General features: G+C 62.8%; 51 protein-coding genes and 2 pseudogenes. 31 read left to right on the plus strand and 22 right to left on the minus strand.

Annotated features, from left to right (window positions below):
- From G3480_RS09055 to G3480_RS09075, 5 genes are all read left to right on the plus strand, one after another.
- The coding region (locus tag G3480_RS09055) for a nickel-dependent hydrogenase large subunit (protein WP_206171616.1) at positions 1 to 869 on the plus strand (869 nt) is incomplete at its 5' end.
- Positions 870 to 982: 113 nt separating this feature from the next.
- A complete protein-coding gene (locus G3480_RS09060; protein WP_164653554.1) occupies positions 983 to 1246 on the plus strand; it encodes a HypC/HybG/HupF family hydrogenase formation chaperone in 264 nt (87 codons plus the stop codon).
- Complete coding sequence (hypD, locus tag G3480_RS09065) at positions 1243 to 2379, plus strand: hydrogenase formation protein HypD (RefSeq protein WP_164653555.1); 1137 nt, start codon at positions 1243 to 1245, stop codon at positions 2377 to 2379. Before G3480_RS09060 ends, hypD begins: the two co-directional genes overlap by 4 nt.
- 221 nt (positions 2380 to 2600) lie before the next feature.
- Entirely contained in the window at positions 2601 to 3647 is a 1047-nt protein-coding gene (hypE, locus tag G3480_RS09070) for a hydrogenase expression/formation protein HypE (RefSeq protein ID WP_164653556.1), read from the plus strand.
- A gap of 120 nt (positions 3648 to 3767) precedes the next feature.
- On the plus strand, positions 3768 to 4226 hold the full coding sequence (locus G3480_RS09075) for a cache domain-containing protein (protein WP_164653557.1): 459 nt from the start codon (positions 3768 to 3770) through the stop codon (positions 4224 to 4226).
- Positions 4227 to 4842: 616 nt separating this feature from the next.
- On the opposite strand, the gene G3480_RS09080 is transcribed toward G3480_RS09075, so the two are convergent.
- The 8 genes from G3480_RS09080 to hisB form a co-directional block, all read right to left on the minus strand.
- Entirely contained in the window at positions 4843 to 5208 is a 366-nt protein-coding gene (locus G3480_RS09080; protein WP_164653558.1) for a helix-turn-helix domain-containing protein, read from the minus strand.
- Between the two features lie 191 nt (positions 5209 to 5399).
- Complete coding sequence (locus tag G3480_RS09085) at positions 5400 to 6377, minus strand: LysR substrate-binding domain-containing protein (RefSeq protein WP_164653559.1); 978 nt, start codon at positions 6375 to 6377, stop codon at positions 5400 to 5402.
- A gap of 131 nt (positions 6378 to 6508) precedes the next feature.
- A complete protein-coding gene (gene tatC / locus G3480_RS09090; protein ID WP_206171618.1) occupies positions 6509 to 7633 on the minus strand; it encodes a twin-arginine translocase subunit TatC in 1125 nt (374 codons plus the stop codon).
- Complete coding sequence (locus G3480_RS09095; protein WP_164653561.1) at positions 7611 to 7823, minus strand: hypothetical protein; 213 nt, start codon at positions 7821 to 7823, stop codon at positions 7611 to 7613. The genes tatC and G3480_RS09095 overlap by 23 nt, the downstream gene beginning before the upstream one ends.
- A gap of 94 nt (positions 7824 to 7917) precedes the next feature.
- Positions 7918 to 8238: a phosphoribosyl-ATP diphosphatase gene (locus tag G3480_RS09100; protein ID WP_164653562.1), complete on the minus strand. Its 321-nt coding sequence runs from the start codon at positions 8236 to 8238 to the stop codon at positions 7918 to 7920.
- Positions 8239 to 8254: 16 nt separating this feature from the next.
- Positions 8255 to 8650, minus strand: a complete 396-nt coding sequence (gene hisI, locus G3480_RS09105; RefSeq protein ID WP_164653563.1) for a phosphoribosyl-AMP cyclohydrolase — start codon at positions 8648 to 8650, stop codon at positions 8255 to 8257.
- 39 nt (positions 8651 to 8689) lie between these two features.
- Complete coding sequence (gene hisA, locus G3480_RS09110) at positions 8690 to 9433, minus strand: 1-(5-phosphoribosyl)-5-[(5-phosphoribosylamino)methylideneamino]imidazole-4-carboxamide isomerase (protein WP_164653564.1); 744 nt, start codon at positions 9431 to 9433, stop codon at positions 8690 to 8692.
- A 51-nt stretch (positions 9434 to 9484) separates the two neighbouring features.
- Complete coding sequence (hisB, locus tag G3480_RS09115) at positions 9485 to 10090, minus strand: imidazoleglycerol-phosphate dehydratase HisB (RefSeq protein WP_164653565.1); 606 nt, start codon at positions 10088 to 10090, stop codon at positions 9485 to 9487.
- A gap of 479 nt (positions 10091 to 10569) precedes the next feature.
- On the opposite strand from hisB, the gene G3480_RS27845 reads away from it, so the two are divergent.
- Positions 10570 to 13365 carry a LysM peptidoglycan-binding domain-containing protein gene (locus G3480_RS27845; RefSeq protein ID WP_164653566.1) on the plus strand — a complete coding sequence of 932 codons (2796 nt, stop codon included), beginning with the start codon at positions 10570 to 10572 and terminating at the stop codon, positions 13363 to 13365.
- A 392-nt stretch (positions 13366 to 13757) separates the two neighbouring features.
- Here G3480_RS27845 and G3480_RS09125 read toward each other — a convergent pair whose 3' ends face one another.
- Together G3480_RS09125 and G3480_RS09130 are read right to left on the minus strand one after the other, a co-directional pair.
- Positions 13758 to 14624 (minus strand): OmpA family protein, encoded by an 867-nt coding sequence (locus G3480_RS09125; RefSeq protein WP_164653567.1) that lies wholly within the window; start codon positions 14622 to 14624, stop codon positions 13758 to 13760.
- A gap of 19 nt (positions 14625 to 14643) precedes the next feature.
- Positions 14644 to 15615 carry an SLAC1 anion channel family protein gene (locus G3480_RS09130; RefSeq protein WP_164653568.1) on the minus strand — a complete coding sequence of 324 codons (972 nt, stop codon included), beginning with the start codon at positions 15613 to 15615 and terminating at the stop codon, positions 14644 to 14646.
- Between the two features lie 267 nt (positions 15616 to 15882).
- Between G3480_RS09130 and G3480_RS09135 the strand changes: the two genes are divergently transcribed.
- Positions 15883 to 16740 carry a DUF6920 family protein gene (locus tag G3480_RS09135; RefSeq protein WP_164653569.1) on the plus strand — a complete coding sequence of 286 codons (858 nt, stop codon included), beginning with the start codon at positions 15883 to 15885 and terminating at the stop codon, positions 16738 to 16740.
- An 87-nt stretch (positions 16741 to 16827) separates the two neighbouring features.
- Here G3480_RS09135 and gatB read toward each other — a convergent pair whose 3' ends face one another.
- The 4 genes from gatB to gatC all read right to left on the minus strand — a co-directional run bounded on the left by gatB (position 16828) and on the right by gatC (position 20826).
- The gene (gene gatB / locus G3480_RS09140; RefSeq protein WP_164653570.1) at positions 16828 to 18261 is read right to left on the minus strand and encodes an Asp-tRNA(Asn)/Glu-tRNA(Gln) amidotransferase subunit GatB; all 1434 of its coding nucleotides are present in this window, start codon (positions 18259 to 18261) and stop codon (positions 16828 to 16830) included.
- A 96-nt stretch (positions 18262 to 18357) separates the two neighbouring features.
- Positions 18358 to 18930: an excalibur calcium-binding domain-containing protein gene (locus tag G3480_RS29230; RefSeq protein WP_164653600.1), complete on the minus strand. Its 573-nt coding sequence runs from the start codon at positions 18928 to 18930 to the stop codon at positions 18358 to 18360.
- Between the two features lie 154 nt (positions 18931 to 19084).
- The gene (gatA, locus tag G3480_RS09150; RefSeq protein ID WP_164653571.1) at positions 19085 to 20539 is read right to left on the minus strand and encodes an Asp-tRNA(Asn)/Glu-tRNA(Gln) amidotransferase subunit GatA; all 1455 of its coding nucleotides are present in this window, start codon (positions 20537 to 20539) and stop codon (positions 19085 to 19087) included.
- Complete coding sequence (gatC, locus tag G3480_RS09155; protein ID WP_164653572.1) at positions 20539 to 20826, minus strand: Asp-tRNA(Asn)/Glu-tRNA(Gln) amidotransferase subunit GatC; 288 nt, start codon at positions 20824 to 20826, stop codon at positions 20539 to 20541. Before gatC ends, gatA begins: the two co-directional genes overlap by 1 nt.
- 247 nt (positions 20827 to 21073) lie before the next feature.
- Between gatC and G3480_RS09160 the strand changes: the two genes are divergently transcribed.
- From G3480_RS09160 to lipB, 11 genes are all read left to right on the plus strand, one after another.
- Complete coding sequence (locus G3480_RS09160) at positions 21074 to 22117, plus strand: rod shape-determining protein (RefSeq protein ID WP_164653573.1); 1044 nt, start codon at positions 21074 to 21076, stop codon at positions 22115 to 22117.
- 36 nt (positions 22118 to 22153) lie between these two features.
- Positions 22154 to 23089 (plus strand): rod shape-determining protein MreC, encoded by a 936-nt coding sequence (gene mreC, locus G3480_RS09165; RefSeq protein ID WP_164653574.1) that lies wholly within the window; start codon positions 22154 to 22156, stop codon positions 23087 to 23089.
- Positions 23090 to 23109: 20 nt separating this feature from the next.
- Positions 23110 to 23598, plus strand: a complete 489-nt coding sequence (gene mreD, locus G3480_RS09170; RefSeq protein WP_338114101.1) for a rod shape-determining protein MreD — start codon at positions 23110 to 23112, stop codon at positions 23596 to 23598.
- Positions 23599 to 23704: 106 nt separating this feature from the next.
- Positions 23705 to 25582 carry a penicillin-binding protein 2 gene (mrdA, locus tag G3480_RS09175; RefSeq protein ID WP_164653575.1) on the plus strand — a complete coding sequence of 626 codons (1878 nt, stop codon included), beginning with the start codon at positions 23705 to 23707 and terminating at the stop codon, positions 25580 to 25582.
- Complete coding sequence (rodA, locus tag G3480_RS09180) at positions 25572 to 26702, plus strand: rod shape-determining protein RodA (protein ID WP_164653576.1); 1131 nt, start codon at positions 25572 to 25574, stop codon at positions 26700 to 26702. Before mrdA ends, rodA begins: the two co-directional genes overlap by 11 nt.
- A gap of 74 nt (positions 26703 to 26776) precedes the next feature.
- Positions 26777 to 27769: a lytic murein transglycosylase B gene (gene mltB / locus G3480_RS09185; RefSeq protein ID WP_164653577.1), complete on the plus strand. Its 993-nt coding sequence runs from the start codon at positions 26777 to 26779 to the stop codon at positions 27767 to 27769.
- Positions 27770 to 27967: 198 nt separating this feature from the next.
- Positions 27968 to 28951 (plus strand): septal ring lytic transglycosylase RlpA family protein, encoded by a 984-nt coding sequence (locus tag G3480_RS09190; protein WP_164653578.1) that lies wholly within the window; start codon positions 27968 to 27970, stop codon positions 28949 to 28951.
- Between the two features lie 82 nt (positions 28952 to 29033).
- The gene (locus tag G3480_RS09195; protein WP_164653579.1) at positions 29034 to 30173 is read left to right on the plus strand and encodes a D-alanyl-D-alanine carboxypeptidase family protein; all 1140 of its coding nucleotides are present in this window, start codon (positions 29034 to 29036) and stop codon (positions 30171 to 30173) included.
- Between the two features lie 156 nt (positions 30174 to 30329).
- The gene (locus G3480_RS09200) at positions 30330 to 31190 is read left to right on the plus strand and encodes a D-amino acid aminotransferase (protein WP_206171619.1); all 861 of its coding nucleotides are present in this window, start codon (positions 30330 to 30332) and stop codon (positions 31188 to 31190) included.
- Entirely contained in the window at positions 31183 to 31452 is a 270-nt protein-coding gene (locus G3480_RS09205; protein WP_164653580.1) for a YbeD family protein, read from the plus strand. Before G3480_RS09200 ends, G3480_RS09205 begins: the two co-directional genes overlap by 8 nt.
- 20 nt (positions 31453 to 31472) lie before the next feature.
- Positions 31473 to 32123, plus strand: a complete 651-nt coding sequence (lipB, locus tag G3480_RS09210) for a lipoyl(octanoyl) transferase LipB (protein WP_164653581.1) — start codon at positions 31473 to 31475, stop codon at positions 32121 to 32123.
- A 20-nt stretch (positions 32124 to 32143) separates the two neighbouring features.
- Here the strand turns inward: lipB and cowN are convergent, their stop codons facing one another.
- From cowN to G3480_RS09230, 4 genes are all read right to left on the minus strand, one after another.
- A complete protein-coding gene (gene cowN, locus G3480_RS09215) occupies positions 32144 to 32434 on the minus strand; it encodes a N(2)-fixation sustaining protein CowN (protein ID WP_164653582.1) in 291 nt (96 codons plus the stop codon).
- Positions 32435 to 33245: 811 nt separating this feature from the next.
- Complete coding sequence (locus tag G3480_RS09220; protein ID WP_164653583.1) at positions 33246 to 34754, minus strand: hypothetical protein; 1509 nt, start codon at positions 34752 to 34754, stop codon at positions 33246 to 33248.
- Positions 34755 to 34885: 131 nt separating this feature from the next.
- The gene (locus G3480_RS09225) at positions 34886 to 35209 is read right to left on the minus strand and encodes an SEL1-like repeat protein (protein ID WP_164653584.1); all 324 of its coding nucleotides are present in this window, start codon (positions 35207 to 35209) and stop codon (positions 34886 to 34888) included.
- A 370-nt stretch (positions 35210 to 35579) separates the two neighbouring features.
- A complete protein-coding gene (locus tag G3480_RS09230) occupies positions 35580 to 35792 on the minus strand; it encodes a UPF0175 family protein (RefSeq protein WP_240905711.1) in 213 nt (70 codons plus the stop codon).
- A gap of 46 nt (positions 35793 to 35838) precedes the next feature.
- Here G3480_RS09230 and G3480_RS29465 point away from each other — a divergent pair.
- The 5 genes and pseudogenes from G3480_RS29465 to G3480_RS09250 all read left to right on the plus strand — a co-directional run.
- A pseudogene (locus G3480_RS29465) lies at positions 35839 to 35955 on the plus strand (ISAs1 family transposase); the annotation flags it as partial.
- Positions 35933 to 36061, plus strand: a pseudogene (locus G3480_RS29470) (ISAs1 family transposase); the annotation flags it as partial. The pseudogenes G3480_RS29465 and G3480_RS29470, both read left to right, overlap by 23 nt.
- A 485-nt stretch (positions 36062 to 36546) precedes the next feature.
- Positions 36547 to 37785 carry a DUF1015 domain-containing protein gene (locus G3480_RS09240; protein WP_164653586.1) on the plus strand — a complete coding sequence of 413 codons (1239 nt, stop codon included), beginning with the start codon at positions 36547 to 36549 and terminating at the stop codon, positions 37783 to 37785.
- Positions 37786 to 37854: 69 nt separating this feature from the next.
- A complete protein-coding gene (locus G3480_RS09245) occupies positions 37855 to 40074 on the plus strand; it encodes a RelA/SpoT family protein (RefSeq protein ID WP_164653603.1) in 2220 nt (739 codons plus the stop codon).
- 13 nt (positions 40075 to 40087) lie between these two features.
- On the plus strand, positions 40088 to 41179 hold the full coding sequence (locus G3480_RS09250; protein WP_164653587.1) for a phosphotransferase enzyme family protein: 1092 nt from the start codon (positions 40088 to 40090) through the stop codon (positions 41177 to 41179).
- A 168-nt stretch (positions 41180 to 41347) separates the two neighbouring features.
- On the opposite strand, the gene G3480_RS09255 is transcribed toward G3480_RS09250, so the two are convergent.
- Positions 41348 to 41986 carry a PilZ domain-containing protein gene (locus G3480_RS09255; RefSeq protein WP_164653588.1) on the minus strand — a complete coding sequence of 213 codons (639 nt, stop codon included), beginning with the start codon at positions 41984 to 41986 and terminating at the stop codon, positions 41348 to 41350.
- Between the two features lie 321 nt (positions 41987 to 42307).
- Here G3480_RS09255 and G3480_RS09260 point away from each other — a divergent pair, with 321 nt between their 5' ends.
- The 3 genes from G3480_RS09260 to sdhB are packed head-to-tail and all read left to right on the plus strand — an operon-like array spanning position 42308 to position 45623.
- Entirely contained in the window at positions 42308 to 42940 is a 633-nt protein-coding gene (locus tag G3480_RS09260; RefSeq protein WP_164653589.1) for a succinate dehydrogenase/fumarate reductase transmembrane subunit, read from the plus strand.
- Positions 42937 to 44823 carry a succinate dehydrogenase (quinone) flavoprotein subunit gene (gene sdhA / locus G3480_RS09265; RefSeq protein ID WP_164653590.1) on the plus strand — a complete coding sequence of 629 codons (1887 nt, stop codon included), beginning with the start codon at positions 42937 to 42939 and terminating at the stop codon, positions 44821 to 44823. The genes G3480_RS09260 and sdhA overlap by 4 nt, the downstream gene beginning before the upstream one ends.
- Positions 44820 to 45623, plus strand: coding sequence for a succinate dehydrogenase iron-sulfur subunit (gene sdhB, locus G3480_RS09270; protein ID WP_164653591.1), 804 nt, complete (start codon positions 44820 to 44822; stop codon positions 45621 to 45623). The genes sdhA and sdhB overlap by 4 nt, the downstream gene beginning before the upstream one ends.
- A gap of 161 nt (positions 45624 to 45784) precedes the next feature.
- On the opposite strand, the gene G3480_RS09275 is transcribed toward sdhB, so the two are convergent.
- From G3480_RS09275 to G3480_RS09285, 3 genes are all read right to left on the minus strand, one after another.
- The gene (locus tag G3480_RS09275) at positions 45785 to 46288 is read right to left on the minus strand and encodes a bacteriohemerythrin (RefSeq protein ID WP_164653592.1); all 504 of its coding nucleotides are present in this window, start codon (positions 46286 to 46288) and stop codon (positions 45785 to 45787) included.
- A gap of 180 nt (positions 46289 to 46468) precedes the next feature.
- On the minus strand, positions 46469 to 46933 hold the full coding sequence (locus G3480_RS09280; protein WP_164653593.1) for a hypothetical protein: 465 nt from the start codon (positions 46931 to 46933) through the stop codon (positions 46469 to 46471).
- 97 nt (positions 46934 to 47030) lie between these two features.
- A complete protein-coding gene (locus G3480_RS09285; protein WP_164653594.1) occupies positions 47031 to 47333 on the minus strand; it encodes a hypothetical protein in 303 nt (100 codons plus the stop codon).
- Positions 47334 to 47591: 258 nt separating this feature from the next.
- Here G3480_RS09285 and G3480_RS09290 point away from each other — a divergent pair, with 258 nt between their 5' ends.
- From G3480_RS09290 to G3480_RS09310, 5 genes are all read left to right on the plus strand, one after another.
- Positions 47592 to 48191, plus strand: a complete 600-nt coding sequence (locus tag G3480_RS09290) for a histidine phosphatase family protein (RefSeq protein ID WP_164653595.1) — start codon at positions 47592 to 47594, stop codon at positions 48189 to 48191.
- Positions 48192 to 48291: 100 nt separating this feature from the next.
- Positions 48292 to 49347, plus strand: a complete 1056-nt coding sequence (locus G3480_RS09295; RefSeq protein ID WP_164653596.1) for a 3-deoxy-7-phosphoheptulonate synthase — start codon at positions 48292 to 48294, stop codon at positions 49345 to 49347.
- 122 nt (positions 49348 to 49469) lie between these two features.
- The gene (locus G3480_RS09300) at positions 49470 to 49967 is read left to right on the plus strand and encodes a DUF4124 domain-containing protein (protein ID WP_164653597.1); all 498 of its coding nucleotides are present in this window, start codon (positions 49470 to 49472) and stop codon (positions 49965 to 49967) included.
- Positions 49968 to 50292: 325 nt separating this feature from the next.
- Positions 50293 to 51063 (plus strand): MORN repeat-containing protein, encoded by a 771-nt coding sequence (locus G3480_RS09305; protein ID WP_164653598.1) that lies wholly within the window; start codon positions 50293 to 50295, stop codon positions 51061 to 51063.
- Positions 51060 to 51410, plus strand: coding sequence for a glycine zipper 2TM domain-containing protein (locus G3480_RS09310; RefSeq protein ID WP_164653599.1), 351 nt, complete (start codon positions 51060 to 51062; stop codon positions 51408 to 51410). The genes G3480_RS09305 and G3480_RS09310 overlap by 4 nt, the downstream gene beginning before the upstream one ends.
- The last annotated feature ends 387 nt before the right edge of the window (positions 51411 to 51797 follow it).

Below are 51797 nucleotides of genomic sequence, written 5' to 3' on the forward strand. Positions count from 1 at the left end.
GCCATGATGCGTTTCCTGAGATGCATAAGTGGCTTGCACGCTATCCCAAGAAGCCACATCAATGCAAGGCCGCACTCGGCGGAGACGCCGCCGCGCTCGACGAGAGCACCTGGTCACAGGGTTGCAGCTCAGTCGAGTCGCTCATCATCGAGCAGCTGCTCGGCATGCCAGTCGATGCCTGGCTTAGAGAGGTCATCGACCACGACAGCCTGAGGCACTGGGCGGAAACCACCGCAACGGGCCCCGCGCGGCTACTGAGATCCGTCATCGAATCGGACGAGTCGGCACTCGGGAGCTGCGCAGTGGCTGCCTTGCCGGAGCTGGACAATGCTACCTTGGCCGCGTGCTTGATGGGGCCAGAGGCGGCAAGCTTCATCGCCCAGCCGCACTGGGGCGGCGAGCCCCACGAGACCAGTCCGCTCAGCCGCCGCGCGGGATCTGCGCTCATCCGCGCACTCAGGGCGTCACACGGCAATGGGCTGCTCACCCGCTTGAGCGCGCAGATCCTGGAGGTCGCGCAGCTGATGGTCGCGCTCAGACAGCCGGGGCCAGAGGACGCCGCACTCGCAAGCGACGCCGACGCGCCGATGCCCGGGGTCGGCATGGGGTTGGCGGAGGCGGCGCGCGGTCGCCTGGTACACCTCGCGCGACTCGAAAACGACCGCGTCCTGGATTACCGCATCTTGGCCCCCACGGAATGGAATTTTCACGCGCGCGGCCCCGTCGCCATGGGCCTGGCGGCAATGCCGGATTCCGAGGATGCCAGACTACGAAGGCGCGCCGAACTGCTGATCATGGCCATTGACCCCTGTGTCGCCTACGATCTCAGTCTCGTCTCCGACACGCCAAGGACTTGCGTCCCAGACTAATCGACGCGATACAAATAGCACCAAGACTTAAAGAGCAACAAGCGAGCGAGCGCACATCCTGAGCCCTATCCTTTGCGCCGCCCCCCGTCCGATGAATTCGCCGAGGTTTCACTATGTGTCTCGCCATTCCCGCCCGCATCATCGAGATCGACCCCGCCACCGACATCGCTCAGGTCTCGCTGGGCGGAGTACGCAAGGAGATCTCGCTCGCTTTGGTCAACGACGCCCAGGTGGGCGACTATGTCCTCATCCACGTCGGCTATGCGCTGAACAAGCTGAGCGAGGAAGAGGCCGAGCAGACATTGGCGCTGATTCGCGAGATGGGCCTGCTGGAAGCGACCGAGGAAGAGGGCGCCACGCCTGGGGGCCAAGCATGAAATACGTCGACGAGTTTCGTGATCAGAAGCTCGCGCGACAGCTTGCGGGCGCCATCGCCGCCGAGGCCAACCCCGGACGCCAGTACCGGCTGATGGAGTTCTGCGGCGGCCACACCCACGCGATCTTTCGCTATGGCGTGCAGCACCTGATGCCGCCGAATCTGCGCTTCATCCATGGCCCAGGCTGCCCGGTCTGCGTCCTGCCCATGGCCCGCATCGACCAAGCCATGGCCATGGCGCTGGAGCATGAGGTCAGGCTCTGCACCTATGGCGACCTCATGCGGGTCCCCGCGAGCGGCCGGCGCAGCCTGCTCAAAGCCAAGGCGGAGGGCGCCGACATCCGCATGGTTTATTCGACCCAAGATGTGCTGCGCATCGCCCGCGAATCGCCCGACCGCCAGGTGGTCTTCTTCGCCATCGGCTTCGAGACAACGACGCCACCCACGGCAGTTGCCATCAAGACCGCCCGGGCGGAGGGGATGACCAATCTCTCGTTCTTCTGCAATCACGTGCTGACACCCTCCGCGCTGCGCACCATCCTGGCCACGGCGGGCCCGGACGGCGTGCAGCTCGATGGCATCCTCGGGCCTTCTCACGTCAGCACCCTCATCGGCAGCAGGCCTTATGCCTTCGTACCGGAGGAGTTTCAGACGCCGGTCGTGATCGCGGGCTTCGAGCCACTCGACGTCATGCAGGCGACGCTGATGCTGGTGCGCCAGCTCAACGAGGAGCGCTGCGAGGTCGAGAATCAATACAGGCGAGCCGTGACGGAAGAGGGCAATCTCAAGGCTCAAGCCCTGATGGCAGAGGTCTTCAAGACCCGCGAGCAGTTCGAGTGGCGCGGCCTGGGCTTCCTGCCGCGCAGTGCGCTGGCGCTGGCGGACACCTATGCCGACCTCGACGCAGAGCAACGCTTCCCGGTGGATATTGGGGAACCCAAGGAGGTCAAGGGCTGCGAGTGCCCAGCCATCCTGCGCGGCGTCAAGCAGCCGACGGACTGCAAGCTCTTTGGAACCCTCTGCACACCGGAAAACCCCATGGGCTCCTGCATGGTCTCTTCAGAGGGAGCCTGCGCCGCCTATTGGAGCTATGGCCGCCACCGCGCCCCGGCACCGCAAGCCCAGGCCCTTTAGGCAAGCGGCAAGCGCTGGCACGGCATCGAGATTCGACGAGCGAGGCTTCGCCTCAGACCGACGCGTCATGCCATCGGGATCGCTATCGTCGGTTCGATACCGATTCCGATAGCGATAGCGATACCGATTCCGATACCGACGGTCTTGGATGATCGGACGCTTCGTCGAAATTTGACTCATCTGCAAGCATTTTGCGCCCTCAAGGATTCTAGGACGACCGCATGACCCAAAACCGACGCTTCCCCGTTCGACTCGATCTCAAGCAGGGCACGGTAGACATGAGCCATGGCTCTGGTGGGCGCGCCATGGCCCAGCTCATCACCGAACTCTTTCACAGGTATTTGGACAACGCCCTGCTCGCCCAAGGCAACGATCAAGCACTCTTCAGCCCACCGCCGGGACGCCTGGTCATGAGCACGGACGGGCACGTCATCTCGCCGCTGTTCTTCCCTGGCGGCAACATCGGCTCGCTTGCGGTACACGGCACACTCAATGATGTCGCCATGGCAGGCGCCAGACCGCTCTATCTGGCCGCGGCCTTCATCCTGGAAGAAGGCTTTCCGCTCGCGGACCTTGCGCGGATCGTGGAGAGCATGGCAGACACGGCCAATCAATGCGGGGTGCCCGTGGTCACCGGCGACACCAAGGTCGTCGAACGCGGCAAAGGCGACGGCGTCTTTATCACGACGACCGGGGTGGGCGTGGTTCCGGAGGGGATTCATATCTCGGGCGATCTGGCCCAGCCGGGCGATGCCGTCTTAGTCAGCGGACAGATCGGCGACCATGGTGTCGCCATCCTCTCCAAACGCGAGAATCTCGGGTTCGAGACGGAGATTCTGTCGGACTCGGCGGCCCTGCATGAACTGGTGGCAGACATGGTCGCGGCGGTGCCGGAGATCCACTGTCTGCGCGACCCGACACGCGGCGGAGTCGCGACCACGCTGAACGAACTCGCCCATCAATCCGGCGTCGGGATGCAGATCCGGGAGGAGGCTATCCCGGTCCGGCCCGAGGTCATGGCCGCCTGCGAGCTGCTCGGGCTAGATCCCTTGTACGTCGCCAATGAGGGAAAGCTCATCGCGATCTGTCCCGGGGACAGCGCCGAGCGCTTGCTGGCCGTGATGCGCGCACACCCCAAGGGCAAGGACGCAGCCATCATCGGCGAGGTCGTCGAAGATGGGCTCAACTTCATCCAGATGGAGACGCGCTTTGGCGGGAGCCGTGTCGTCGATTGGCTGGCGGGCGAGCAGCTGCCGCGCATCTGCTGATCAGACGCGGCCAGCCGAGCGAGATGCAACCCATTTGGCTGGGCGTATGGATCTTTCGACCACTTTTGTACTATCGTCTCGGCTCCCATGCATGACTAGAAACAAGATGAGGACCGTAAAATGACAAGAATGCTGGTTAATTCCGCGCTCGCGGCACTGCTGGGAACCTCCATGGGGATGGCGATGGCATCTGAGATGGCAACGCCGGATGAGGCCAAGGCGATGTCGCAAAAGGCCCAGGCCGCCGTCAATGAGATGGGCAGCGAGGAGGCCTTCGTCGCGTTCGCAGCCGACGATGGCGGCTTCAAGGAAAAAGACCTCTACGTCTTCTGCATGGACATGGATGGCGTCATGCTCTCCCATGCCATGAAGCCCGAGCTGGTCGGCAAGAATCTGCTCGCTTTCAACAAGTATGGCGACGAGCTGTTCGCAGAGATGATCGAGGTCGCCAAGGCGTCCGGTGAGGGCTGGGTCGACTACAAGTGGCCTTATCCCGGCAGCGATGAGATCCGCGAAAAGACGAGCTACGTCATCACCAACGACGAGGGCTTCTTCTGCGGCGTCGGCGCCTACAAGTAGAGATCCGCAACGCGATGATAGGCACCGCAACGCGGTGCCTATTTTCTCCCCGCCAGATCAGGCACGCCTTCTTCCGCGAAGCTGGATGGGCAAGCCAACCAGCCTGTCACCGACCTCCCAGCCACCTCAGCGAGGCGAGTGACCATCCTGCGGATGATCGGCCCGCTGCGAGCCCGCGCGAATACCTGTCAACCCTAGATCGAGCAGCCAGCTTGCAGGGCTCAACACCTATCGGTTTCCCGAAATCAACCGGAACAGCCGCTCCAAGCCTGCGTCGCCAGGCCATCCTGGCCTGGTTTGCCAGGGCTGGAAGCCCTGGCTACATAAGGCTGATAGGTGGTGAGGCTTCCAGGGTTAGGCGATTGCAAGAAGATCTCATAGCAGCTGGCGCCGGATCGCGGCCTGCCTTCAAGGAGCACCGGCGGGAGCATAGCCGTGCTATGGGGACCTCGGTGCGACACCGAAGGCGGGCCTCGAGACAAGTCAGCGGGGATGGGCTTTGACAGAAATCGACCTAAGAAAGTGTCCATCAATTGTTTCGCGATGCGAGCGATGCCGCCCGAAATCCCCCCTAGCCCCCCTTTGCGAAAGGGGGGAAGTTGTTGATGGACGATTTCTAAGACTCTTCGAGGGGCTCAGCGGTTTCTGGCGCCGAGCCCAACTCGGTTTCCGCCGCAGCGAGCTTCAAAATGCTTTGCTGGCCACGTTCATCCGTCAGCCGGAAGTAGTCGATCAACTGCCGCTCTTGCGCAGAGAGCGGATCCTTGTCATCGAGGCAGAGCAGATAGGTCGGCGTGACTGTGCCGAGCGCCATGGCTAACTCTTGCGCCTCTTCCAGGCCCATTCTGCGGATTCCCTGCTCGTAGTTGCTGATCCTGGATTTCGAGAGTGCGTTGGTTCGGGCTGAAAGATCAGCGAGGCTGAACTTTTGCTCTTGCCTGGCCGCGCGCAGGCGCTGACCGATGCGTTTGGTGAGATCCATAGTGGTGTCGTTGATAAGCCTATTCGTTGATTCGAAAAAGTCCTGTCGCATAGGCAATACGAAAGCGGGTCCCTGGCCGGGACCGCACACACATCCGTTATGCGGAAACTCACGTACCGCCGAGCCCTCCTGCGCGAGCCATCTCAGGGCTCGCGGGGGCTGGCTGTCCAGACATGCTCACCGGCCAAGCACTAGCCTAGGTAAGCATCTTCCCATTCGGCGTCGCCGACAGTCTGAGGTGGCGCCTCGACAACCCGATCCGCGAACACCCGATCGAGCGTCTTCATGAAGCACTTAGTTTGTGGGGAAAGAAACTTCCCGCGGCGCTGCACAATACCGTAACTGCGCTTGGGGAAATACTGCCCGATGGGGATGACACCCAGGTTCTCCTTCCCTGTAAGACAGACGTCGGTCACGATCGAGATGCCGAGGCCGAGTTCGACATACTTCTTGATCACTTCCCAGCCGCCGGCCTCCATGGTGACTCGGTAGCCGAGATTATGCTGCTTGAACACGAGGTCAACCAGGCGCCAGGTACTGAGGTGCCGCGGCGGCAGGATCAGCCCGTAAGGCGCGATGTCCTCCAGGGTCACCGACTTCTTGTCGGCCAGTGGATGCTCCTTCGGCGTGATCAAGGCTGGCTGATAGGTCACGAAGGGCCGGTAGGTGATGTCGTCCGGCACCTCCAACATGGAGCCGACCGCCAGATCGACCTCATCCGCCCGCAGCATGGCGAGACCGTCACGCCCTGTCACGTTATGCAGCTTGAGTTCGATGCCCGGATACTGCTCCACGAAAGCACTCACCGGATCAGGCAAGATGTAGAGAATCGTTGATTCGCCGGCTGCGATGTTCAGCACACCCTGATCAACCCGACCGCATTGCGTTGCAAAGGTATCGTGGAGCTTATCCATACCTTCCACAAGGGGTTCTGCCATTTGGAAGAGCAGGTCGCCCTCGGGCGTGAGCTTGATCTTCGGACCACGCCGCTCGAACAAGACCGTCCCGAACTCCCGCTCCAGCGCCTGAATCTGCAAGGAAACCGTGGGCTGACTGAGAAAGATCTTCTCCGCCGCCGCGCTCACACTGCCTGTCCTCGCGGCGTGGCAGAAGGCCCGCAGCTGCTTCAGACGATTTTGTTTATAGTGGATTTGGGATCCTGAGCCCACGGTCTTGTAGTCCTAAACACCATCAAGTTAGTCACTGACTACGCATAATAGTCATTGACGGAGACAATATCTCCCCCATCAAGACCACAGGCATCAAAATTCCGCACACTTTGCCAATCAGCTCACAGTCGTCAGTCGTCCATCTGACCAAGGACGTTCCGCGCCACACGTCGCTGATCGGCGTCCCCTTCCTCCAAGACTTCGTACAGCAATTGACGCGCCGCGAAATCGTTATCGAGGTCACGCAACTTGTTCGCGCGAATGATCTTGTCCTCGACTGGGTCGACCGCTGGAACAGCCTCTTGCGGCGGCACCGACCGCGCCTCCCTTGAGGCTTCCTCATCCATGAGGTCCAGCTCGGCCTCCATCTCCTCGTCGGTCATCGGCCGCCAAGCATCCGCAGCGACAACCTTGGAGGCGGGCGCGGGAGCACTGCCGGCCCTCGGCGAAGCGCTGCCCTGCCCCCCAGCAGACGCCGGCGCGGCGGCCCCCGTCTCGACATCCGCGCCTGAGCCGCGCTGACGCAGGAGCAGCTTGGAGAGCAGGATGCCAACTTCGAACAGCATCCACATGGGAAGCGCGAGCAGGGTCTGCGAGATGACGTCCGGCGGGGTCAGGAACATGCCCACGACGAAGACGCCGACGATGACGTAAGGACGCTTTCTGGCCAGCGCCGCAGGTGAAGTCGCCCCGACCAGGACCAGCAGAATGGTGGCGATCGGAATCTGAAAGGCCACGCCGAAGGCGAAGAACAGCGTCAGCACGAAGTCCAAATAGGCCGCGATATCCGTCATCATCTCGACGCCTTCCGGCGTCGTGGCGGTCAGGAAAGCGAACACCAGCGGGAAGACGACAAAGTAGGCGAAGGCCATCCCGAGGTAGAACAGGAGGATGCTCGACGCCAGCAGGGGCACGGCCAAGCGCTTTTCATGCTGATACAGCCCTGGCGCAACAAAGGCCCAGAGCTGATACAGCAGATAGGGCATCGCGATGAAGATCGCCGCAACCAGGGCGAGCTTGAAGGGTGTCAGAAAGGGCGAAGCCACTTGCGTGGCGATCATGGTGCTCCCCTCTGGCAACTGCGCCAGAAGCGGAGAGGCGATGTAGGTGTAGAGGCTGTTGGCAAAGGGAAAGAGCACCAACGCGATGACACCAACCGCAATCAGCATCCGAATCAGGCGATCACGCAGCTCGACTAGATGCGAGATGAAGGGCTGTTCGGCCCCAGGATCATCAGGTTGCATCGTAGAAGACATGCTCAGTGCCGCTCATCGTGGAAGATTCGGGAAAGTTTAGTCGTTCCGTCAGCACGCGCATCCAGGCGCGAAAGCCGCGGGTCATTGTCATGAAAGACGGATGGATGATCCTGTCAGTCGCGGGTCGCGGATAGGTTGCGCTTGCGAGCGAGATCGCGCCCCATTGGCCGACCCTGAAGAGCACCGCCATCCGGACGCCCACACCATTAGGTAATCATACCCTACTCACCACGCCATCAGTCGCGACAACAGCCAGATCGCGCCCCGAAGTAGGTGTCGACTCGCTATCGCTGGCCGCGATTCGCCTTCTCCTCAAGACCGGAGAGGCCGAAGCGCCGCTCGAGTTCGGCAAGCACCTGCGCCGGGCCAAGCCCTTGATGGGCGAGCAGCACGAGCGTGTGGAACCAGAGATCGGCCACTTCGTAAAGAATCTTGTCGGGGTCGCCGTCTTTGGCGGCCATCACGGTCTCGGTGGCCTCCTCGCCGATCTTCTTCAGGATCGCATCGAGACCCTTGCCGTAAAGTTTGGCCACATAGGAGCTGTCAGGGTCCGCGCGCTTGCGCGCTTCCAAGACCTCAGCGAGACGCTCGAGTGTATCGCTCATTTAGACGCCTCCCGGCTCAGACCTTGTTGTAGATGGCGTCTGGATGCTTGAGGACAGGGGCAATCTCGCGCCAACGGCCCTCAGCATCCAGCTCGCGGTAGAAGCAATTGTGGCGCCCCGTGTGGCAAGCGATACCCCCCTTCTGCTCGACCTCCAGAAGCACCACATCGGCGTCACAGTCGAGACGCAGCGCCCGCACCAGCTGCTGGTGCCCGGACGCTTCACCCTTGTGCCAGAGCTTCCCGCGCGAACGAGACCAATAGACCGCGTGGCCTGTCTCGCGGGTCAGCCGCAGGGCATCGCGATTCATCCAGGCCATCATGAGGATGATGCCCGTGTCTTTCTCTTGGGCGATGGCGGGCACCAGCCCATCGGCATCCCATTTGATGGCATCGAGCCAGGCGTCGCTCATGTCGGACACTCGTGTCGAATCAGTGAAGCCAACGCAAGCTCAAGAGGCCGCGCTCAGGCTGTCGGCGAGCTGCTGACCAGCGGCGAAGTCCAGGGTGCCCTCGTAGATGGCGCGCCCCGTGATCGCACCGGAGATACCGCAAGCGGCGACCTCGGCCAGCGCGCGAACATCCGCAATGCTGGTGATGCCCCCCGAGGCGACGACCGGGGTGGCGATGGCCGACGCGAGCGCCTTGGTCGCCTCGATGTTCGGCCCGCTCAGCATGCCGTCGCGCCCGATGTCGGTGTAGACGATCGCGGAGACACCGTCACCCTCGAAGCGCCTTGCCAGCTCATCGACGCGATGCGGCGTAATCTCCGCCCAGCCATTGATGGCCACCTGGCCGTCCTTTGCGTCGAGTCCAACGATAATGTGCCCGGGGAAGGCCTTGCAGGCACGACCGACAAGCTCAGGATCCTTGACCGCCTGGGTGCCGATGATGCAGAAGCTCACGCCGGCCTCGAGGTAGGCCTCGATGGTCGCCTCATCCCGAATACCGCCGCCGACCTGGATCGGCAGGTCCGGATAGGCCGCCGCAATACCGCGAATGGCATCGCCGTTCACCGGCTCACCGGCAAAGGCCCCGTTGAGGTCGACCAGATGGAGGCGACGCGCCCCCGCGCGCACCCAACGCCCCGCCATCTCGACCGGGTCGTCGGAGAAGACGGTCTCGTCGTCCATGCGCCCCTGACGCAACCGCACGCAACATCCGTCTTTCAGATCGATCGCAGGAATCAATAGCACCTGTCAGTACTCTCTTGGGTCATCAATGGATGGACAAGGCACAAAGCCGACTCAAAGGGCGCCCTTGGTGGAGGGCGTGATGCCCGACATGCGCTGGTCCGGCTCGACCGCCATGCGGAGGGCCCGCCCGAACGCCTTGAAAATGGTCTCTGCCTGATGGTGGGCGTTGGTGCCACGCAGATTGTCGATGTGGAGCGTCATGGCCGCGTGATTGACCAGGCCCTGGAAGAATTCCTGAAAGAGATCGACGTCGAAGGTGCCGATCGCCGCGCGACTGTAGTCGACCCCGTAAACCAGACCAGGACGTCCCGAGAGATCCACGACCACCCGCGACAATGCCTCATCGAGCGGAACATAGGCATGGCCGTAGCGGCGAATCCCCCGCTTGTCACCAAGGGCCTTGCTCAACGCCTGCCCCAAGGTGATGCCGATGTCTTCGACCGTATGGTGTGCGTCGATGTGCAGATCGCCCTGCGCCTGGACCTCCAGGTCGATCAAGCCATGACGCGCCACCTGGTCGAGCATGTGCTCCAGGAAGGGAACGCCCGTTTGGAAGCTGGAGCGCCCAACACCATCCAGGTCGAGCGCGATGCGGATCTGAGTCTCGAGCGTATTGCGCTCGACCTCGACCCGGCGGCGGGGGATCTCGAGAGCCATCTAGTTATCGCTTGCTGCCCTAAACCCTCAATTAAACCACAGCCGCAGCCGCATTCATAAGGGCGAGAAGCGAAAGGGTGCGGCCATCAGTGCGGCGCGCCGGCCAGCGACGCCAGGTTGGGCCGACGTTAGGGGGCCAAGATGCACCCTCTCGTTGGGTGTAGCTTCCAAAAGGCTTGCGTCGCGAACTTCTAAGAAAGTGACCATCAACAACTTCCCCCCTTTCGCAAAGGGGGGCCAGGGGGGATTTCGGACGGGATCGCTCACATCGGGAACCAATTGATAAACGCTTTCTAAGTGTGGTGGAGAAGGTCGGAATCGCCCCATTGGCTGGCCGAAGCCCAGAGGAAAAACCAGACACCCCATTCTTCCCAGACCCCGCTCTTCCCAGTTGGTGTAAGGTCATCATTAAGAGATACTGATCACCCTAATGCCCCTGGCTACATCCCCTGACCACCGCATATCGGGAGCCCTTTAACATGACGGCCCGGCCTTTCTTGTTTCTCTTACTCGCCACCCTGCTCGCTAGTCACACACTTGCCGCTGACAGCGGCCCCCGTGCCTATGCACGCGGCGGTTTCGATGCGGCAACCGGTGTCTACACGGTGGTCAGCGGCGATGTGCTCGGCGCCATCGCCGCCCGCTTCGGCATGTCGCTGGCGGCGATCGATCAGCAGAATGACTTGTCAACGACCCAGATCCAGGTGGGCCAGAAGCTGGTAGTCGCTCCGCCTAGCCTCGAGGGTACGGCAGACGACAATCCGCCAGACGACAATCCGACGGTCCAATCGACACAGGAATCGGCGCCGGCGCCGGCAGCCGCTTCACCGGACCTCCCTGCTGACCCTTGGCCCCGCAAGGTCCAGGCAGTCGGTCGTACCCTGTTGGTCTATCAGCCGCAGGTCGAGAGCTGGCAGGACAACCAGTTGGCACTGCGCATGGCGGTTGCAGTCGAGTCCGCCAGTGGTGGGCAAAACGCATTCGGCGTCATCCAAGCCGAAGCGCGCACGCAGGTAGACAAGGAGCAGCGGATGGTGGTGCTGCAAGACCTCGTCATCACGAAGGCGGACTTCCCGACTCTCCCCGAACTTGCGAACACCCTGGCCACCGATGTGGACAAGAAATTTAGCAGTCAGCTGCGCATCATCCCGCTGGATCGGCTTGAGACCTCCTTGGGCATCGCCAAGGCCGATCCCGGTGGTGCGGTCGCCGTTCAGAATCCGGTCCCGCGTGTGATCGTCAGCGAGCGACCCGCGATTCTGGTGCCGATCCAGGGGAGCCCGGTCGTGAAGCCGACGGCGGATTCTGATGCCCCTTCCGACCCCCCGATTCAGCGGGTCATCAATACCCGGGCGGTGATTCTGACCACCGGCGAAAACCAACCCTATTATCTCCATCTGCTCGACGGCTGGGTGACCGCCCCCACCCTCGCGGGGCCTTGGGTGAATGCCGATAGCACCCCGGCGGGGATCGACGCCGTTGCCAGCCAACTCGCCGCGCGCGGAGCCGCGGACCTGCTCAACGGCAATCCCAGCACACCCACGGTCGCCCTGCTGGCGGCCGGCATCCCGGACGTCTATGTGAGCCAGACGCCGACCGAGCTGATCGTCTTCCAGGGGCAGCCGGATCTGGTGCCGATCGATGGCACCGCGCTGTTGCACGCCAAGAACACCAGCGCCGATGTCTTCGTCGATACCGACAACAACAATTACTACGCCTTGATGGCCGGGCGCTGGTATCGCGCCCCCGAACTCGAGGGGCCCTGGGCCTTTGTTGCTAGCACAGACTTGCCTGCGGATTTCAAGCAGATCCCGCCGCAGAGCCCGGCTGGGGTGGTGCTTTCCACGGTCGCCGGCACGCCCCAGGCGCGCGAGGCGGTCATCGCCAATACGATTCCGCAGACCGCCACCATCCCCCGCAAGGGCGACGACGGCCCGGTGTTCACGGCCAAGTTCGATGGTCCGCCCACCATCGGTCTGCTCACGGGAACCGATCTGGAATACGCCGTCAACAGCGAGACGCCGATCATCCGGGTCGACGGCGAGATGTTCTATGCACTGCAGGACGGCGTCTGGTTTCAGTCGCCCTCATTCGATGGCCCCTGGGCGCTCTCCACCGCGGTGCCCGACGCCATCTACGCGATACCGCCCAGTTCGCCGCTGCATTACGTCACCTATGTGCGCATCTACGACAGCACCCCTGAGGTGATCTACGAGGGCTATACGCCGGGCTATCTCGGGACTCTCCAGTCCGACGATGGCGTCGTCGTCTATGGCACCGGCTATGACTACCAACCCTGGATCGGGGATGCCTGGTATGCCGCCCCGGAGACCTTCGGCCTGGCTGCGCAGCCGGTGTACAACCCCGCCGTCGGCTATGCCTTCGGCTTCGGTCTCGGGCTTACCACGGCCGCGATGGCGGAGCCCTATTGGGGCGGCGCTTATTATCGGCCCTATGACATGGGCTACGGCTGCTGCGGCCTGACCAGCGCCAACGTCTACCGGCAGTGGGGGAATACCGTCATGGCGGGCACGCGCACCTGGTACGACCGCGCGGACGGTACCCTAGGTACGGCAGCCAGAGGCGATTACAGCAACTTACGGACCGGCACCAGCGGACGCTATGTCGCCGGTCGCAGCGATAACCCCTACACCGGCGTCGCCCAACGGGGCTACGGAAGAACCTTCGATACCGCAGGCGGTGTCGAGGGTGCCGTGGCTCGCGGCGAGCGTTACAACCCGGCGACGGGCGTCAGATCCTATGGCTCCAGCATGGCCGCAAGCGGTCCCGACGGCGGCTCCATCTCGCGTGATACCGAGCGCGCCAGCGGCCCGCTCGGCGGCACTGCCGCGGCACACCAGACCACTGTCAGCAACCCGCGCACTGGCGAGACACGGACCCTCGACACCGCCCGAGTCGGCAACAATCTCTATGCCGGTTCGGACGGCAACGTCTACCGCAACACCAGCGATGGTTGGCAGCAGCACAACGGCGACGGCTGGCAGGATTCCAGTGATGCGGGTTGGGCCGATCGCGAGCAACAAGCGCGCTCCCTTGGTGACGACCGCCTGAACAGCGGGTTCGGTTCCGACGGCAGATTCGACGGCGGCGGTCTCGGTGAGGGTAATTTGGGCAGCCGGTTCGGCGGCGCAGGTCTGGGCGGTGGCGCAGGTCTGGGCGGTGGCGACTTCGGCGGTCGCTTCGGAGATGGTGGTCTTGCGGGGAATCGCTTCGGTGGCGGCGGCTTTGGAGGTCGCTTCCATGGCCGACGTTGATTTGTGCAGCGGGTCTGAATTTGCGAGGCGGCATTCAGGCCAGCCTGTCGGGATACCACCGCGTGGGGCGACCTGAGGCACCTCGACGAGCCGGATGTGTCGGTATCGGTCTGCATCAGCGACTGCGAGACCGAGGCGTCGATCTGCAACAAGGACTGCTGAGGCTATGGCAAGGTCACTGGCTTTGGCGACCGGGAAACGGACCCTGAGAAGCTGTCTGGAAACTCAAGGGGCGACTTCAGTCGCCCCACAGATGCCCGTCCGGGCCTCTACGATGATTTCCAGACAGAGCCTCTAAGGGGTCGCGAAGGGCGCGGCCAGGAAACCGCACCCTTGAGTGGAAACGCGGCCTGAATGCCAGGCGGGCATTCAGGCCGCGTTTGCTTTTCGGCTCAGGGCTGAACCAAGAGGACTTCGACGCGGCGGTTGCGGCTTTGGCCCTCCGGTGTCGCGTTGTCGGCGACTGGATGCGCCTCGCCGAGCCCCTGGGCCTGGATGCGCTCCGCATCAATGCCGAAGTCGACGAAGACGTCACGCACGGCACGCGCGCGCTGCTCGGAGAGCGCCAAGTTCATCTCGGCGTCGCCGGAACTATCGGTGTAACCGCGCAGCACCACCTCGATCCCAGGCTGATCCTTGAGGAGCTTGGCGATTCCAGCCAAGGCGGCAGGTGCTTGCGAATCCAGCTCGGCCTTGCCTGGACGAAACCGCAGCTGGGACTCGGCCAGTGTCACGCGCGCCCCATCCGGCGTCGCCTCGGCACCCAAGGCCGCGAGCGCCCCTTCGAGAGAGGCATCGGGCTGCGTCTCAGGGTCTGGGGCAGTCCCTGCTGCTGGAGCCGCCTGCTGATCAGCCAATGCTCGCAGCTCGCCAGCCAGACGGTCGCGCTCGACCTCCAGCATGGCCACCTGATCGACCTTCAAAGCCTCCAGCGATTGCTCCAGCGCCATGATGCGGGCTTGGGCGCTCGACAGCTCAGCGGTCAGGCTCCGGGTCCGATTGTCAAGGGTAGAAATCTGCTCGCTGCTGGAGGCGAGGAGCTGGGCGAGGTCCGCTTCTGGCTGGGCCGACGCCACCGGCTCACCCCTGGCCTCAGCCAGCTGCGTGCCCCTGCCTCCTGGGGAGCGCGCGCCGTCCGTCGCATAGACGAGTCCGAGCCCGGCCGCAAACATGGTCGCGAGGTAGGCGACCGCCATGACCGCACGCGAGCGCGGTGCTGCATCGCTTGGGGTCTTGGTCTCTTTCGGTTCTTGTGACATCTCTGCAGCTCCTCGCGCCTCAATGATCGGGAAGACAAATGTTGTGCTTGCGCACGGCCAGTCCTGTCGCCGTGAGCAGGAGCAGCACGATACCGGTCAGCATGGTGAGCATGCCCACGCCCAGATAGCCGTAAAAGGCCGTGCCCGTGCGCTCGAACATCACCATGCTGGCGATGCTGAAGGCGGCCAACGGGAATGAATAGGCCCACCAGGAGAGGAAGAACTTCAGCTTCAAGAAGCGCCCCGCTTGCGTGAAGAGAAGCAGCGTCAAGAATAAGGCGCTGAAGTAGAGCACGCGCGCCAAGGTATCCAGCTCACCCATGAGGCGCATATAGGCGATGAAGCCCACCGCCGGAGGTGCGATGAGAATGAACAAGGTCGGCATCAGCCGCGCTTCGATCGGATGATGGAAGAGCACGCGGTAGAAGATGATCGTCATCAAAATGAGCCAGAAGAGCATGCCCACGCTGAAGAAGAACCAGGAGATCTCGGGAAAGCCGAGGGGCACGCCGGCAACCGGCACCAGGACATTGCCGACTGCGGGAATGAACCAGGCCGGGTTCATGTGGTGGATCTGAAAATGTTCGTGATGGATCCACACGCTGACGACATAGAGCGTGAAGGCCAGGTGCAGCGCAGCACCAGACATCCAAAGCACACGACTGACCTGAGGCATCAGCCCAAGGAAGGCGATGGCCAGCAGCAGGAGACTGATGGAAATGGTCGGGAAGAAATTGAGCTTGACGGGATGGTGGATCTCCTTGATCACGAACTCGCGATAAAAGAGCAGTTTGGTGCCGTAGAGGATGGCGAGCACCAAGAAGAGCATGGTGGTTACTCCGACCAGCCAGGGGCTGATGCCAAGGTCGAGCCCCAAGATGGCCTGAGCCTTTTCCCAGCCGATGGTCAGACCCGACATCCCCATCACCATGGCAAAGAATGAGATGGGAAAGAAGGCGACGCGCGCCGGCGATTGCGTTGGTGTTGTCATTCGAACTCCGATAGACACGGAAACGAGGATCCAGGTGCTCAGTCGTCATCGACCTGAGGAGCGACCGGGAAAGCCTGACGGTTAAGGTTTGATTTCCGAAGCAGTCTATGACCTCCAGGCCAGGTGACGCATTGACAAATCCCAGACTCTAAAGCTTGGTTTTAGCGCGGCGAAGCAGGCCGAAGGAAAACACCAGCCGTATTTCTGTGAAAACAAGGGATGCAGTACACTCACATCCCGACATTTGCCGTGGAATTTGGAGCCGTCATGTTTTTGGTCGTGGTATTACCGCTCGTCTTTCTGATCACCGTCGTGCCCATCCTCATCATGCTCTACGGGATCACACGCTGGCAGACCGAGACCGCGAAGACCCAGCGTCGCCTGGAAGCGACGCGCGGCCAGATTGGCGTGCGGACCTTCGCCGCAGAGGAGATTGAAGCCCTCCCGGAGCCAGTCAAACGCTACTTTCAGACCGTTCTGACGCCAAGCCAGCCGGTCGTGGCGGTCGCCGAGATCGGGCAGACGGGTGAGATGCGACTCGATCTCGAGCGGGAGGACTGGACAGGATTGGCGGCCGAGCAGACCACATTCACCGAACGCCCTGGATTCACCTGGGACGCGCGGGTTCGGCGTGCGCCCGGTGTCCAGGTCTTCGTTCGGGACAGCTACATCGCCGGCGAGGGGGCGCTCAAGGCCGCGCTCTTCGGTCTGCTGCCAGTCGCCAACCAAAAAGACAGCGAGACGATGGCGCGGGCGGAGCTGGCGCGCTTCCTCGCCGAAGCCCCTTGGTATCCCACCAAGCTGCTCCCGAGCCAGGGCGTGCGCTGGACGGCGATCGACGACGGGGCCGCGCGCGCCACACTCAGCGATGGCGAGCTGGAGGTTTCCGCCATCTTCAGCTTCGACGAGGACGGCGTGATCCGCTCCGTGCGATCGGAAGACCGCAGCCGCATGGAAGGAGATAGGCTCGTAGCAACACCCTGGGAAGGGCGATTTTGGGGCTACGAGCCCAAGAGCGGCATGCGGATCCCCACCCAGGCGGAGGCCGCTTGGGTGACTCCGGAGGGGTCACAACCTTACTGGCGAGGCCGTGTCGCCGACATCCTCTACAAATTCGCGCCCTAGAGAGCGCTCAGCGGATACCTTGGGCCGCCGCTGAGCGGCGCCATCAACCTCGACCCAAGCAACCCCCGCCGACGCGAGCCGGCCGCGCTATCCCTGCAGCTTGCGCTTGAGGATCTCGTTGACCTGCTGCGGATTGGCCTTGCCTTTGCTCGCCTTCATCGCCTGACCCACGAAGAAGCCGAACACCTTCTCCTTACCCGCGCGGTACTGCTCGACCTGCCCCGAATTCGCGGCGATGATCTCGTCGATCATGGTCTCGATGGCGCCGCTGTCGGTGATCTGCTTCAGCCCCTGCGATTCGATGACCTGATCGGCATCGCCCTCGCCCTGCCACATGGCCTCGAACACCTGCTTGGCGATCTTGCCTGAGATGGTGCCGTCCTTGATCCGCTTGATCAGCCCGGCGAGCAAGGGCGCCGAGACCGGGCTTTCCGCAAGCTCTTTTTCCGCCTTGTTCAGGGCCGCCATCAGCTCGCCGCTAACCCAATTGGCGGCGAGCTTGGGCTCACCACTCTCTTTGGCGACCACCTCGAAGTAGTCTGCAAGCTCGCGGCTGCCGGTCAGGAGGTTGGCGTCATACTCGGAAAGCCCATGCTCTGCATGGAAGCGCGCGCGTTTGGCATCCGGAAGCTCGGGGAGATCCGCGGTCGCGTTCTTGATGAAGGCCGCATCGATCTCCAGCGGCAGGAGATCGGGATCAGGGAAATACCGATAGTCGTTCGCCTCCTCCTTGGTCCGCATGGAGCGCGTTTCGTCCTTGGCGGCGTCGTAGAGGCGCGTTTCCTGAACGACCGTCCCACCGCCTTCGATGAGATCGATCTGGCGCTCCACCTCGAACTGGATCGCCTTCTCCAGAAAACGGAAGGAATTGACGTTCTTGATCTCGGCGCGCGTGCCGAAGGCCTCCTGACCGACCGGACGGACCGAGACGTTGGCATCCATGCGGAAAGAGCCTTCCTGCATGTTGCCGTCGCTGATGCCGATATAGCGGACGATCTGGTGGATCTTCTTGGCGTAGGCCACGGCATCCTGCGGCGAGCGCATGTCCGGCTCGGAGACGATCTCGAGCAGGGGCGTACCGGCGCGGTTCAGGTCGATGCCGGTGAAATCTTGGAACTCCTCGTGCAGCGACTTACCCGCATCCTCTTCGAGGTGCGCCCGAGTGACGCCGATGGTCTTGACCGTTCCGTCTTCCAGGACGATCTCGACCAGCCCTTTACCCACCACCGGCAGCTCGTACTGGCTGATCTGATAGCCCTTGGGTAGGTCCGGGTAGAAGTAGTTCTTGCGCGCGAAGACCGAGCGCGGCGCAATCTCGGCTTGAATCGCACTGCCGAAGCGCACGGCCAGCCGAACCGCCTCGGCATTGAGCACCGGCAGCACACCAGGCAGGCCCAGGTCGATGGCGCACGCCTGGGTGTTCGGCTCGGCGCCAAACGCCGTCGGCGCGCCTGAAAAGATCTTGGACTTGGTCGCGAGCTGGGTGTGGATCTCGAGACCGATGACGGTTTCCCATTGCATATCGGGCCTACTCTATTACGTAAATTTGAACCGCGAAGGCGCTAAGGGCACGTGCGCCGCGAAGCGGAACCCTACTTGTCCAGGACGCCAAATCGGCTACCAAGAGCACCACTGCCTCTCGCAAGGCACACCGTCACCATCGCCGTCCATCTTGGTGTCAGGGCAGTTGCGCAAGTAGAACGTCGCCTCCTCGCAAGAGCGCATTTCAGAGCAATAGATCTTTCCTTCGCACCGATAAGTGGGCGAGCTAGCTGGCCTCGCGGGAAGAGCCGGACTTGAGGTCGTCACCCCGCTCAGCTTAGCTTTGAGAAGCTGGAAAATTCCGGGAAACACCTGATAGGCGTAGCCGGATGCAGCGACAACGGCAAACAAGATCGCAGCGACCGCCAATTTGCTGGGGCTACCTCCGCGCCGTCTTGATTGACGCGCAGATCTCGAAGCGCTAGGCCGGCGCTCTGGTATCAAACCCTCGATCGTTGCGTTAATCGCCTTGCTTCGCCCCTCGCGATCAGTCTCGAGTGTGTAGTTGACGACATCACCGACTACCGGGCGTCTTGGCAACCCCCTGAATGCCGAGATGTGGACGAAGACATCTCCGTCTGCATTCAAAGGCCGGATAAAACCGAACCCCTTTTCGTCATTCCAGCGTTGAAGTCGCCCTCGGATCATTTGCTCGAAATCCCTGGTGGCACGAACCGAAAATTCCCAGGCATAGATCGCATCTACGCTGCCTTGTAGTGACCTGCGATCAACGCCTCAGGGTGTTAGCAAGAGTCCACAACACTCGTGACATCAACCGACAGCGTGGCGCCCAGCAGCCGCCTCATTCAAATCCCACCGGCGCCGCCTGATGCCAATGGGTCACGTGCTGGAGCATGTGGGCCACGTTGAGCAAGCGGGCCTCCTGGAAGTAGTTGCCGATGATCTGCAGCCCGACCGGGAGACCCTCGACCGGGGCAACCGGGATGGAAATACCCGGTAGGCCGGCCAGGTTGGTCGCGATGGTGTAGATGTCGTTCAGGTACATGGACACCGGATCATCCATTTTGGCGCCAATTTCGAAGGCCGTCGTCGGGGCGGTTGGCCCCATGATGACATCTACCTGCTCGAAGGCGCGCTTGAAGTCATCGGCGATGAGCTGGCGGATCTTTTGCGCCTTCAGGTAGTAGGCGTCGTAATAGCCTGCGGAGAGCACATAGGTCCCGACCATGATGCGACGCTGCACCTCGGGGCCGAAGCCCTCGGCCCGGCTGCGCTTGTAGAGATCCTCGAGATCCCTGGGGTCCGCGCAGCGGTGCCCGTAGCGCACGCCATCGAAGCGCGCCAGGTTGGACGAGCACTCCGCCGGCGCGACCACATAATAGACGGGCACGGACAGTGGGCTGTTGGGGAGACTGATCTCGACGACCTCGGCACCAAGCCGCTGATACTCGTCGATGGCCGCTTGGACCGAGCTAGCGACGCGCGCATCCAGCCCCGCGCCGAAGTACTCCTTGGGCAAACCGATCCGCAGCCCTTTGAGGTCATTGTCGAGCGCGTCGACGTAATCCGGAACCGGCTCATCGGCGCTGGTCGAGTCACGCTGGTCGAAGCCCGCCATCTCGTCGAGCACGAAGGCCGCGTCGGCCGCGGAGCGCGCCATGACGCCGGCTTGGTCTAAGGAGGATGCAAAGGCTATCATGCCCCAGCGTGAGCAGCGCCCGTAGGTCGGCTTGATGCCCGTGATGCCGCAGAGCGCCGCTGGCTGTCGGATGGAGCCGCCGGTATCCGTCCCAGTCGCCGCCGCACAGAGCCGAGCCGCCACGGCCGCGGCCGAGCCGCCGGAGGAGCCGCCGGGCACCAGGTCGTGATTCCAAGGGTTCTTCACCGGGCCATAGTAGCTGGTCTCGTTGCTCGACCCCATGGCGAACTCGTCCATGTTGGTCTTGCCGAGCACCACGGCCCCTGCGGCCGCCAGCTTCTCCACGACGGTCGCGTCATAGGGGGCGATGAAATTCTCGAGCATGCGCGAACCGCAGGTCGTTTTGACCCCCTTGGTGCAGAAGATGTCTTTGTGCGCGATCGGGATACCGGTCAAGGGTCCAGCGTCGCCCGCCCGCAAGGCCTGGTCCGCGCGTTCGGCCGCGGCCAGCGCGGACGCCCCGGCAACCGTGATGAAGCTATTGAGACTGGGATCGAGACGCGCAATCCGATCCAGATAGTGCTTGGTCAGCTCGACGCTGGAATAGGTACGCAGTCGCAGGTCGGCCGCGAGCTGGGCGATGGATTTGTTCTGCATTATTCGATGACCTTGGGGACCAGGTAGAGCCCGGCCTCGGCCAGGGGGGCGTTACCCTGGAAGAGGTCGCGCTGATTCGGCTCGCTGGGCGCATCCGCGCGGAGACGCTGGGCCATGTGCAGCGGATGGGCCATCGGCTCGACGTCAGTGGTATCCACCGCGTCCATCTGCGCGACCAGGTCCAGGATGTTGGAGAGATCAGCGGCATAGCGCTCGGTCTGCTCGGGCGCGATCGCAAGCCTGGCGAGGTGCGCGATCTTTTCGACATCGGAGGAATCCAGTGACATTGCCTATCCGCCGTGAGATTAAAGCGGCGAAAAATAGCATAGGGGAGGCGTGCGGCGAAACTCGCCACGTCCGCCTAAAGTCCTGCAACGGCTCGCCTTAAGGCCCAAACCTTGCCGATTCTCCATGGCGTTGCTAGATTAGCCGCCCAATCATTCGAGGACCGACCTACCGGATCTCGCACCGGCCCTCTCCCTTTGACGCCCCTAGCCCTTGGCGCTCCGCACCACCCGGAAGGTAGCTACTCAGATGTTCAGAAGCATTCGTGGAATGTTCTCCAACGATCTGTCGATTGATCTTGGAACCGCCAACACCCTGATTTACATCAGCGGCCAAGGAATCGTGCTCAACGAACCCTCGGTGGTAGCCATTCGCCACGAGAAAAGCGGCGGCGGCAAGACAGTGGTCGCGGTCGGCGAAGAGGCCAAGCAGATGCTCGGCCGCACGCCGCAGAATGTCACCGCAATCCGCCCGATGAAAGACGGCGTCATCGCCGACTTCACGGTGACGGAAAAGATGCTTCAATACTTCATTCACAAGGTGCACGAGACCAGTCTCTTCAAGCCCAGCCCGCGCGTGCTGGTCTGCGTACCCTGCGGCTCCACCCAGGTGGAGCGACGCGCCATCAAGGAATCTGCGGCGGGAGCGGGGGCGCGCGAGGTCTACCTGATCGAGGAGCCCATCTCGGCGGCGATTGGGGCCGGCTTGGCGGTCCATGAGCCACGTGGCTGCATGGTGATCGACATCGGCGGCGGGACCTCGGAGGTTGCTGTCATCTCGCTCAACGGAATTGTCTATGCTGAATCCGTGCGGGTCGGAGGGGACACCTTCGACGATGCCATCGTCAATTACGTGCGGCGAAACTACGGCACCCAAATCGGTGAGGTCACGGCCGAGCGGATCAAGCAACACGTCGGCTCGGCCTTTCCGGGCAGCGCGGTGCTGGAGATCGACGTCAAGGGACGCAGCCTCGCCGAGGGCGTGCCGAGAAGCTTTACGCTCAATAGCAACGAGATCCTGGAGGCTCTGCAAGAACCGCTGGCGATGATCGTCCAGGCGGTCAAGATGGCCTTGGAGCAGACTCCGCCAGAGCTTGGTGCAGACGTCGCCGAGCGCGGCATCGTGCTGACCGGCGGCGGATCGCTGCTGCGCGACTTCGACCGTCTTATCGAGGAAGAGACGGGCCTCCCAGTCATTGTTGCTGAAGATCCGCTAACCTGCGTTGCGCGCGGTGGCGGCAAGGCGCTGGAAATGCTGGACGCCCAAGAGATCGGCCTCTTCACATCGGAGTGACGGAGCCGAGAGCGCCGCTTGGCGCTGACTCGTGACATGTTTGCAGTCTCACGAGATCCCTTCGATGTGACGATCTTGTTGAGGAGCGCCGCTATCAAACCGCTGTTCGCACGTGGACCATCGCCGACCTTCCGTGTCTTCCTCGCCGCACTCGCGGCGCTAGGGCTGATCCTTGCTGATCACCGTCATCAGCATTTGGCGATGGTCCGCTCGGCGCTTGCATTCGTGACCTATCCCATCCAGTACGCGGCCGACCAGCCCAGCGCGCTGGTGCGCATGACACGGGAGCAGTTCGCCAGCACGGACGAACTCCGCGATGAAAACCTCCTGCTACATCGCGAGAACCTGCTCCTGAAGGCCAGGGTCCAGCAGTTCGAGGCGCTCGAGGCAGAGAACATTCGCCTGCGCGACCTGCTCGGCTCGTCCCTCGACCTCGGCGAGCGCGTCGTCATCGCCGAAATCATGGCGATCGAACTCGCCCCTTACCGTCAGCAGGTCATGGTGAACAAGGGGACCAAGTCGGGCGTCTTCGTCGGCCAGCCCGTGCTCGACGCCAACGCCGTCATGGGGCAGGTGGTCAGCGCCAGCCCCTTCTCCTCCATCGTGCTTCTCATCACGGACGCCGATCATGCACTGCCGGTCGAGATCAATCGCAACGGTCTGAGGACCATCGCCGCCGGCACCGGACTGAGTGAAGGCCTGGAACTGCTCTACATCCCGAAAAACGCGGATGTCCGCGTCGGCGACCTCCTGGTGACCTCGGGGATGGATGGGCGTTTCCCGGCCGGTTATCCGGTTGCCCGAGTCACCACGGTCCGACAGGATCCAGACAACCCCTTCACGACCGTCATCGCCGAGCCAACGGCGCGCCTCGACCGCAGCCGCGAGGTGCTGTTGGTCTGGAACCTGAGCGAGACATCGCGCCAGCAAGCACTTGCGGGCGACGCCCCGCAGTCACGAGGCACAGAGTGAGGCCGTCTCGGGTAAGCAGCGTGCAACGCCGTCGCAGCGGCTCCTTTTGGGCAGCACTCTTGACCTTGGTGCTGGCCATGTATCTGACCATTTTGCCGATCCCCGGCTGGCCGCTCGACTATCGCCCGCCTTGGGTCGTGCTCGCCCTGATCTTCTGGTGCTTTGCCGCGCCAGACCGCGTGGGCGTGCTGCTCGGTTTCTGTATCGGACTCATGATGGACGTGCTGACCGGCACGCTTCTGGGACAGCATGCCCTGACCCTCTCGGTGACCGCCTATCTCGCCATCATGCTGCGCGCTCGCATCCGCATCTTCCCGCTGTGGCAGCAGACCTTCTTCGTCTGGCTCATTCTGCTGGTGGAGCGCCTGCTCACGCTCTGGGTCGTCGGCGCAACCGGACAGCCCATGCCACCCCTAACCTACTGGACACCCTCGCTGATCAGCCTCTTCCTCTGGCCCTTCATGTCGTTGCTCCTAACGCCCATGGAGCGCCGCGTAGGACCGAGCTAAGAAAGTGTCCATCAATTGTTTTCCGATGCGAGCGATGCCACCCGAAATCCCCCCTAGCCCCCCTTTGCAAAAGGGGGGGAAGTCGTTGATGGACACTGTCTAAGCCATGCTGGAGGACAGTCTCGAGGACCGCAGGCGGGAGCAGCGGCTCGTCACGGTGCGAGCCATGGTCGCGGCCGGTTTCGTCCTGCTTGGAATCGGCCTCATCCTGATGCGGCTCACCCACCTGCAGATGAAGATGCATGAGCACTTCTCGGTGCTCTCCAAGGACAACCGGGTCAAGATCCTGCCGGTTTCTCCCACGCGGGGCCTTATCTTCGACGCACAGGGTGCGCTGCTCGCGGAGAACCACCCGTCCTTCTCGCTCGAGCTGACGATCGAAAAGATCGATGATCTGGACGCAACCATCGCCGAACTGGCCAAGCTGATGCCCATCAGCGAGAAAGATCGCGCCCGCTTCGAGCGGCTGAAACGACAGCGGATGCGCTTTCAGGCCGTCCCCATTCGGCTCAACCTGACCCCGACTGAGGTCGCGCGCTTCGCGGTGGACAGCTATCGCTTTCCGGGCGTCGACGTGCACGCCGAACTCATCAGGACCTACCCCAAGGCGGCGCTAACGGCCCATGTGCTGGGCTATGTCGGCCGCATCAATGAATCCGAGCTGAAGAGCATCGACAAGGGCAATTACGCGGGGACCAATTTCATCGGCAAGGGCGGCGTCGAGAAGGCGCATGAAGACTTGCTCCACGGCCGGGTCGGCTACCAGCAAGTCGAGGTCAACGCCCGCGGGCGCATCCTCCGCACACTCGAGAACACCCCACCGGAGCCCGGACAGGACCTCTACCTCTACCTCGACACCGCCCTTCAGCAGGCGGCAACCGAGGCCCTCGGCAACCGCCGCGGCGCGGTCGTGGCCATCGATCCGCGCAACGGCGGCGTCCTAGCGTTGGTCAGTCAGCCGAGCTTCGACCCCAACCTCTTCGTCGAGGGCATCAGCCAAACCGACTATGACGCCCTGCTCTACTCGCCGGACAAGCCCCTTTACAACCGCGCCGTCCGCGGTCAGTACCCACCTGGGTCCACGGTCAAGCCCTTCATCGCCCTCGGGGGGCTGGCGACAGGGACAATCAACAGTCGCAAGGGCACCTATTGCCCCGGCTATTTCTCCCTCCCCGGTCAGAGTCATCGCTTCCGCTGCTGGCGGCGAGGCGGTCACGGCACGGTCAACATGCGCGAAGCCATCGTGCAGTCCTGCGATGTCTACTTCTACTCCCTGGCCAATCAGATGGGGATCGACAAGCTCCACGATTTCCTCGCGACCTTCGGCTTCGGCGCGCGCACCGGGGTCGACATCTCCGGCGAACTGCCCGGACTGTTGCCTTCGCGCGAGTGGAAGGAACGCGTGCGCAAGCAGCCCTGGTATCCAGGAGAGACCTTGATCATCGGCATCGGACAGGGCTCCTTCCTCGCCACCCCCATCCAGCTCGCCGCGGCAACGGCGACCATGGCCAATCACGGTCACTTCATTCAGCCGCGCCTGGGCTATGCCAGCCGTGTCCCAGGCGCCCCGACGGCCCACAAGCTGCCCACGGTGAGCCAGACGCTCGACGTCGGCGATTCGAGCTATTGGCAGACCATCATCGAGGACATGGCCCAGGTCGTGGAAGGCGCCCGCGGAACCGCCAAGCGGATCCGCTCCAAGGACTACCGCATCGCGGGCAAGACAGGCACGGCACAGGTCTTCACCGTGGGGCAGAAAGAGTCCTACAACGCCGCGACCACCCCGGAGCGCATGCGTGACCACGCCCTCTTCGTCGCCTTCGCGCCCGTGGAAGATCCGCGCATCGCGGTGGCGGTCATTGTCGAGAATGGCGGGCATGGCGGCTCGACGGCGGGGCCTGTGGCGCGCCAAGTGATGGACGCATATCTGGTCGGAAGCAAGCTGGTCCAAGACCAAGACCAAGGGGAACCGCATGGCGACTAGTCCATTCTGGGCCGACCTCGACTGGAACGTCAGACCGACCGAGCAGGGTTTGCTGCGACGCATCCACATTGATGCGCCCCTGCTCCTGGGCTTGCTGGTCCTCTGCGGCTTCGGGCTCATGGTGCTCTACAGTGCGGGCGATCAGAACCTAGCCACGGTGGAGCGCCAACTCGTCCGACTCGGCATCGCCTTCGGCCTGATGCTCTTGATCGCCCAGATCCCACCCACGACCCTGCGCCGCTGGTCCCTCGGGATTTACGGGGTCGGGGTCGTGATGCTGATCGCCGTGCTGATCATCGGCGAGATCGGCAAAGGCGCACAGCGCTGGCTCGACCTCGGGGTCGTGCGCTTCCAGCCCTCAGAGCTACTCAAGCTCGCCGTTCCCATGACGGTCGCCTGGCTGCTCTCGCAACGCCCGCTCCCGCCCCGGCTGCTCGGCATCCTGCTGGCCATGATGCTGACCCTGTTTCCTGTGGTGCTCATCGCCAAGCAGCCCGACCTCGGAACCTCGCTGCTGGTTGCCAGCGCTGGCATCCTGGTCCTCTTCATCGCGGGACTCAGCTGGCGGATGATCATCGGCCTGGCGATCGCTGCCGGCGCCCTCGCCCCACTGCTCTGGATGGGGATGCACGATTATCAGCGTGATCGCGTCATGACCTTTCTCAACCCCGAGTCCGACCCGCTCGGGACCGGCTATCACATCATCCAATCGCAGATTGCGATCGGCTCCGGCGGCATCTCAGGAAAAGGATGGCTGAACGGCACCCAATCTCATCTGGAGTTCCTCCCCGAGCGCCATACGGATTTCATCTTCGCCGTCATTGGCGAGGAGTTCGGCTTCACCGGCATCGTCGCCCTGCTCGGCCTCTACCTCTTCATCATCTTCCGTGGACTCATGATCGCGGCACGCGCCGAGAGCAACTATGACCGCCTTTTGGCGGGCGGCCTGACCCTGGTCTTTTTCGTCTATCTCTTCGTCAACACCGGCATGGTCACTGGGCTTCTGCCGGTCGTTGGCGTGCCCTTGCCGCTCATCAGCTATGGCGGGACCTCAATGGTCACCCTCATGGCGGGCTTCGGGATGCTGATGGCGATCGAGACACACAAGAGCAAGAAATAGCCTGGAATGTTAAGCGCTTTCAACATAGACTGCAGGTAACTCCTGAGACTTCGAGAGCCACCTACAGAGCCGCGATGCTGCCCCCTCGTCTCCTGCTGGCCAGCCTGGCCCTCACCTCATTGGCGGCGACCGCCGAGCCAGACTCCTATCGCCTCGGCACGCAGCGCTTCATCGCCGAGATCGCCGAGACGCACGGCTTCGACGCCAGCGCCCTGGAAGCACTGCTGGCCCAAGCACGCTACCGTCAGAGCATCATCGACGCCATGAACCAGCCCTATGAGGCCAAGCCCTGGCGCGACTACCGCAAGCTCTTCCTCACGCCCGAGCGCATCCGCGGCGGCGCGGACTTCTGGCGTGCCAACGCAGCCACCCTCCAGAGAGCCGAGGCCAGCTTCGGCGTCCAACCCGAGATCATCGTGGCCATCATTGGCGTCGAAACCAGCTATGGGGCCAATGTGGGCCGCTATCCGGTGCTCGACGCCCTGACGACGCTCGGGTTCTCCTATCCAAAGCGCGCGGATTTCTTTCGCTCCCAGCTCACAGAACTCCTCGAGCTGGCGCGTGAGGAGCAGATCAAACCGGCTGAGCTGCGCGGCTCCTACGTGGGTGCAATGGGCCTACCCCAGTTCATTCCCTCCAGCTACCGCGCCTACGCCGTCGATTTCGACGCCGATGGACAGCGCGATCTCTGGCGCAGCAATGCGGACGTCATCGGCAGTGTCGCCAACTACTTCAAACAGCACGGCTGGCGTCCTGACGGCTCGGTTGCCTTCAGGGCGCAGGTCACGACGGCGCATTTGCAGGGACTGGAGATTGCGGAGAAGCGGCCGATAGCGCCCAAGCTGACCCTTGAAGCCCTGCAGGAGAGCGGTGTGAGCTGGGAGCCTAACCTGCTGGACTCGGCCACCCCGGCGAGCTTGATCCGCCTCGACGGCCCTGAGGAGGAATACTGGATCGGCCTGGAGAACTTCTACGTCATCACCCGCTACAACCACAGCAATCTATACGCCATGGCAGTCCACCAGCTGAGCGAGGCCATTCGCGCGGCCTTCGCCGAGGCTGGCTGAAGCGCCGGGATTAGCGCGCAGAAAAAGCAGTTGAACCACGAAACGCACGAAGATCGCGAAGGATGTCCATGGGTTGCGACGGCATTGACCAGAGGGGCGAAGAACGCAAGGAAGACAAGCCGTTGTTCTCATTAGCACCTTTCGCGCCCTTGTGGTTCCGCTTGCCGGATGTCGATTGACTGGGAGGAAAGAATGCAGATGCACGGCTCAGATGCTCAAACCACACTGCCGAGGTGCGCCCTGGGTCGATCCTTCTTCGGCATCGACTCCCCCCCTTGGCCGGTGATTGTCAGCGTGCTGCTCCTGCTGACTGGATGCGCCAGTCAGCACCAACTGGTCGACGGCGACGAGATCCCTCCGGAGATCGCGCGTGTACCGGACGCGGTCCCAAAGGTCGAGCCGCTGTCGAGATCCGGCAATCCCGACTCCTATGTCGTCTTCGGCAAGCGCTATTACCCGAAGAAGAACAGCAGCGGCCATGTCGAACGCGGGCTGGCCTCTTGGTATGGCGAGCCCTTCCACGGCCGCAAGACCAGCTCCGGCGAGATCTATGACATGCACGCCATGACGGCCGCGCACAAGACGCTGCCGCTGCCGACCTTCGCGCGCGTCACCAATCTGGAGAACGGTCGCAGCGTCGTCGTCCGCGTCAACGACCGCGGTCCCTTCCACGGCCCACGCATCATCGACCTGTCCTACACCGCAGCCGTCAAGCTTGGCGTCTACAAGACTGGAACCGCAAAGGTCGAGGTTCGCGCGATCGACCCAAGACGGCGCGGCTCCGACCCCGGTCCCTTCATGGCCGACAGCCGCTCGGGTCCGTCAAACCCAACCGACGCCATGCCAAAGTCCGCCGCAAAGACATCTGCCCCAAGCCGAGCATCGATCGCAAGCCGCGAGCCCGAGCGCGAGGCGACCCAGCGGCCGGCGTCGTCAGGGCGCACGCTCTATCTCCAAATCGGCGCCTTTGGCGATCAGACCAACGCCGAGCGGCTGCGTGAGCGCCTCAGCCAGCGGATTCAGCAAGGGGAAGTGAGTATCCTTGAGCCCGACGGCGATGCCGCAGCACCGCCACTTTATAAGGTGCGCGTGGGCCCGCTTGCTTCGGATCAGGATGCCGAACGCATCTCCCAGGAGATCGCCAGTTTAGGTGTGGGTACCCCTCGTCGCGTCTGGAACTGAGATTCGCTGCCAAATCCAAAACGGGAGGGTTAGAATGACGGCAAATCATGATCCCGTCATCTTGACATCCTGGACCCCCCTCATGAAGTCTGCATTGAAGCTGTCGCTCCTGTGGTTCCTACTCTGCGCCGTCCCGCTCGTTTCGATGGGGGCGCAACCGATCCCGGCCGCGCCGGAGCTTGCCGCAAAGGGATTCTTGCTGGTCGATTTCAACAGCGGCAGGGTTTTGGCGGAAAAGAATGCCAACGAACCCCTCGAGCCCGCGAGTCTCACCAAGATCATGACCGCCTACGTGGTCTTTCGCGAGCTGGCCGCCGGTCACATTGCGCTCGGCGACATGGTCACCGTGAGCGAAAAGGCCTGGCGAACGGGCGGGTCGCGCATGTTCATTGAGGTCGGCAGCCAGGTCAGCGTCGAGGATCTGCTCAAGGGCATGATCATCCAGTCCGGGAACGACGCCAGCGTCGCCCTGGCCGAGTACGTTGCGGGCAGCGTGGATTCATTCGCCAACATGATGAACGACAACGCCAAGCGGCTCGGCATGTCGAGCACCCATTTCACCAACCCCAACGGCTTGCCCGATCCGGAGCTGCACACCACGGCGCAGGATATGGCGCGCCTCACCGTCGCCCTCATTCAAGAGTTCCCCGAATACTACAAGTGGTACAAAGAGACGGAATTCACCTACAACGACATCACCCAGGGCAATCGCAACCCCTTGCTCAAGCGTGATGCGACGGCGGACGGCGTCAAGACGGGCCACACCAAGGCGGCTGGCTATTGTCTCGTCGGCTCGGCCAAGCGCGATGAGATGCGCCTCATTTCGGTGGTCATGGGCGCGGAGAGTCCCAGCGCCCGAGCGTCGGCCAGCCTCGCCCTTCTCAACTGGGGATTCCGCTTCTACGAAAGCCATGAGCTGTTCGCCGCCGGACAGCCCATCGAGAGCCTGCGCGTTTGGTACGGAGAGCAGGAGACCCTGCCGGTCGGCCCGAGCATCGACGTCGTCGCGACCATCCCACGCGGAACTTACGACAAACTGAGCGCTCGATTAGAGAAGACCTCCGATCTGACGGCCCCCATCACCAAGGGCGCGCGCCTTGGTGACGTTATCGTCACCATGGGCGATGAAGAGGTCACCCGCGTTCCACTCGTCGCCCTGCAGGAAGTGCCCGAGGGCGGCCTTTGGCGGAAGGCGAAAGACAGTGTTCTACAGATGTTCTAGAATCCTTGAGGGCGCAAAATGCTTGCAGATGAGTCAAATTTCGATGCAGCGTCCGACCATCCAAGGCCGTTGGCATGACGCGTCGGTCTGAGGCGAAGCCTCGCTAGTGCTGCCTGGTATTAGCGGCACCTTTACCGATCGGCCCAGGAGTCCGCATTGAGCAAGGTCTATCTCAACGGCGCCTTCCTACCCGTGACTGAAGCCAAGGTCTCGGTCATGGATCGGGGCTTTATCTTTGGTGACGGCGTCTATGAGGTCATCCCCAGCTACGGGGGCTACTTTCTGAGACTCGAGCAGCATCTCAACCGGCTTGACGCCAGCCTCGCGTCGATCAGATTGGACAACCCGCTGTCCCGCCAGGAATGGCGCAGCGTGCTGCGGCACCTCGTTGGCGCACCACCAACGCCTGATCAGTCCGTCTATCTTCAGATCACTCGGGGCGCCCCGCCGCGCCGCGACCACCTCTGCCCGGACGGCGTCTCACCGACAGTCTTTGCAAGCGCGAGCCCCATCAAGCCACGAGACCCCAAGATTGCCACCCATGGTGTCGCCTGCATCACCCGGCCGGACATTCGCTGGCAGCGCTGCGAGGTCAAGTCGACGTCGCTCGTGGCTGCGGTGATGATGCGCAGAGAGGCCGAGGACGCTGGCGCCCTAGAGACCATCATGCATCGCGATGGCATGGTGACCGAAGGCGCCGTATCCAATGTGCTCGTCATCGAATCCGACACCATCATGACCCCGCCGATCAGTCATCTGTTGCTGCCCGGAATCACCCGCGAGCTGGCCCTGCTGCTCGCCGAGGAGCATGGCATTCGCTATCTGGAGGAGCCGATTCCGCTGGCGACCCTGAGAAACGCCGACGAGATCTGGCTCAGCAGCTCGACACGCGAGGTGCTCCCAGTGACGCGTCTGGACGGCGAGCCTGTCGGAGATGGCCAACCAGGTCAACTCTGGCAGCGCATGGACAGACTCTATCAGGCCTATAAGGAGCAGGTGAGAAACGGCGATGTCTGACGAGCAAGAGACCTTATTCGAATTCCCGTGCCGTTATCCCATCAAGGCCATGGGGCGCGCGGACAGCGGGCTCGAGACTCTCGTCGTCGAGATCGTCGAGCGTCACGCACCAGGCATCGATGAGACCGCCGTCAGCGTCCAACCAAGCAGCGGCGGCAAGTGGATCTCCGTCACTGTCGTGATCGAAGCGCAGAGCAAGCCCCAGTTAGACGCCATCTATCGAGACCTCAGCGCCCACGAGCTGATCGCCTGGGCGCTGTGAGCACCGAGCGCGCAGCCCAGATGCAGCCCTTTCGATTGCGACGGCTCCCAGGACTGCAGGACTATTTGCCCACCTTGGAGGCCATGCGATCCTTCACGGATGGGCGCGATGAGGACACGCCCGACGAGCTTTGGCTGCTCGAGCACCCGCCGGTCTTCACCCTCGGGCAGGCGGGACGACGCGAGCACCTGCTGGATCCGGGAGACATCCCGGTGGTTCAAGTCGATCGTGGCGGCCAAGTGACCTACCACGGCCCTGGTCAGCTCATCGCCTATCTGATGCTCGACCTGCGACGCTTTGGCGTCGGCGTGAAGCGGCTCGTCAGCCTGCTCGAGCAATCCGTCATTGAACTTCTCGCAAGCTATGGCATTGAGGCAGCGCGACGCACGGACGCCCCGGGCGTCTATGTGAGTGGCGCCAAGATCGCCTCACTTGGGCTGCGCGTGCGCAACGGCTGCTGCTATCACGGCCTCGCCCTAAACGTCTCAATGGACCTCGAACCCTTTCGCCGCATCAATCCCTGTGGTTACGCCGGCCTTCCAATGACGCAAGTCTCCAACTTCGTCTCTGGAATCTCGGTCACGGAAGCCGGCGGCGCCTTGGCCAATGCCATGGGCCTTGCCCTCAACCGGCAGCCCGCGCAACAACCTGGTCGACCACATGCGTCTTGAGCGGGCTCAGCCAAACCAGATCAACAGCACTCATCCTCAATCTTATCAAGCAGTTCCAGGCCATCATCATGGTCATAGTGCTCGAAGAGTTCACGAATGTAGTTGACCTGGCTGCCAACGAAGAAAAGCGCGTCTTGACCCATCCCGGCGATCTCCACGAGCTTCCGCTCGAAGTAGGGCTGCCAATCTGAGGGGTTCTCGGCATCGTCAATACAAGCCCGAATGTAGCCGAGGATACGCTCAGCATAGGCGTCGCAGTCGATGCCGTCGAAACTGATATAGCGATCGGTTTTCGCGGCAGTGCAGGGCACGTCTCATACCTCATTTCAAAATCTAGTTTGTCAGGGAGCCGACAGTCGCGTCCAGGCCGCACGCATCTCGACAGAGACACAGTCCGGAACAGTCACCTATCCTCATGATTAAAAAGAGACTTTATAAATCAAGAACCGGGAACGCCGATCGGCACAGCCCTTAAGCAAAATACAGGCCACAAATTCTGCGTTCCCGAACAGGCGGTGCTCGGTAGCGCGCTCGTCACCGGAACTCACCCTGCAGCACGCATTCTCTGAGACGAGACCTCCCCCAAGACTCCGGACCATACTCACGAAGCAGATCCACCGGAAGACGGGCCTCGAGACCAATCGTCGGCTGGCATGAGATTCGAGGGAAATCGCCTAAGCAAGTGTCCATCAATTGTTTCCCGATGCGAGCGATGCCGCCCGAAATCCCCCCTAGCCCCCCTTTGCGAAAGGGGGGAAGGTGTTGGTGGACGCTTTCTAACTAAAGTGTCCACCAATTGTTTCCCGATACGAGCGATGCAGCCCGAAATCCCTCCTGGCCCCCTTTGCGAAAGGGGGGAAGGTGTTGGTGGACGCTTTCTAACCAAAGTGTCCACCAATTGTTTCCCGATGCGAGCGATGCAGCCCGCCCCTCTCTCACCACCTATCGGTTTTATGTAGCCAGGGCTTCCAGCCCTGGCAAACCAGGCCAGGATGGCCTGGCTACGCAGGCTTGGAGCGGCTGTTCAGGTTGATGTCGGGAAACCGATAGGTGTTGAGCCGCCCCCCTATTCCCCGTTTGCGAAAAAAGGGGGGGAAAAGTGTTGATGGACACTTTCTAAGCTCAGGGCACCCGCGCAACCGGCCGCATCTCCTTGTCACAGGTCCCGCCGACGCTGACTGAGCGTTTCGAGCCACCGCCGCGACAAGACTCTCCACGATCGACCACACGGCAGTTGATCTCGACCGGCTTGCCGGCGCTCAACCAGCTCGGCACCTTGCGATAGCGCCCCGTGCCCGCGGATCGACAGCCGCTCGGAATGCCATAAGCGGGACAAGAACTCGGTTTGCGCAAGGAGACCTTGCGCGCGTCGATGAGGAAGCCAGGATAGTTGTCGCGGATACTGACAATGTCCCGATCGGGCGCCTCTTCGAACAGGAACTCCTTGAACGAATAGCCGCTCCCGGACTTGGAGCCCACCTGCACCCGGGTGTTCGCGATGAGCGCATAGTCACCGCCGCTGCTCGCCACGGCACCCGTCATATATTCAACCCGGTCGTGCTTGGGAAAACACTTGCCCATGGCGGGCGCATGGTAGTAGTGACGCATGGTCGTCAAGTCGGACAGGCTGTTGCCGGGAAAGACGGCGCGCAGGCCTTGGTCGCCACCGTAGAGAATCTGCTCGGCATCCGGGACCGTCTGCGCGTACATCGTCTGGATTTTGGCGTAGTAGTCGTTGCTCGCAAGGTCAGGGCGCAGAAAACAGGAGGTCAGACCAGAGATCTGCGTCAAGTACTCGTCCCAGATGTTGTACTGAGAGACCGAGGAAGAGGCACCTTGGAAATCGCCCGGAAAGCCGCAGCCCTGACCACGCTGACACTGCCCAACGGCACGATTGCGGATGGAGAGCACCACGATATTGCGCTCGCAAGCACCGTAGGCGCTGCATCCACGCCCCAGGTGGCCTTCATAGAGCGCCGTGCGCATGGCGTAGTCCAGATGCTTGGCTCGCGCCAGCGTCGTCGGCGAGCCGAGATCGGAGCGCTGACGAATGAAAGCGTCCCAAGCCCGCTCCAGCGCCTGCCGACGGCCTGTCAGCCGACGATTGACATCAGCACAGTCGCTGGACGCATGAAAGGCACGCACGATCCCGTCGAGCTGACTTTGGCCGGCATCCGGTGAGCGCCGACCCGAGGCCTGCGGGTCGAAGAAGGGCGCCTTCTCCAAGGCGTAGAGTTCGCGCACATTGATGACGTTCCGAACACCGGCCGGACAATGGTGATTTCGGACCTTCAAACCCTTACGCTCGGCCACGGCACGCTTGAAGGCCTCTGTCGAGGCCGGCGTTGCCCGCCGGGGATCGACGACGACCTCGAACCCAACGTAGGGCGTCCCCTGCGAATCCGTCAGCGGCTTACCGTTGCGAATGACCAAACAGGGAATGACAGAGGTCCCCTGGGTCAGCGTCCCCGCAGGCGCTGTCTTTCCGGAGCGGGCGAACCGGTCAGCATCGTAATAGGGGACGTCCATGGGTCCGTTGAACTGATAGACCGTCATCACCGGAGTCGCGGGAATCGCGCTCCAGGCATTTGCGGAGACGAGCAGCGCGAACGCGCCCAACACTTTACGCATGAAGAAAGATCCTTATTGGCTGGCGTTTCTTGGCGCCTCTAGGCTAGGACAAGTGAGGCGACGAATCCACTCGGCCGAGGGACTCCCCGCCTCAGCTGGTTGATGCACGGGCAAGGATATTTTCGCAAGCTTCAATGCGGGCGACCGGAAGACGACCGGCAGAGCGGGCCAACAGCGCGAAGCCGCTTTGCGGCCTCGTACTCATCGTCCGTCATCTGCATGCCCACGACCTCACGCAGTCGCTCCGCATCCCGATCACCCTGCTCGATCGCAAGCGAAAGCCAGTAGTGGGCCAGCGCGAGATCGATGGGAACGCCCCGACCCTCGGCACACACCAAGCCCATGGCGTATTGGGCATCGACCTCACCGCGCTCGGCAGCCTCTTGAATGCGAGCCACCTTGGCGGGGTCATTGCGGAGAAGGACGAGATCTTTCAGGTAGGAGCTGTTACTCATGGGATCTTCCTACAGGAACGCGACAAAGGGGGCTTGCCAGCTTCGATGCGCCAGCGCAGGCGATCAGACAACCGGGCAAGGCTTGGGGCTTCACACTCAACCTAAAGCGTCGGGCCGACAGCGACAGGGTGCTGCGGAGCACCACGGATCAGAAGGGCACCGACAAGCTCGGGAAGCATCTGCTGCAGCTCGGTGAGAAAGCGCGACGGCGGCCCCGCCTCCGCCATCAAATGCACCTCAGAACCGCGCGCGCCTCAGGGCGACATAGAACGGGGGCTGATAAGGATAGGTGCAAATTTCTGCAAGCTCGGTCAGCGTTCACCTACTCACCAACCTCGCGCAGGAGTCTTTGCACGATCTCGCCGGAGGCTTAGAAAGCACCATGAATCTCGCCGGCGAGTTCGTCTTCCGTGACTTGGCAGGCCGGGACCTTGCGGCGGCGGAGTTCCTCCAAGAAGTCCGCTCGGGTCAGCTCGGCAAGCTCGGCCGCCTTCCCCTGCGAGACGATCCCTTGCGCGTAGCACTGAACCGCCGCGGCGATGCGCATCTCTTGCGCAAACTCTCCGGGCGCTAGCTTCATCATGGCCCTGAGCATATACGAAAAACACTTGGTTTTGGCGTCCTGAGGCAGCCGCAACCGCTTGGTGCTCGGGCAAGAAGCGACCGAGGAGAAACCCAACGAGATCACCGCGATTCCCAAGCTGCTGGAACTCAAAGGCTGCATCGTCACCACCTGCCAACGCCAAGCGTTTTGCCCACGCCGTCCGCGGCCACTGAGGGGTGGAGAACCGCCTGCACTGGCGTCTGGATGTCATCTTCCGCGAAGACGCCAGCCGCATCCGCAAAGGCAACGCGCCTGCGATCCTGACGCCGCAAGGCTACTTGGAATGATGACTACCGCGTTAAGGTCCTCTTTGGCTGAGGACTTATAGGCGCTCGCCCTGGCAGCGACAGCCGAAGTTTCTCGGTCCTTAGACCGAGCTGGTAACATTGACCTAAATGAAGCAGGCGGCCTCCAGCGGAACCAAATCAGACACTTGTCTGTAGATGAGTCAAATTTCGATGAAGCGTCCGACCATCCAAGGCCATCGGGATCGGGATCGGGATCGGGATCGGGATCGAACCGAGGATAGCGATCCCGATTCCGATGGCGATCCCGATGGCATGACTCGTCGGTCTGAGGCGAAGCCTCGCTAGAGTTCGGCAAATTGCACCACCTCGGGACGCTTCCAAGAACCTGGACGCCCCCCGATCGCGCTCAAGGCACCGACTTGAGGAGCAAACGCATTGAGGAGCAAACGCATTGAAGAGCAGACCCATTGAGGAGTAACCCTCCGATGACTCTGATCAAACCCTTCGCCGGCCTGCGCCCGGCAACTGGTCGCGCGGGCGATGTCGCAGCACCACCCTATGACGTCATGAACGCGGCCGAAGCGAGACAGATGGTCGAAGGACGGCCTTGGAGCTTTCTGCATATTTCACGGCCCGAGGTCGACCTGCCCCTTGGAACCGACCCCTACGCGCCAGAGGTCTATGCCAAGGCGCGCCAGAACCTGGAGCGAATGATCGAGGCCCAGGTGCTGATTCGTGATCCGAGCCCAAGCTACTACGTCTACCGGTTGACCATGGGCGATCATCGACAAACCGGGCTGGTTGGCGCGGCCTCGATCGCCGCCTACGATCGCAACCGGATCAAGAAGCACGAGCTTACCCGCCCGGTCAAGGAAGATGACCGCGTGCGCCAAATCGAGGCACTCGATGCCCAAACCGGGCCAGTCTTCCTGGTCTATCGCGCGCACGCCGAGGTCGATGCGCGCCTCGCCCACATCAGCGGCGGCGTCCCGGATGTCGATATCACCGCGCCGAACGGCGTCCGTCACGAGCTTTGGTGCATCACCGACGCGCAAGACATCGACTTCCTGACTCAGGCCTTCAGCGCATTGGATGCCCTCTATGTGGCCGACGGCCATCACCGCTCCGCGGCGGCCTCACGGGTCGCGGCGCGCAGGCGCCAGCCCAGTCAATCCTCGAGTCAAGACGAAGGCTTCCTCGCCGTCATCTTCCCGCACGACCAGATGCAGATCCTCGACTACAACCGCGTCGTTCGTGACCTCAATGGTCAGGATCCGGCGGCATTCCTGGAAAGGATCAGGAGCAGCTTCAATGTCGCGCCCTCGGACGAACCGCTGAAGCCATCGGCACCCGCCGAATACGGCATGTACCTTGAGGGGCAGTGGTACCAGCTGACACTGGATCCGCAACTCATCCCGCGCGACGACCCTGTCGCGCGACTGGACGTCAGCCTGCTGCAGGACCACCTCATCAAGCCCATTCTCGGCATCAGCGACCCCAGACGCGACGACCGCATCGACTTCGTCGGTGGCATCCGCGGGTTGGCGGGGCTCGCCGAGCGGGTCGATTCCGGTGAGATGGCCGTGGCCTTCTCACTCTATCCCACAGGCATGGAGGACCTGATGGCAGTCGCCGACGCCGGCGAGGTCATGCCGCCGAAGTCCACCTGGTTCGAACCCAAGCTCGCGGATGGTCTCGTCAGCTTGGTCCTCGACGAGCACTGAGCATCACTCAGACCCTCGCGAATCCAGGCCGGCCTCGGTATGGAATCGTCGGTCACCAAGGCCCTCAACATGGTCAAGCCCACCTATAACCTCCCTGATCAAGACACGGACGACCGCACGGCCATTCAGCACTGGCTGCAGAGTATCGACGCGCACTACAGCAAGGAGGAGGTCGCGAAGATCGCGGACGCCTGCTACGCCATGGCCGAGTGTCACGGTGACCGCCATATCGATACGGGCGAGACCCATGTGCGCCATGCCATCTCAACGGCGGACATCCTCTTCAGTCTGCGCATGGACGAGGCTACCCTGATCGCCGCCCTGCTCAACGGCTGCTTGGCACATGGCGACATTAGCGAAGCGCAACTCTGCGAGCGCTTCGGATCCGCCATTGCCGGCATGGTTGGCGACCTCGCGCGCATCGGTCAGATCGCGACCGTCGATGCCGTCATCGCCGAGAAGGATCAGCCCGAGCATGAAGAGAACCTGCGCCGACTCCTGCTAGGGATCGCCGAGGACGTGCGCGTCGTGCTCGTCGTTCTCGCCGAGCGCGTGCACCTGATGCGCGCCATCAAGGATCTGGAGCCAGGCCGACGGACCAAGATCGCGCGCGATACCCAGCGCGTCTATGCCCCGCTCGCCAATCGGCTGGGCATCTGGCAGGTCAAATGGGAGCTGGAGGACTTGACCCTGCGCTACCTTCAGCCAGGGGAGTACAAGCGGATCGCCGAACTGCTCGCCGAGCGCCGCGAGGAGCGCGAGCATTACATCACGGAGGTCATCCAAACCCTGCGCGAGAAGTTCGCGGAGGCGGACATCCCAGTCGAGATCACGGGGCGTCCCAAGCACATCTTCAGTATCTGGAAGAAGATGCAGCGCAAGGCGGTCGACATCGCCGAGATCTTCGATCTGCGCGCTGTGCGCATCATGGTCCGCACAGTCGCCGACTGTTATGCCGCGCTCGGCGTCGTACACGGACTCTGGAAGCACATCCCCAAGGAGTTCGACGACTACATCGCCACGCCCAAGGGAAATATGTACCAATCGCTGCACACCGCGGTGATCGGGCCAGAGGACAAGTCGCTCGAGGTGCAGATCCGCACCTACGACATGCATCGACATGCCGAGTATGGTGTCGCCGCGCACTGGGCCTACAAGGAAGCAAAGGGCCATGACGCCGAATTCCAGCGCCGCGTCGTCTGGATGCGCAATTGGCTGGAGCTCAAGAACGAGAGCGACGACCCCACGAACTTCGTGGAGCGTTTCCAGGCGGAACTCGAGCCCGTCCACATCTATGTTTTGACGCCGCAGTCCAAGGTGGTCGAGCTTGCAAAGGGCTCAACGCCGCTCGATTTCGCCTACACCATCCACTCGGAGGTGGGCAACCGTTGCCGCGGCGCCCGCGTCAATGATCGCATCGTCCCGCTGAACTACAGACTCAACAGCGGCGATACGGTCGAGATCCTGACCCAGAAGAACGCCGCCCCCAGCCGCGACTGGCTCAGCCCCCACCACGGCTATCTCACGACCGCGCGGGCGCGCAACCGGGTGCGTCAGTGGTTCAAGCAGCAGAGCTTCGACCAGAACCTGCACGAGGGCCGCACCGCCCTCGAACGCGAGATCGCGCGGCTCGGCATTGTCGAGAAGCCCCACTTCGACGAGCTTGCACCACGCTTCAACTTCAAGCGCGGCGAGGACATGCTCGCGGCCATCGGGCGCGGCGATCTGGCCGTGGGCCTGGTCGCGCGCAAGGTCGGCGACCCCAAGGCGGAAGAGGCGAAAGCGAAGCAACCTGATCCTAAGCCCCGCGCGCCGACCAAGCACAAGACGTCACCGACCGGAGACGTCATCGTCGAAGGCGTCGACGACCTCATGACCCACATGGCGCAATGCTGCAAGCCGGTGCCGCACGACGCCATCGTGGGCTTCGTGACCCGCGGCCGCGGCGTCAGCATTCACCGCAAGAGCTGCAGCAATGTGCGCCACCTGCCGCCGGAGGAGGCCGAGCGCTTGATGGATGTGCGCTGGGCGGATCAGCCGGTGGAATCGATCTACCCTGTCGACCTGCTCGTCGTCGCCTCCGACCGCAAGGGCTTGCTGCGCGATATCACCTCCATCTTTTCCGACGACAATGTCGATGTGGTGGGCGTCAACACCCATTCAGAGCGCAGCACGGACACCGCCTCCATGCGTTTCACCATCGAGGTCAGAGACATGCGACAGGTCGAGCGCCTCACGGGCAAGCTTCAGCAGCTCCCGGATGTTCTGAGCGTTAGACGTTCGCTATAGGAGGGCGTACACCATGAGCGCATCGAGACGACCGCCGACACCCGCGCTCGAGACGATCGCGGGTCGGTTCGACCTCGACGCCCAGGTGGTCGGGATTCGACCCTTGGGACGTGGCCTGATCAACGACACCTTCGCCGTCTCGACTGCGGCTCGAGGCTACGTCCTGCAGCGCATCAACAGCCACGTCTTTCCGCGCCCCGAGCAGATCATGGCGAATCTGCTCGTCCTGACCGAACTCTTGAAGCAGGACGAGACCGATGTGCGTATTCCCCGCATCATCCTGACCCAGGATGGCGCCGCCTTAACGCGCGACGACAGCGGCGAGGTCTGGCGGATGATGGAACTCATCCCCAACACCAAGACGCTGACCCGATTGGAGAGCGCCGGCGAGGCCCGAGAGGTCGGGCACGTCTTGGGGACCTTTCATCGGACGGCGGCCAAGCTGCCCTTGGAGCGCTTCGGACGCTCACTCCCCGAGTTGCATGAGACTGGCACCTATTTGGAGCGACTGCACCAAGTCGTCGTGACCCAGGCTGGCAGGCGCTCCAGTGCCGTCGAGGCGCTGGTCGAGCAAATCACCCGGCGCGCGCATCGCGTTGGGGCCTTGGAGGCGGCGAAGCGCGACGGCCGCACCAAGACGCGGATCACCCACGGCGATCCCAAACTGGACAATATCCTCTTCGCGCAAGACGGCTCCAAGGCCGTGGCGCTCATCGACCTAGACACGGTCCAGCCAGGGCTCGTCCAGCACGATCTGGGCGACTGCCTGCGCTCCTGCTGCAACAGGCGTGGCGAAGCGGGCGCAGCTCCAGACGCGACGCGCTTCGATCTCGCGAGTTGCGAGGCCATCCTCAGCGGATATGCCACAGAGATGAGAGGGCTGCTGTCCCACGCGGAGATCGAAACGCTCTTTGAGGCGATCGCCCTCATCCCACTCGAACTGGGAATCAGGTTCTTGACGGATTACCTCGAGGGAAACCGCTACTTTCGTGTCGAGTTTCCCGAGCAGAATCTCATCAAGGCACAGATTCAACTTGCCTTGGTAGCGGATATTGAGCGCAAAGAATCAAGGCTCAGGCAGATGATTGCGCGCGTCTTCGACTAAGAAAGTGACCATCAACAACTTCCCCCCTTTCGCAAAGGGGGGCCAGGGGGGATTTCGGGCGGCATCGCTCGCATCGGGAAACAATTGATGGGCGCTTTCTAAGAGTGCGGCGATCATCGGATCGCCCACTCAACCGGCCGGGCGACCCCATGCCCTATGCCGACCTTGCTATCGCGCGGACTCCTGCAGCTCCTTGTGCCGACGCAGGATGTAGCGGCCGAGCATGTCTCGGGGCTCGCCTTCCAGTGGCTCGAAACGGATCCCTAACCGCACCCGCTTTTCGTCGAGCGGGGTGTGTCTCACGACATGGCCGAGGAGACGCACGTACTCCGCCTCACCGGGCAAGACCAGGCGCAGATCCATGAGGGCCTGATCCAGCTCTGGCGCCTGATCTGCGGCCTGCTCGACCGCCATTCCGGTATAGGAGAGATTGATCACACGCGGACGCTCGAGGCGCCCGCTCTGATCGACGAGCCGCATCTCTTGGTCACTGTCCAAGGGCACCCGCCAGCTGCGCGAGCGCTCACCACCTTCCAAGACCTCAGGGACGCCGACCTCAAGCGTCATCTCGCCGGTATCCAGACGTGCACGCGGCTTCAGCGGGAAGCGCAGCCTGTGGCCCTGCCAGCCCGCTTGCAGTTCGATACGCGGGCTCTCGGAGAATGCCTCGAGCAGTCCGGCGGCATCCTCGGAGACACGAAGCCAGCCGCCGGCCTCGTCCTCGGACGCGTGCTCGGGCTGAGTGAAGAGCTTTTGGATGTAATCCAGCTCCTCAGAGGAAAGGATGTTGTTGCCGCGCGATGCCACTTAATCAATCACCATCTCGTCGTCGGAAGACAGATCAACTTGCCCGGCTCGCGGGTACCCATCGACCGGCCGCGAGATCCTTCACATCGCCGAGACTCAAACCGATCCAAAGTATCGGGACTGAGGTCTAAGTATCAAGTATGGCTGATGTTTCAGACAAGTCATGGATGAATGAACTCCCGCTGAGCGCGCGTCTTAGGCACGGAGCCCGCGACAGGCCATTGCCGAGACGACTGCGCAGGATCACGGACAGCGCGCGAATCCCGAACTAAGATGCGGAATTAGCCGATTGAGTTGTGAGAGATGGCTGCGTTGTGAGAGATGGCTGAGTCGATCGAAAATTCGCATTTTTTGCTGCGCAGGCTGCATTCGCTGCTTGGTCTGGTGCCGGTCGGCGCCTTCCTGGTCTTTCATCTCTGGGAGAACTCACAGTCCAGGTTCGGGGCATCGCACTACAACGGCGAGGTCGTTGCCTTTCTCCAGGGCATGAACTATCTGTCGATCATCGAGATCGCCGTCATCGCATTGCCGCTGACCCTCCATGCCGGATATGGACTCCTGATCTCGACCCAAATGCGCTGGGAGCCAAGGCGCTATTCCTACCTCAGAAACCTGCTCTATGGGCTGCAGCGCATCTCCGGAATCGGCATCCTGGGCTTTCTCGTCCTGCACATCGGCATGACGCGGATCCAGGGGCTGTGGGAGCCGGCGATTCGCGCCGACCTCTATGCTCACATGCAGCACCTCCTGATCCAGCCCCTGATCTTCTGGCTCTATCTGATCGGACTGCTGTTGTCCGTATTCCATCTCGCGAATGGTCTAGCCACCATGGGAATCGTCTGGGGACTGACCGCATCGGCTGCGGCCCAAAGGCGCTTCGGCTATGTCTGCGGCGGATTTGGCGTCCTCCTCGCGCTCATCGGCATCCAAGGCATGCTAGGGTTCCTGCCATGACCGGCAGCGGGGGAGCCATCGTGATTGGCGGCGGGCTCGGCGGGCTCTGGGCAACCCTCACCCTCGCCAACGCCGGCTTTCCGGTGCAACTCTTCTCGCTATTCGAGGTGCGCCGCAGCCATTCGGTCTGCGCCCAGGGCGGCATCAACGCCGTGCTCGACACCAAGGGCCAGCATGACTCGGTCCGGCAGCACATCATCGATACCATCAAGGGCGGCGAGTACCTCGCCAATCAGCCCCCGATCAAGAGCATGTGCGAGAGTGCGCCCGGACTCATCCGCACCTTCGACCGCATGGGCGTGACCTTTTCGCGCACTGCCGAGGGTCTCTTGGACCAGCGCCTCTTCGGCGGGGTCAAGAACAAGCGCACCTGTTTCGCCGGTGCCAGCACGGGTCAGCAATTGCTCTATGGCGTCGACCAGCAGGTCCGCCGGCTGGAGTCCCTGGGCCAGGTCACCAAGCACGAGTGGTGGGAGTTTCTCGAGTTGCTCAAGGACGAGGCGGGCAACTGCCGCGGCATCCTGGCCATGGGCCTGAACAGTCTGGAGGTGCGCGCCTTCCCGGCTGAGGTCGTCGTGCTCGCGACAGGGGGCTTCGGCCAGATCTATGCCCCCAATACGACGACATCCACGAACTGCACGGGCGCGGCCGCGAGCCGCTGCTATCGGCAAGGCGCGCGCTTTGCCAATGCCGAATTCTTCCAGTTCCACCCAACCACTATGATCGGGCGTGACAAGACACGCCTCATGAGCGAGGCCGCACGCGGGGAAGGCGGGCGCATCTGGGTGCCACGCACTCCGGACGATCGACGCGCTCCCAAGTCCATCCCAGAAGCCGAACGCCTCTATATCCTCGAGGAGATGTTCCCGTCCTACGGCAACACGGTGGCGCGTGACGAGGCCTCGCGCGCCATCTGGCGTGTCACCCGACAGATGGGACTCGGCCTGCGCGGCACCGACCGCGTCTACCTCGACCTGACGCATCTGGACCGCAGCTTCGTCGCGACGCGGCTGGGCGCCATCTTGGACATCTATCGCAAGTTCGCCGGCGTTGACCCACTCGATGAGCCCATGGAGATCTTCCCGGCCGCGCATTACCCCATGGGCGGACTCTGGGTCGACTTCGAGCGCGACGCGAACGGCGGCATGGTCTCGGAGAGTCCGCGCAACCATGCGACCAGCATCCCCGGTCTTTACGCCTGCGGCGAGTGCGACTACGCCTATCACGGCGCCAATCGCCTGGGCGCCAACTCGCTGCTCTCCGCCAGCTTTTCCGGGCGTGTCGCAGGCGCGTCCGCGGCCTGCTATCTGCGCGGGCTTGGGTCCGATCGACCGAGGCTGCGCCAGCACGACATCGACAGCCTCATCGCGCGTCAGGAGTCGCTGAATCAGCACATGATGCGCAGCGATGGGCCTGAGAGCCCCTTCCAAATCCATCGCGAGCTTGGCGAACTGATGACGGCCAAGGTCGGTGTCGTGCGCGCCAATCCGGAGCTGGAGGTCGCCCTGGAAGAGCTGCGCGAACTCGACGCGCGCCTGGACCGGATTCGGCTCGGAGACGCCAAGCAGTGGGCGAATCAATCCCTCTCCTTCGCACGGCAGCTGCGCGACATGCTCCAGCTCGCAATGGTGGTGACGCAGAGCGCGCTCGCCCGCGACGAGTGTCGCGGCGCGCACTACAAGCCCGAATTCAAGCTCGCCATCCCCGAGGGCAAATTCCCGGGCGACCCTGAGTTCGAGGACTACCGCGCGCGCTGGCAGGCGAACAACGCCCGCTGGCTCAAGACGACCATCGCCGAGCATCGCCCCGATGGCCCGAAGATCGACTTCGAGCCCGTGGACACCAGCCTCTATCCTCCCGTCAATCCACGCGACTATCGATGACCCCAGCCCAAGACACCGCAGCGGATGGCTCCGCGTCCCAAGACGACAGCCTGTCCGTGGAAGCCATCCATCTGAGGATCCGGCGACAGGACCGGCCAGACAGCCCAGCCTACTGGCAGGACTTCAGGCTGCCCTACGAAGCGGACCACAACGTCGTCTCGGCGCTCCTGGCGCTGCGCAGCAACCCCGTCACGACCTCGGGTCAGCGGGTCGAACCCGTCGCCTGGGAGCGCAACTGCATGGAGGAGGTCTGCGGCTCCTGCGCCATGCTCATCAACGGCGTGCCACGGCCCGCTTGCTCGGCGCTGGTCGATCAACTCGAGCAGCCCATCGTGCTCGCGCCCTTGCCGAAATTCCCGGTCGTGCGGGACCTGGTGGTGGATCGATCACGCATCGATACCGGCTTCCAGCACGTCAAGGCCTGGATCGACATCGACGGCGCTTGGGACACCCACGAAGGCGCGCCCCGGATCTCACCGCGTCAGTGGTCGGACAATTACCTCTACAGCCGCTGTATGAGCTGCGGCTGCTGCATGGCCGCCTGCCCGCAATTCGGCCCGCACGCGAACTTCATCGGGCCGGCGCCCTTGGCCCAGGTCAGATTGATGAACTCCCACCCAACCGGCCGTTACGACAAGACCGAGCGACTGCACGCCATCATGGGCGAGGGAGGGCTGAGCGACTGCGGAAACGCCCAGAATTGCGTCAGGGTCTGCCCAAAAGCCATCCCGCTGACGACCGCCATTGGTGAGCTTGGCCGCGAGACGACACTGCAGGCGTTGAAAGACTTGTTTGGATAGGTTGGCCCTTGCCGGCTCGCTGTCGCGATGGTGGTCGGTGGGCGGTGTTTCGTGGCTGGCAGCGCTTTCTAGGATCGACGCCTCAGGCCAAGGGCGGCCCGCGATTCACTCACCCGATCACGAAATCGCGGGCAGTCTCTGGACGACGCGTTAAGCAGGCGTCAGCGGCGGACCAGCGAGGTGCGATAGCTGGATTGATAGACAGACATGGTTCGCTGGTAGTCCGCATCATCCTCGCGACCACAGAGGCGCGAGTAAGCCTCGGCGAAGCTGCGGTCCGCGCCCAGGATGTGCGCCAGGAGCCAATCGCGCACCAAGCCTTGGGCCAGCCCGTCGAACACCTGCATCCCTTCGGCGCGCCACTCGCGCAACATCGCGGTGAACTCAGCCATCAAGAGGGCATGCTCGCTCTGATGCTCGCCAATGCCCTCGTAGTCGAAGCCTCTCATGAAGTCTTCTTCGCGACGGAAATGCTCACGCATCGACTCCCCGAGGTAGGTCAGGGCGTCCATGAGGGCGTTGGCATCTCCGCATCGACCGCTCGACGCCTCCGGGCAAAACCGGATGCAAATGTCAGCGAAGAGGTCGATCAGAGCGCGGTGATCTCGATCCAATGCTTCGATATGGAGAGACCAATCCTCGCGCCAGGTTAAGAGTTTCGGCATCAAATCCTCCGTCTCCCGGACTCTTGCGGTCCGATGATTTTTGGTTAGGTTATTGCACCCAGGGGTGCCGGGTTGACTCGGTCAGATGAGAAGGCGCAGCCTTGCGCTCGATAATTTTATGGGTCCCGCACGGCTTGGGCACGAGTGGCAGCCGCCTTCGGAGCCTGCGGGCGAGATGCGCTATCTCAACCCTGGCGGTTGCCGGAAGGGCAGCACGCGCCCCTCCCAAGCTTGGATGCCTTGATCGCGCTGGCATTCCAGCATGCGGTCCAGTGCCGGCCCAATCTCCGCAAGGAGCCGTAATTGGACCTCACGCAACCCTCTAAAATAATAGACCATCTCACAGGGAACGGGGGCGCTGATGGAATCCCGGCCGACTGCCGGCTGCCAGGCAAGGCGGATCAGTCGTCCGCCCTCGCCATCTTGATGGGCATAACCGCCTTGCGCGTCGACGAAGACGATCTCATCGCGCTCCACCACCGCGAGGTACTGCATGGGGCGGATGGGGAGGAAGACACAGGCGGCATCGGCGGCGCGCAGCAAGCGCTGCAGCCGATTGCAGAGACCCGCAGGGATGCTGCTCGACTCGCGCGCCGCTTCCTGATCGGGTCGGAAGAAGGTCTCTCTGACGTAGTAACTGCCCATGGCGCACCCACAGCCTCATTAAACAATGCAGCTAGGCTAGGAGCGCCTGAAGCTGCGGGCTGAAGCCCGAAGGCCGAACCCGGATGGATCCTAGCCCTCAGTCGTCGTCGCCAAGCTCGGGGTTCCAGCCCTCGGCGCGCGCCCGCTCGACGGCTGCGGCATAGATGCGCGCATGGCGCTCACGCAGCTCGGGCGGAAGATTCGATGCCAGGTGCCCATAGGGCTCCCAGGCCGCGCTGACCTTGTCATAGAGGGCGTCGATGCCCTGCAGCACCCAGCCCTCGCAGGTCTCGTCCTCAGGCAGAATGCCGAACACCCAGGCATCTCTGATGACGTTGGCGGTCGGCGTCATGGCGCCATCTTCCTGCTTGTGAATACCCTCGTATATCTTGGATTTCATACTGATGACCTGCTCCAGACGAGCGCTGACTTGACCAAGGTTGTGCTTAGGGGAAAGCACACATTAAGTGCCATCCTGGCATCTGATGATCGGCTCGCGATGCGAAAACAGGGTGCGCGAGCCGCCCCACTCTCAAACACCTGCGGCGCGTGAAAATACCCGGCCATCCCTGGGGCGGAGGGGAAACGCGACACATCAGCCGTTCCTCGGACCACCTAAATACAGGTGTTTCCACAGAGGCTCAAGAAGAAGAGACGCATGAAAACAACGCAAGTCGATCTCATCCGACACGGCGAGCCCGTCGGCGGCCGTCGCTACCGGGGCAATGGTGCCGACGACCCGCTTTCCGAGACCGGCTGGCGACAGATGTGGACCGCCGTCGGCGATCAGGCCAGCTGGGACCAGATCATCAGCTCGCCGATGCAGCGCTGCTTCGCCTTCGCGCGCGAACTCGCCAGTCGGCACGCACTGCCACTGGCGGTGGAGCCCGGCTTCATGGAGGTCGGCTTGGGTGCTTGGGAAGGGCGCTCGCATGCGGAGGTCGCGGCCACCGAGCCAGACGCCGTCGCCGCCTTCCACCGTGACCCCGTTGGCCACCGGCCGCCAGGCGCGGAGCCCCTTGAGGTCTTCTTGAACCGCATCACCGCTGCCTACGCCCGGCAGACCATGACCTATCCGGGGCGCCGCCTGCTCATCGTCTGCCACGCTGGCGTGACTCGCGCATTGATCGGCCATGCCCTGGCAGCGGATCCGAGCGCCTGGTACCGCCTGCGGGTCGACTATGCCGGCCTGAGCCGGGTCTGCACGGATGACTTAGGTCCGCGCGTCGAGTTCGTCAACCGCCGACGCCTGCCGTGAATACTGGCAGGCCCAGTGTCACGACGCATCTCCAGCCGACCAGAACGCTTGGTAATTCGTTTATACTTTTGGGTTTTCCGACACGCTGCGGCGCCACTCCATGCATCGAACCGACGATCTGCGCATTCGCGAAATCACCGAAGTGCGCTCTCCCGAAGAACTCCATCGCGAATACCCGCTGTCCGAGACTGCGGCCAACACCGTCTACGACACCCGCCACGAGATCCAGCGCATCCTGCACGGCAGCGATGATCGGCTGCTGGTCGTCGTCGGACCCTGCTCGGTGCATGATCCCGAGGCAGCGCTCGAATATGCCAAACGTCTCCAGCCGCTGCGCGAGGAACTCGGTCGGGATCTGCTCCTGGTTATGCGGGTCTATTTCGAGAAACCACGGACCACGGTCGGCTGGAAGGGACTCATCAATGATCCCAACCTGGACGGCAGCTTCGAGATCAACAAGGGTCTGAGCATCGCCCGCAAGCTCTTGCTGGATCTCAATGAAATGGGCATGCCCTCGGGCACCGAGTTCCTCGACCTCATCAGCCCGCAATACATCGCCGACCAGGTCAGCTGGGGCGCGATCGGCGCCCGCACAACGGAAAGCCAGGGCCACCGCGAGCTGGCATCCGGCCTGTCGTGCCCGATCGGGTTCAAGAACGCGACCAACGGCGACGTCAAGGTCGCCATTGACGCCATCCACGCGGCCGCAAGACCCCACGTGTTCATGTCGGTGACCAAGGCGGGACGGTCCGCGATCTTCAGCACCACCGGCAACGTGGACGCGCACGTCATCCTGCGCGGCGGTCAGCGCCCCAACTACGATACGGAGAGCGTGAACATCGCGGCGGAGCAAATCGCCGATTCCGGCCTGACACCCAAGATCATGATCGACTTCAGCCACGCCAACAGCGGCAAGAAGCCCGAGAAGCAGGTCCGCATTTCGCAAGATGTCTCGGGCCAGATCGCCCGCGGTGACCGCCGCATCATCGGCACCATGATCGAAAGCCACTTGGTCGGTGGCCGCCAAAATGCCGGGGCCGCGGACGACCTCATCTTCGGCCAGAGCATTACCGACGCCTGCCTGGGCTGGGATGACACCGAGCCCATGCTCCGTGAGCTCGCCCAAGCCTGCGCAAGGCGCCGCGACTGCTGCTGACAGCACAGCCGCTTGAGCACTGATCGTGTTTCGCGCTATGGTCTGATCCTTCTCAAGAAGCCTATTGGAGCTTGCTCCAAGGGACCTCCGCTCGAAACTCGAGCACGAGAAGGAGACAGACCATGGATGCTTCACGTCCGCTTCAGGCCCAGGGGTCAGCCATTGCGCTGGGCCTCGCACTGCTGATCGCCGCAGACGCTCGCGCCGGGCTCTACAAGTGCCGACAGCCGGATGGCCACATGGTCTATCAGCAAACGGCCTGCGGCGGTCGCGCCGATGTAGACCCCTTTGAGATCGATATCCGCGGACCGAACGGCTCTGAAGCAGGGGCATCCGCGCGGGATTATTCGATCGGCACCCAAGCCAAGCAGATGCGCACCGAGCGCGAGCGCTTGGATCGCAGCCGTCGCAGCGCTAGGAGGCAAGCCGCGGCCGCCACCAAGCGCGCGACTGGACAGTCACCCAAGACACCAGACCGCGCCAAATGCGCCAAGCATCGCGCCGAAGCGGCCAAGTGGAAGCAGAAAGTCATGCAGGGCTACCGCAAGCGCACGGAAAAGGACTACAACGAAGGCAAGCTCGAGCACCACCAAGCCCTGGTCGACCAATACTGCGACTGAGCGCCGAGATGCCGCCGGCTCGAGGCTGCTGTCGAGGTTTGTGAGCGAGGACGACGCCCTTTGAGGGGTGCGTGGATGGCGAAAGGCACCCGTCGCATTTCTAGACCATACTTGGGCATCAGTGCCATCCACGGAGCGCGATGGCTGCGCTCTCGATCGGCGCCGGGCGTCCAACAGCTTCCCCAATCCACTGGGCCGGCCGGCGGCCGATCCCTGGGTCAAGCGTCGGGGCCCTTTTTCAACAACCATAGGCTTGATGCAAATGAGCAGATTCAAGAAGAGATGGCCATCTCCGCATGGACCATGGCTCTCGCGGTCTCTAGGTGTGGTGCTGACCCTAGGTGCGTGCGCGACCTATGGCCAGGATCACTGGCTTCCCGTCGAGGGCAGCGGCTGCACAGTTTGGGCAGATGAGCCCCTGAAGGCGGGGCGGGTCATCCACTGGACTGGCGAATGTGAGGACGGAAAGCTGTCCGGTAACGGTGTCCTCGATGTCGTCGCCGAAGGGCAGGTCCTGCTGCACTTCGAGGGCACCTTCGTGGCCGGTAAGGCGGAGGGCGAGGGGGAATTGGAAAGGCTCGACGAGAAAGGGGCGACACGCTATCAGGGCGGATTCGTCGCGAGCCTCAAGGAGGGTGAAGGGCTCTACGAGCTGGCTGACGGCGGGCGCTATTGGGGCAGCTTCAAGGCGGACGCGGCCGAAGGCGCCGGCGTCTATCAGGGGGCCGACGGTTCCCTCTATCTCGGTGAGGTTCAAGCCAATCAGCCTAACGGTGAAGGGCTCATGGTCACCGCCGATGGCGAATCCTATCAAGGCGGCTACGTCGACGGAGAGCGTCAAGGGCAGGGCGTGCTCATGTTCCCCAACGGCTCGGTGTTTCGGGGCGACTTCCAAGCCGGCAAGGCCAATGGCCAGGGTGTCTTCCTCGCGGTCGATGGCTCCGTCTACCAAGGCGTTTGGCGCCAGGGAAAGGCTGACGGCGTCTTCAGGGTAACGCGCCCGAATGGCGATCAAGAGCAGCAGACCTGGACGGACGACGTCAGAGTCGACAATCAGCAATCGGGTGAGCAAGCCGCTTCGGGAGGCGCCCAATGAGCCAACAGCAATCCAGTGACCGCAGCGACTTCCGCAAGCGAGTGCCCACCCTCGCCGCGTCCGTCTCTGCCCTTCTCCTGATGGCGGCCGCCTTGATGCCAAGCACCGCTCCAGAGGCCGGCGTCTTGGCCGGCGCCGCCGTTGGCGGCATCGTCGGAGGAGCCTTTGGTGGACAAGAAGGCGCCGCGGCCGGCGCTGTCATCGGTGGTATCGCCGGCGCTGCGGCAGCCAATAATCGCCGCGACGACTACCATCGCCTGCCGCCGCCTCGGCATCCGCCTGCTCAACATGGTCCGCCCCCAGGGCGTCGGCCGCCTCCCGGCGGGCACCCGCCTCCTCACCGCTAGTGCGCGGCTCCGTCTCAGCTTGCGAGACGGAACGACCCTGGGAGTCCTGACCTCCAGATCAACAGCTGTCGGCCTGGAAGCCAACAATCCCAGGCACTGGCGGCGCCCTTGAAATGGGGCCGCTGAGAGCCTTGCTTGTGTGACCGATGGGCGGAGCGCGATGCTTGCGACCGTCGTCCGATAGGGCGCTAGACGAGGTTTTCGTGTGGGGCCAGTTTACCAAAGGGAGGAGGCGAGGACGGCTTCCCGCCGCACATCTTTCACGCAGAGCGACGTGGGGGCGGGGGGCCCCCCCCCCCGGCGCCCCCCCGCCCCGGGGGGGGCCCCCCCCCCCCCCGCCCCCGGGGGGGCCAAGGGGTGGGGGGGGCCCCCCCGGCGGGCCCCGAA

The organism is Thiorhodococcus mannitoliphagus (assembly GCF_010915725.1).
GTDB lineage: Bacteria > Pseudomonadota > Gammaproteobacteria > Chromatiales > Chromatiaceae > Thiorhodococcus > Thiorhodococcus mannitoliphagus.

Bases quoted from the DNA above. Each gene is read 5' to 3' on its own strand.
- G3480_RS09190 (WP_164653578.1), top strand. From the start codon at position 27,968: ATGCACGGCTCAGATGCTCAAACCACACTGCCGAGGTGCGCCCTGGGT.
- G3480_RS09100 (WP_164653562.1), bottom strand. From the start codon at position 8,238: ATGAGCGATACACTCGAGCGTCTCGCTGAGGTCTTGGAAGCGCGCAAG.
- G3480_RS09245 (WP_164653603.1), top strand. From the start codon at position 37,855: ATGGTCAAGCCCACCTATAACCTCCCTGATCAAGACACGGACGACCGC.
- G3480_RS09080 (WP_164653558.1), bottom strand. From the start codon at position 5,208: ATGGATCTCACCAAACGCATCGGTCAGCGCCTGCGCGCGGCCAGGCAA.
- G3480_RS09095 (WP_164653561.1), bottom strand. From the start codon at position 7,823: ATGGCGGTGCTCTTCAGGGTCGGCCAATGGGGCGCGATCTCGCTCGCA.
- hisI (WP_164653563.1), bottom strand. From the start codon at position 8,650: ATGAGCGACGCCTGGCTCGATGCCATCAAATGGGATGCCGATGGGCTG.
- sdhA (WP_164653590.1), top strand. From the start codon at position 42,937: ATGACCGGCAGCGGGGGAGCCATCGTGATTGGCGGCGGGCTCGGCGGG.
- G3480_RS09280 (WP_164653593.1), bottom strand. From the start codon at position 46,933: ATGGGCAGTTACTACGTCAGAGAGACCTTCTTCCGACCCGATCAGGAA.
- lipB (WP_164653581.1), top strand. From the start codon at position 31,473: ATGCAGCCCTTTCGATTGCGACGGCTCCCAGGACTGCAGGACTATTTG.
- G3480_RS09195 (WP_164653579.1), top strand. From the start codon at position 29,034: ATGAAGTCTGCATTGAAGCTGTCGCTCCTGTGGTTCCTACTCTGCGCC.
- G3480_RS09205 (WP_164653580.1), top strand. From the start codon at position 31,183: ATGTCTGACGAGCAAGAGACCTTATTCGAATTCCCGTGCCGTTATCCC.
- G3480_RS29230 (WP_164653600.1), bottom strand. From the start codon at position 18,930: ATGATCCGAGGGCGACTTCAACGCTGGAATGACGAAAAGGGGTTCGGT.
- G3480_RS09230 (WP_240905711.1), bottom strand. From the start codon at position 35,792: ATGATGAAGCTAGCGCCCGGAGAGTTTGCGCAAGAGATGCGCATCGCC.
- hypE (WP_164653556.1), top strand. From the start codon at position 2,601: ATGACCCAAAACCGACGCTTCCCCGTTCGACTCGATCTCAAGCAGGGC.
- G3480_RS09220 (WP_164653583.1), bottom strand. From the start codon at position 34,754: ATGCGTAAAGTGTTGGGCGCGTTCGCGCTGCTCGTCTCCGCAAATGCC.
- G3480_RS09295 (WP_164653596.1), top strand. From the start codon at position 48,292: ATGCATCGAACCGACGATCTGCGCATTCGCGAAATCACCGAAGTGCGC.
- mrdA (WP_164653575.1), top strand. From the start codon at position 23,705: ATGCTGGAGGACAGTCTCGAGGACCGCAGGCGGGAGCAGCGGCTCGTC.
- G3480_RS09285 (WP_164653594.1), bottom strand. From the start codon at position 47,333: ATGAAATCCAAGATATACGAGGGTATTCACAAGCAGGAAGATGGCGCC.
- G3480_RS09160 (WP_164653573.1), top strand. From the start codon at position 21,074: ATGTTCAGAAGCATTCGTGGAATGTTCTCCAACGATCTGTCGATTGAT.
- G3480_RS09125 (WP_164653567.1), bottom strand. From the start codon at position 14,624: ATGTCACAAGAACCGAAAGAGACCAAGACCCCAAGCGATGCAGCACCG.
- G3480_RS09260 (WP_164653589.1), top strand. From the start codon at position 42,308: ATGGCTGAGTCGATCGAAAATTCGCATTTTTTGCTGCGCAGGCTGCAT.
- gatA (WP_164653571.1), bottom strand. From the start codon at position 20,539: ATGCAGAACAAATCCATCGCCCAGCTCGCGGCCGACCTGCGACTGCGT.
- G3480_RS09310 (WP_164653599.1), top strand. From the start codon at position 51,060: ATGAGCCAACAGCAATCCAGTGACCGCAGCGACTTCCGCAAGCGAGTG.
- G3480_RS09225 (WP_164653584.1), bottom strand. From the start codon at position 35,209: ATGAGTAACAGCTCCTACCTGAAAGATCTCGTCCTTCTCCGCAATGAC.
- G3480_RS09250 (WP_164653587.1), top strand. From the start codon at position 40,088: ATGAGCGCATCGAGACGACCGCCGACACCCGCGCTCGAGACGATCGCG.
- G3480_RS09290 (WP_164653595.1), top strand. From the start codon at position 47,592: ATGAAAACAACGCAAGTCGATCTCATCCGACACGGCGAGCCCGTCGGC.
- G3480_RS09060 (WP_164653554.1), top strand. From the start codon at position 983: ATGTGTCTCGCCATTCCCGCCCGCATCATCGAGATCGACCCCGCCACC.
- gatB (WP_164653570.1), bottom strand. From the start codon at position 18,261: ATGCAATGGGAAACCGTCATCGGTCTCGAGATCCACACCCAGCTCGCG.
- gatC (WP_164653572.1), bottom strand. From the start codon at position 20,826: ATGTCACTGGATTCCTCCGATGTCGAAAAGATCGCGCACCTCGCCAGG.
- G3480_RS27845 (WP_164653566.1), top strand. From the start codon at position 10,570: ATGACGGCCCGGCCTTTCTTGTTTCTCTTACTCGCCACCCTGCTCGCT.
- tatC (WP_206171618.1), bottom strand. From the start codon at position 7,633: ATGTCTTCTACGATGCAACCTGATGATCCTGGGGCCGAACAGCCCTTC.
- mreC (WP_164653574.1), top strand. From the start codon at position 22,154: ATGTTTGCAGTCTCACGAGATCCCTTCGATGTGACGATCTTGTTGAGG.
- G3480_RS09075 (WP_164653557.1), top strand. From the start codon at position 3,768: ATGACAAGAATGCTGGTTAATTCCGCGCTCGCGGCACTGCTGGGAACC.
- rodA (WP_164653576.1), top strand. From the start codon at position 25,572: ATGGCGACTAGTCCATTCTGGGCCGACCTCGACTGGAACGTCAGACCG.
- hisB (WP_164653565.1), bottom strand. From the start codon at position 10,090: ATGGCTCTCGAGATCCCCCGCCGCCGGGTCGAGGTCGAGCGCAATACG.
- mltB (WP_164653577.1), top strand. From the start codon at position 26,777: ATGCTGCCCCCTCGTCTCCTGCTGGCCAGCCTGGCCCTCACCTCATTG.
- sdhB (WP_164653591.1), top strand. From the start codon at position 44,820: ATGACCCCAGCCCAAGACACCGCAGCGGATGGCTCCGCGTCCCAAGAC.
- G3480_RS09135 (WP_164653569.1), top strand. From the start codon at position 15,883: ATGTTTTTGGTCGTGGTATTACCGCTCGTCTTTCTGATCACCGTCGTG.
- G3480_RS09275 (WP_164653592.1), bottom strand. From the start codon at position 46,288: ATGCCGAAACTCTTAACCTGGCGCGAGGATTGGTCTCTCCATATCGAA.
- G3480_RS09130 (WP_164653568.1), bottom strand. From the start codon at position 15,615: ATGACAACACCAACGCAATCGCCGGCGCGCGTCGCCTTCTTTCCCATC.
- G3480_RS09300 (WP_164653597.1), top strand. From the start codon at position 49,470: ATGGATGCTTCACGTCCGCTTCAGGCCCAGGGGTCAGCCATTGCGCTG.
- hypD (WP_164653555.1), top strand. From the start codon at position 1,243: ATGAAATACGTCGACGAGTTTCGTGATCAGAAGCTCGCGCGACAGCTT.
- G3480_RS09240 (WP_164653586.1), top strand. From the start codon at position 36,547: ATGACTCTGATCAAACCCTTCGCCGGCCTGCGCCCGGCAACTGGTCGC.